The following is a 54,891-nucleotide window of genomic DNA, read 5'->3' on the forward strand; positions in this document are numbered from 1 at the left end:
CCGAAGCCCCGCCCCTGCAGCCAGGACAGGGGCGGGGCTTCGGTCTCGGTGGCGCTCATGGCGCGTCTCCCTTCACTCGGCGCGGCGGACGGCGGTGGCCAGGGTCTGCTCGTCGGCGCGGGCGGCATAGGTCAGGCCGCGGCGCACCGCCCAGGCATTCTTCAGCAGGAACAGCGGCAGGATGCCGAGATCGGCATCCGCCTCGGCCACGGCCTGGCGCAGCAGCGCCTCGCGCGCCGTGTCGTCCAGCGTGGTGATGGCGCGCTCGGTCAGGGCGTCGAGGTCGGGGTTGCTGTAGCGGCTGAAATTCGGCGACCCCCAGCCACGCTCGCGGTCATAGGTGCCGAGCACGTTGCGCAACAGGTAAGAGGCCTCGCCGGTCGGGCTGCCCCAGCCGCCCAGGCGGAAGGCGAATTCCTGCTTCGGGCCGCGCGCCAGGTAGGTGGCCCAGGGCAGCGCCTCGACCTCGGTGCGGACGCCGATGCGGGTCCAGAACTGCGCCACCGCCTGGGCGGTGCGGCCGTCATTCGGATAACGGTCGTTCGGCGTCGACAGGGTCAGCCGAAAACCCTGCGGGAAGCCGGCCTCGGCCAGCAGCGCCCGGGCCCGCGCCAGGTCCTGTGGCCGCGGCTGCACCGCCGGGTTGTACGAAAAAGAGCCCTCGGGCAGCCATTGCGCGGTGGGGATGGCGGTGTTTTCCATCACCCGCTCGGCCAGCGCCTGGCGGTCGATCGCCAGGTCCAGCGCCTGCCGCACCCGCCTGTCCTGGAACGGATTTCTCTCGAGCGCCTTGCCGGCATTGTCGGTGACGCTGGGGACGGCGCCGCTGCGCGAAAAGTCGGCCTGCAGGTAGATCAGCCGAACGCCGGCGATCTCCGAGACCGTCAGCCGCGCCTCGCGCTTCAGCCGCGCCAGGTCGTTCGACGGCACCTGGTCGATGACATCGACATCGCCGGCCAGGATCGCCGCGCTGCGCGCCCCGTCATTCGGCAGGAAGCGGTAGTCGACCTCCGTCCAGGGCTCCTGCGCACCCCAATAGGCGTCGTTGCGGCGGAACACCGCGCCCTGGCCCGGGCGGTAGCTGACGAAGCGATACGGCCCGGTGCCGATCGAGGCCTGGCCGCTGTTGTAATTCTCCGCCACCGCCCCGGTGCCGGCATGGCGCGAGATGATCTGCACCTGCGCCAGGTCGCTGGGCAGCAGCGGATGCGGCCGCGCGGTGTGGAAGCGGACGGTGCGCGCATCCACCACCTCGACCCGCTGGATCGGCCGCACCGCGCCGGCGAAGCCGCCATTGCTGCCCGGCACATTCGGCACCCGGCCGATGGTGAAGGCGACATCGTCGGCGGTGAAGGGTTTCCCGTCGTGCCAGGTCACGCCATCCCGCAGGCGGAATTCCCAGACCGTGTCGCCGACCGGCTTCCAGCTTTCCGCCAGCCCCGGCTGCAGCCGCAGCCGGGCGTCGCGCGCCACCAGCGTCTCGAAGACATGGCCGGTCAGGGCGAAGTTCGAGGTGGTGTTGGAAATATGCGGATCGGCCGAGGAGACCGGGTTGGCGACCCCGATGGTCAGCTTCTGCGCCGCCGCCGGCCCGGGCAGCAAGGCGAGGGCCAGCGCCGTGACCGGGGCGAGCATCGCCAGGCCGCCACGGCATCGCCGCCGGCCGGCGGCGCGGGGGCGGGGGGCAGGCGGGCGGCGCAGCGGCATCGTCGTCGGTTCCTCGGCAGCGCGGGGAGGGATCCCCCGGACGGCCATGGTTCAACTTACTATGAACGTAAGTCAATCTGTATAACGACGTACGATGGCGTTAATTAGGAATTGCCCGCACAATCTGCCGGATGCCCCGCGGATTATTGACTGGCCTTGATCGTGCTATCCGCGCTACGCCGGGTGCATGAGGAGCGAACCGGTTGCCGCCTGGCCTGAGCCTGCCAGCCCCGACGCCCTCGCGGCGGACCGGGCCCCGGCCGTTTCCGCCGCCCTGCTGGCCCGCAGCCTGTCCTGGCGCCGCTTCGGCGCGCTGGGCTGGAAAATGGCCCTCTGGCTCAGCGGCGCCGTGCTGATGGCGCATCTTCTCGGCCTGGGCTGACCCACCCTTCCTGCGAGCCTGTCGACGCCGCCTGACCGGGCGGCGTTTTCGCATGGAAATCTGATATCGATATCACAAAGGGATTGTCGGACGATCCTAGGGCAGGCAAGCTAAGCCGCGAAGAAGAAGCCGCCCGAGGGAACGAATCCACCATGCCCGTCATCACCCGCCGCGCCCTGCTGGGCGCCGCCGCGGCCCTGCCGCTCGCCCGCCCCGCTTTGGCCGCCTGGCCCGACCAGCCGATCCGCGTCATCGTCCCCTGGAATGCCGGGGGCCTGGCCGATATCGTCATCCGCGCCCTCAGCGGCCCGATCTCCGGCCCGCTCGGCCAGCCGGTGGTCATCGAGAACCGCCCCGGCGCCAATGGCGCGGTCGGCACCCAGGCGGTGGCCCGCGCCAACCCGGACGGCCACACCCTGATCCTGGCCAATGCCGAGACCCACGCGATCAACCCGCTGATCTATCCGAAATTGACCTACAATCCGGTGACCGACTTCACGCCCGTCACCCTCTTCGCCCGCGGCCCCTTCGCGCTGATCATCCGCCCCGGCCTCGGCGTCGAAGACTTCGCCGGCTTCATCGCCAAGGTCCGCGCCGAGCCCGGCAAGCTGACCTTCGCCTCCTGGGGCATCGGCAGCACGCCGCACCTGGCCATGGAAGGCCTGCTGAAGCAGAACAACCTGCAGATGCTGCACGTGCCCTTCACCGGCGCGGCGCCGGCCAGCACCGCCATCGTCGGCGGCCAGGTCGACGCCATGTTCCTCAATGCCGGCCCGGCCGAAGCCGTCTCCCGCGACGGCAAGGTGAAGATCCTGGCCCTCGGCGCGTCGGAGCGCCTCTCGACGCTGCCCAACACCCCGACGCTGGCCGAGCTCGGCCAGCCGATCGAGGCCGGCAACTGGTTCGGCCTGCTCGGCCCCGCCAGGATGCAGCCCGCCATCGCCGAGCGCATCGCCACGGTCATCGGCGAGCAGCTCAAGGCGCCGGCCATGCGCGAGATCTTCCGCACGCAGGCGGCGGTGCCGACCACCACCACCCCGGACGAGATGCGGAAGTTTATTGCGGATGACACGGCGCGGTGGTCGTCGGTCGTCAAGGACCTGAATATTCGGCTCGACTAAAAAGAAAGGCCGGGGGAAGGAATTCCCCCGGGCCCCCATCTTTTTTCTGTCAGATCTCGACGCCAGCCCACTGCTCGACGACCTTCGCGATGGACGTGAAGTCGCTGTCAGCACCATACGTCGCGCTGGTCACGGCCAGCATCTGCCGCACCGCGCTGCCCACCACCATCGGCACGCCCATCGCCTCGGCCTCGTCCACGCACAGCCGCACATCCTTGTGCGACAAGCCCGTCGCAAAGCCGAAATCGAAGCTGCGCGGAATGATGGCGCGCGGGAACTTGTCCTGCGTCGCGCTGTTCCGCCCGCTGCTGGCATTGATCACCTCGCACATCAGCGACGGATCCAACCCGGCCTTCACCCCCATCACGATCGCCTCCGACGAGATCGCCAGGGCCGCCGCCGCCAGCAGATTGTTCGCCAGCTTCAGCACCTGCGCCTGCCCCGCCTTCTCGCCGCAGAAGAAGGTCTTCCCCAGCACCGCCAGCACCGGCGCGATCTCGTCGAAAGCGTCGCGCGGGCCCGACACCATGATGGCCAGCTTCCCCGCCGCCGCCCCGGTGATGCCGCCCGAGACCGGGGCATCCAGCGCGACGCGCCCCGCCTCGGCGAAGGCGGCGCCCACCTGCTGCGCGATCCGCGGTCCGGTGGTCGACAGGTCGATGAAGCACCGCGCCCGCTGCCCCTGCAGCACGCCATCTGTCCCCAGCGCCACGGCCCGCACCACATCCGGCGTCGGCAGGCTGCCCAGCACGATATCGGCCAGGTCCGCGACCTCGCGCGGGCTCTCGGCGCGCCGCGCCCCGGCGGCGACCAGGGGGGCGACGGAGGCCTCCACCCGGTCGCAGACCACCAGAGGATACCCGGCCTCCAGCAGGCGCAGCGCCATGCGGCTGCCCATCTGCCCCAGACCCACGAAGCCCAACACCGGCTGCGTCATCACGTCTTCTCCCTGGGCGCTGACGGCCCTCGCTGCCGGTCTAGGCAGCGGCGGGATGGCGCACAAGGCAAAACATGATATCGATAACAGGAAATCAGGAGCTGGCGCGCTGGATGATCTCGAAGCGCAGGTCGATCCGCACTGTCTCGTCCGAGCGGCCCTGGATGCGGTCCAGCAGGATCTGCGCCGCCCGTCGCCCGATCTCGGCCCGCGGCAGCCGCAGCGTGGTCACCGGCGGCACCATCTGGCCCAGGATCTCGAAATTGTCGAAGGCCGCCAGCGCCACGCGCCCCGGCACCGGCCAGCCGCGCCGCTGGCATTCGAAATGCGCCCCGATCGCCAGCACGTCGCCGGCGAAGAAGATCGCATCCGCCTGCGCCCCCTCCACCAGCCGCACCACGGCTTCGGCGCCGGACGGCAGGCCCGGCGGCATCTCCAGCATCAGCCGCGGGTCCTCGGCCAGGCCGAGCTCCGTCAGCGCCGCGCGGAACCCCGCCTGCCGCGCCCGGCTGCGATCGTTGTTCGCCGCCGGCAGCGTCACCAGCGCGATGCGGCGATAGCCCAGGCGATGCAGATGCAGCGTCATCGCCCGCGCCGCGTCCTCGTTGGAATAGCTGACCACCATGTCGATCGGGTCGGGCGCCATCTCGCCGGTCTCGACCACCGGCACCCCGGCGCGGGCCAGCATCTGCCGCGCGCTGTCGGCGTGGCGGGTGTTGTGCAGCATCAGCCCGGCCACCCGCTGCGCCAGGAAGGCGGTGATCAGCGCCGCCTCGTCCTCCTCGCGATAGCCGCAATCGGCGACCATCAGCTGGTAGCCCTGCCGCCGCAGCACCTCGGAGACGCCCTGGATGGTCGGCGCGAACAGCGAATTCTCCAGGCTCGGCACGATCAGCCCGATCACCCGGCTGTTCTGGGAGGAGAGGCTGCCCGCCAGCCGGTTCGGCACATAGCCGATGGCGGCCACCGCCGCCTCCACCCGCCGGCGGATCTCGGGGGAGACCTTCTCCGGGTCGCTCAGCGCGCGCGAGACGGTCATGGTCGAGACCCCCGCCTGCTGCGCCACGTCGCGCATCCGCGCCGTCGCTCCCTGCTTGCCCTCGGCCTCAGCCATGGTCGAGACTCCGCATCAATCGAGAAGCGCCCCGGGCGAAGCCGGCGGCGCAGGGAAGGAAGCCGAGCCCATGACCGAAACCGATGACGACGTCTATGCGATCCATGCCGTCAAATACGCGCATCACGACCGCCCGGCCTATGAGAATTTCATCGGCGCCGATCCGCATGACAATGCCAACATGCCGCTGGACTATTTCGTCTGGGCGGTGGTCGGCCGCAACCGGACCTTCGTCCTCGACACCGGCTTCGATGCCGCGATCGCGAAGAAGCGGGGCCGAAAGCTGATCTGCACCCCCGCCGAAGGCCTCGCCCGCATCGGCGTCCAGGCCGACCAGGTGCAGGACGTGGTGCTGTCGCACATGCATTACGACCATGCCGGCAACACCGACATGTTCCCCGCCGCGCGCTACCACCTGCAGGACCGCGAGATGGCCTATTGCACCGGCCGCTGCATGTGCCACCAGGTGCTGCGCGTGCCCTTCGAGCCCGCCGATGTCCAGGCCATGGTCGGCCGCGTCTTCGACGGCCGGGCGAAGTTCCACGACGGCAGCTCGGACCTGGCGCCGGGCATCAGCCTGCACCATGTCGGCGGCCATTCGCTGGGGCTGCAGGTGATGCGGGTGAAGACGCGGCGCGGCCATGTCGTGCTGGCCTCGGATGCGACGCATCTCTACGCCAATTTCCAGCAGCGCCGGCCTTTCCCCATCGTCGCCGACGTGGCGCAGATGCTGGAGGGCTATGACACCCTGCACCGCCTGGCCAGCTCGCCCGACCATATCATCCCGGGGCATGACCCGGCGGTGCTGGACCGCTACCCGGCTTCCGCTCCGGGGCTGGAAGGGCAGGCGGTGCGGCTGGACGCCGACCCGCGGGTCTAGACAGCGCGGACCCAGCCGCCATCGACATCCAGGACGGCGCCCTGGATGTAGCTGGCCTCGGGGCCGAGCAGGAAGGCGGTGGCTGCGGCGATCTCCTCTGGCGCGCCGAAACGGGCGACACCGGTGGAGGCCGCCAGCGCCGCCGCCGCCGCTTCCACGTCCAGCCCCTGCTCCTGCTGCACCGTCGCGATCCGCGCGGTCAGCCGGTCGGTGCGGATGCTGCCGGGGTTGATGGCATTGACCCGCACGCCGTCGTGCACGCCGCGATCGGCCAGGGCCTTGGTCAGATTGGCCATGGCGGCATTGACCGCGCCGCCCACGGTGAAATCGGCGCTGGCCACCCGCCCGCCAACGCCCGCGATCAGCACGATCTTGCCCGATGCCTTCTGGAGATGCGGCCAGGCGGCGCGGCACAGCCCCACGCCGCCGAACAGCTTCAGCGCGAACCCCTGCTGCCAGGCGGCGTCGTCCAGCGTCAAAAAGTCGCCGCGCGGGGTGGCGCCGGCGCTGTGCACCAGCAGGTCCAGCCCGCCGAATTTTTCCACCGCCTCGGCGACGGCCTGGTCTGCGGCGCCCGGTGCAGAAAGATCGGTCGCGAAGGCTGCGGCACCGGGCAGGGCGGCCGCTTCCTGCGCCAGCGCCTCGGCCGAGCGGGCAACCAGCAGGACGCGGGCGCCCTCGGCAGTCAGGCGGCGGGCGATGGCCAGGCCGATGCCGCGGCTGGCGCCGCTGACCAGGGCAGCCTTTCCGGAAAGCGTCATGGGCGTCACTCCAGGGTGATGATTGCGGAGCCCATGATGGTGCCATCCTGCCATCGCCTTGACACGGGCGATTGGCGGCAGAGCGCGATGGCTTGGGATGGCAGCGTCGAAAAGCCCGATCGCGCGATCGAAGCATGCCGCCAGCGGATGCGCCGCTCAGCGAAGGCCGATACCGAGCAGATACCGGGTCGTCTGTAGCGCGGCGTCGAAGGGGGCGGCGCTGCGGACGATCTTCGCCATGACGCTACTGCCCAACCACAGCTGGTACAGCGAGGCGGCAGCCTCTGCCGCCGATTGCTGCGCGGCCAGGGAGCCCTCCTGAACGCCGATCTCGATGGCGCTGTGCAGGCGCGCGATGATGCCCTGCGTCCCCGATTTCAGCGCGAGACGCATCGGCTCCGAGAGATCCGCGACCTCGGCGCCGAGCTTCACCGCCAGGCAGCGCCCCTGGCAATCGCCCTGGCCATCATAGGCACCCTGGTTCTCGCGCCAGCCGGCCCAGTAGAGCATCAGCCGCTCGGCCATGGTCAGGCCGGGCCGGGCGAGCAGCGCATCCATCTCGGCATGATAGCCGTCGAAATAGGCCATGAGCAGGGCCTCGCCGAAGGCGTCCTTCGAGGCGAAGTAATGGTAGAAAGAGCCCTTGGGAACGCCGGCATCCTTCAGGATCTCGGTCAGGCCGACGGCGGAGAAGCCCTTGCGGGCCATGATCCTCTGGCCGGTGCTGAGGATGGCAGCGCGGGTGTCATGGTCTTGAATCGCGAGTGACATGGCGCCGTTCTGCCATTGATTAGACCAGTCGTCTATGAAATCCCCGACAAGGGTGGTCGGATGGCCGGTTTCGCCCTGGACGCGCTGTCAGGGCGGGCTTCCGTGGAGGCGATGCCGGATTTCTCTGCCAAAATCGACTAGACGACCGGTCTAATTCGAGCCATTGTCAGTGTTACGGGTGGCCCCGGCCGGAAGCCACCTGACCGCGATACTGTCCGGACGGCGCCACAAGACGACCGGTCTACGTGAAAGCCCGGCGGCCGCAGCCGCGGGAGGCTCGCGACCGTTGGAACGCAACACCGAAGGAACTGACGATGAAGGCCCTGATCGTTCTCACCTCGCATGACCAGCTCGGCGATACCGGCCGCAAGACCGGCTTCTGGATCGAGGAGCTTGCCGCGCCCTATTACAGCTTGCAGGAAGCCGGCGTGGCGATCACGCTGGCTTCACCCAAGGGTGGCCGCGCGCCGCTCGATCCCAAGAGCAACGAGCCCGGCTTCCAGACCGACGCCACCCGCCGCTTCGAGGCGGATGCCGGGGCGATGGCCGCGCTGGCCAACACGGCGAAGCTGTCGGACGTCTCGGCCGCCGCCTTCGACATGGTCTTCTACCCCGGGGGCCACGGGCCGCTGTGGGATCTGGCCGAGGATCGCCATTCCATCGCCCTGATCGAGAGCTTCCTGGGGGCCGGGAAGCCGGTGGCCCTGGTCTGCCACGCGCCTGGCGTCCTGCGGCATGTGCAGACCCCCGAGGGAAGGCCGCTGGTCGAGGGCAGGAAGGTCACCGGCTTCACCAATTCGGAGGAAGCGGCGGTCGGCCTGACCGAGGTGGTGCCGTTCCTTGTCGAGGACGAGCTGGTGGCCAAGGGCGGCCGCTTCTCGCGCGGACCGGATTGGGGGTCTTACGTCGTCCAGGACGGCCTGCTCATCACCGGCCAGAACCCGGGCTCGTCGCAGGCCGCTGCCCTGGCGCTGTTGGCGAGCATCAGGCCGGCCGCGTGATCGCCTGGTCGGGGTGACGCAGGGGGCAGCCGCTCCCGGACGGGGTGGCATCCCGGGCGTCACGGCGGGGTGGTTTCCCCGCCACCTCCCGCGGTTCCGGCTGAAGATTCTGTCATTTAATGTCGTGTCGGAATGACATAGCCTTGTCCCCAGGCCGGCGCAGTCCGGCCGTCATGGGGAGAGAGACGAGATGCAGCGCAGGACCCTGCTGGCCAGCGGCCTGGGGCTCGGCAGCCTTGCCATCATCGGCAAGGCGCGGGCCCAGGCCATCACCTTGAACGGCGCCTCGCAGTTCAACGACGAGCATGCCTTCACCCGCTGCCTGGTGCGCTTCGAGGAGCTGGTGCGCAAATACTACGACCAGCCGATCAACTTCGTGCTGCACAAGAACAGCAGCCTCGGGCTGGAAAAGCAGTATTTCGAGTACATGTCGCAGGGGCGGGCGCTGGATTACGGCATCGTCTCGCCGGCGCATATGTCGACCTTCTCGCGCGCCGCCCCCTTCATCGATGCGCCCTTCCTGTTCCGCGACCTCGCGCATTGGCACAAGGTGATGGACCAGGACCTGCTGAAGCCGATCGGCGACGAGCTGGAGAAGCGCGCCCGCGTCATGCTGGTGGGCTATGCCGGCGGCGGCATCCGCAACATCTTCGCCAACCGGCCGCTGACCACCCTGGCCGAGCTGCGCGGCGTCAAGGTCCGCGTCCAGGGCGCGCCGATCTGGAGCCGCACCTTCGCCGCCGCCGGCATGTCGCCCACCGTCATCGCCTATAACGAGATCTACAACGCCATCCAGAACGGCGTCATCGAGGCCGGCGAGAACGAGGCGGCCGGCGTCGAGCAGATGCGCTTCTTCGAGGTGGCGCCGCATCTGGCGCAGACCCAGCATGCCATCACCGTCCGCCCGATCTGCTTCTCGGCCGGCAGCTTCGCCCGGCTGCCGCCGGCGCTGCAGGCCGCCATCCGCCGTGCCGGGCCCGAGGCCGCCGCCTTCGGCCGCCAGATCGAATCCGGCGAGGACAGCCAGAAGATCGACGCCCTGGCCGCCGCCGGCCGGCTGAAGAAGGTCGAGTTCCGCGAGCGCCAGGCGCTGATGGAGAAGGTGGCCCCGGTGCTCAGCGCCTATGCGCGGGAGATCGAGGCGGATGGCATCCTCGGCCGCATCGCCGCCGTCACCAGCTGAGCCCCGCCCGGCTGAGCCCCGCCCGGCTTAGCCCCGTATCGACCGCTTCGACACGCACCTGCAACGCGCCGCCGGCCCGGGTGCCGGCGGCCAGCGGATGGAACACCGTATGATCGAGACCTTCGATGGCAGCGGCCCGGCGGTCGGCGCCGCGCCGGATGGGGGCGGGCAGGGCATGCTGCACCGCCTGATCGCCGGCTATGCCGCGCTGCTGCGCGGGCTGCTGGGCCTCAGCCTGCTGGTGCTGCTGTTCCCGGTCACCCTGCAGATCTTCGCGCGCTTCACCACGCTGCTGCCGCACTGGATCTGGACCGAGGAGATGGCCCGTTTCGGCCTGATCTGGATGGTGATGATCGGCGCCATGCTGGCGGTGCGCGAGGGGACGCATTTCGTCGTCGACGTCTTCCCGCGGCTCTCGCCGCGCGGCCTGGCGCGGATCGAGCTGATGACCGGCGTCTTCGTCCTGGCCTTCGCACTGATCTTCCTGGTCTTCGGCTGGGAATTCACCGAGACCGCCTTCTACCGCATCAGCGAGATGGCGGAATTGCCGCTGTGGCTGATCCACATGGCCTGGCCGCTGGCCGGCCTGTCCTTCGTGCTGTTCAGCGCCGAGCGCATGTGGCTGGCGGCGCGGCTGCTGGCCGGTCGCGACGGGGTGGCCGGCGCATGAGCGGCACCCTGCTGACCCCGGGCCTGGCCGCCGCGATCCTGTTCGGCGGCTTCTTCCTGATGCTGGCGCTGCGGGTGCCGGTGGCCTTCGCCCTCGGCCTGTCCTGCGCGCCGATCCTGATGCTGGAGCCGCGGCTGTCGCTGTTCATCCTCGTGCAGGAGACCTTCAACGCCTATAACAGCTTCATCCTGCTCGCCGTGCCCTTCTTCCTGCTGACCGCCAATCTGATGAATGTCGGCGGCATCACCGACCGGCTGATGACGCTGTCGCGCGGGCTGGTCGGCCATTTCCCCGGCGGGCTGGCGCAGATCAACGTGGTGCTGTCCTTCTTCTTCGCCGGCATTTCCGGCAGTTCCACCGCCGATGCCGCCAGCCAGAGCAAGATCTTCATCGAGGCGCAGCGCAAGGAGGGCTATGACGACAGCTTCTCCGTCGCCATCACGGCCGTCTCGGCGGTGCTGGCGGTGATCATCCCGCCCTCCATCCTGATGATCGTCTGGGGCGGCGTGCTCAGCGTCTCGATCGGCGGGCTGTTCCTGGCGGGAATCGTGCCGGGGGTGCTGATCGCCGGGGTGCAGATGGCGACCGTGCATGTCTATGCCACGCTGCGCCGCTACCCCACCTATCCGCGCGCCACCTGGCGGCAACTGGCCTGCGCCCTCTTCGTCTCGATCCCGGCGCTGATGACGCCGCTGATCATCATCGGCGGCAAGCTGTTCGGCTGGTTCACCGCCACGGAATCCGCCTGCATCGCCGTGCTCTATGCCGGCGCGCTGTCGCTGCTGGTCTATCGCGAGATGAACCTTGGCGGGCTGTGGGACAGCCTGGTCGATTCCGGCCGGCTGGCCGCTGTCGCGCTGTTCTGCGTCGGCACCGCCAGCGCCTTCGGCTGGCTGCTGGCCTATTATGAAATCCCCCGCGTGCTGCTGGAAGGGGTGCAGGGCTGGGGCCTCAGCGCCATCGGCACCGGGCTGTTCATCGCCGGCGTCTTCCTGATCACCGGCTGCTTCCTCGACGCCATCCCGGCCATCATCATCGTCGGCGCCATCCTGCAACCGCTGACCGTGGCGGTGGGGATGGACCCGATCCAGTTCGCCATGATCGGCATCGTCTCCCTGGCCTTCGGCCTGGTGACGCCGCCTTACGGGCTGTGCCTGATGATCGCCTGCTCGGTGGCCGGGATGCGCATGGCCGATGCGCTGAAGGACACCATGATCATGCTGGTGCCGATGCTGGCGGTGCTGCTGCTGATCATCGCCTGGCCGTCGCTGGTGCTGTTCCTGCCCCGGATGATCTCGCCCGAATTCCTGAACTGAGGCTGGCCGGCGGCGGGCGGCGCCCGCCGCCCGGCGTCACTCCAGGGTGATCTTGGCGTCGCGCACCACCGTGCCGATCTTGGTGCGTTCCGCCAGCATGAACTGCACCAGCGTCTCGGGATCGGCGGTGGTGACCTCCGCGCCCATCTCCAGCAGCCGGGCGCGCTCGGGCACCGCGCCGATGATGGCGTTGATCGTGGCGTTCAGCTTCGCCACCACGGCGGGCGGCATGCCCGCAGGGCCGATCACCGCATACCATTCGTCGATGGCGAAGCCCGGCAGCCCGGATTCCGCGATGGTCGGCACCTCCGGCAGATAGGGCGCCCGGTTCGCCGAGGTCACCGCGATGGCGCGCAGCCGCCCGTCGCGCACGAAGGGCAAAGTGGAGCTGGCATTGCCGAACATCAGCTGCAGCGACCCGCCGGCGAGATCCGCCAGCGCCGGCCCGCCGCCGCGATAGGGCGCATGGGTCATGCTGGTGCCGGTCGCCAGCTTGAACATTTCTCCCGAAATGTGCACGGCCGAGCCGATCCCCGGCGAGCCGAAGGCCAGCTCGCCGGGCTTCTGCTTCGCCAGCGCGATCAGCTCGGCGACGCTGGTCACCGGCAGGCGGGGATGCACCACCAGGATATTGGCCACCCGCGCATGCAGCGCGATCGGCGTCACGTCGCGGATCGGGTCATAGGCCGCCTGCTTCTGCATCGCCGCCATGGAGATCAGCGTGCTGGTCACCATGCCGATGGTGTGGCCGTCGGGGGTGGCGCGGGCCAGCTCCACCGTGCCGATGGCGCCCGAGGCGCCGCCGCGGTTGTCGATCACCACCGGCTGTCCCAGCGCCGCCGACAGCGGCGCCTGCAGCTGGCGCGCCAGGATATCGGCGGTGCCGCCGGGCGGCCAGGTGACCACCATGCGCAGCGGCCGGCTGGGCCAGTTGTCCTGGGCGATCGCAAGGCTGGGCGTGGCCAGCGCCGCCGCCAGCAGGGCACGTCGTTTCATCTTTCTTCCTCCCACGTCGCGGCCGCGCCTCTGTCCCGGGCAGCGGTCCGCTGGTCAGCTTCCGCGCGTCAGCTCAGGCGGCGGACCAGCCGCCATCCACCGGCAGGGCGGCGCCGGTCAGGTCGCCGGCCGCCTCGCTGCACAGCCAGGCCGCCAGCCCGGCGACCGCGTCCAGCCCGATGAAGCGCCCGGTCGGCTGCTTGCCGTGCAGCACCGCCGCCGTCGCGGCCTCGCGCAGCTCGCCGCGCTGCATGGCGGCCTCGATGCGGGTCTCGATGCCGGGCGTCAGGCTGGTGCCGGGGCACAGCGCGTTGCAGGTGATGCCCTGCCGCGCCGTCTCCAGCGCCACGGCCCGCGTCAGCCCGATCAGCGCCGTCTTGGTGACGACATAGCCGACGCGGTCGACGGCGCCGACCAGCCCGTAGATCGAGGACATGTTGACGATCCGCCCGAAGCCCGCCGCCTGCATCGCCGGCAGCGCCAGGCGGATGGTGTGGAAGGCGGCCGAGAGATTGACCGCGATATCCGCGTCCCAATCCGCCGTCGGCATTTTCTCGATCGGCCCGAAATGCCGGGTGGCCGCGTTGTTGACCAGGATGTCGACCGGGCCGACGGCGGCCATCAGCGCCGCGATGGCGGCGGGGTCGCCGAGATCGGCGCGGTGATAGGCGACCGCCACCCCATGCCGCGCGGCGAGCTCGGCGCGGACCGGCTCGGCTTCTTCCCCCGTCGCCAGCCCGTGCAGATGCAGCGCGCAGCCGGTCGCCGCCAGCGCCTGGGCCACCGCCAGGCCCAGCCCGCCGGTCGATCCGGTGATCAGCGCCCGGCGCCGTGATCCGCCCGCTTCCGCTTCGCGCAATTGACCGTCCCTTCCGGATGCGCCACCTTGATATCGATAACATGAGGGCGCGGCAAGCACCCGATCACGGAGAGGATTCTTTCATGATGCCCCGCATCCCCCGCCGGCCGCTGCTGGGCGCGGCCGCTGGCCTGCTCGCCTGTCCTGCCGTGTCGCGCGCGCAATCCCGCCCGGTGCGGCTGCTGGTGCCCTATGCCCCGGGCGGCGGCACCGACATCTTCGCGCGTGCGCTCGCCGAGGGCCTGACCGAGACGCTGGGCGCGACCGTGCTGGTGGAGAACCGCGCCGGCGCCAATGGCTCGATCGGGTCCGAGGCCGTGGCGCGGGCCGAGCCCGACGGCCAGCTCTTCCTGGTCGATACCGGCAGCCACGTCATGAACAGCTACACCATGCCGAGCCTGCCCTATCAGCCGCTGCGCGACTTCTCCCCGGTCGCCCTGCTGTCGAAGTTTCCGCTGCTGCTGACGGCATCCGCCGCCGCGCCCTTCCGCGATGTCGCCGGGCTGATCGCCGCGGCCCGCGCAGCGCCGCGCAGCATCGGCTTCGGCACCTCGGATGCGGCGATCTCCTATGCCGGCAATCTCTTCACCCGGCTGGCGGGGATCGAGATGGTCGAGGTGCCCTATCGCGGCGCCGCCCCCATCCTGAACGACCTGGTGGCCGGCCACCTGCCGACCGGGTGGAACAGCACGGTCGCCGCCGCGCAGCATCTCTCGGCCGGGCGCATCCGCGCGCTCGGCGTCACCACCGCCGCGCGCAGCCCGCTGCTGCCCGAGGTGCCGACATTGGCCGAGGCCGGGGTCGCCGGCTACGACTTCGCAGGCTGGTACGTCATGGTCGGCCCGTCGAAGCTGCCGGCGGCGACGGCGACCCGCATGCACCAGGCGGTGCTGAAGACGCTGGAGCTGCCGCGGGTGCGCGAGCGGCTGCTGGGCATCGGCGCCGATCTCGGCGTGCTCGGGCCCGACGCGCTGGCGGGCTTCCTGAAGGAAGAAGACGCACGCTGGGCCCAGGCCTCGCGCGACGGCCTGATCAGCCGGATGCAGTGAGCATGACCGACCAGGAGTCCTGCGGCGCCGCCCTGGGCCGCTTCATCGCCGATTTCCCCGCCGACGGGTTTTCGCCCAGCCTCTGGCATGAAGGGCGGCGCTCGCTGCTGAATTTCTTCGGCGGCGCGCTGGGCGTGGCGCAGGACCCGGCGGTGCAGACCGCGCTGCGGGTCATGGCGCCGTTCTCCGGCCCCGAGCGCGCCACCGTCATCGGCCGCGCGGAACGGCTGGACGCCATGGGCGCGTCCTTCGTCAATTGCATCGCCGCCAATCTGCTCGACTTCGACGACACCCATCTGGAGACGGTGATCCACCCCACCGCCGCCGTCGCCCCGCCGCTGCTGGCGCTGGCCGAGCTGCGCGGCTTCTCGGGTGCCGCCGTGCTGGAGGCCTTCCTGATCGGCGCCGAGGTCGAATGTCGCATCGGCGTGTCGGTCTCGCCCGGGCATTACGCGCGGGGCTGGCACATCACCTCGACCTGCGGCGTCTTCGGCGCGGCGGCGGGCTGCGCGCGGCTGCTCGGGCTGGACCCGGCGCAGAGCGCGACGGCGCTGGGCATCGCCGCCAGCCAGTCGGCCGGGCTGGTGGAGAACCTTCCCTCCGCCGCCAAGAATGTCGGCATGGGTAATGCGGCGCGCAACGGGCTGCTGGCGGCGCTCTTCGCCGAGGCCGGCTATGGCGCCGCGCCGGCGGCGATCGAGGGCAAGCTCGGCTGGGCCCGCGCCATGGGCGATGCTCCCGACATTGCCCGCATCACCGGCGGCCTGGGCGAGCAGTGGGAGATCGCCCGCAACACCTACAAGCCCTATCCCGCGGGCATCGTCTTCCACGCGGTGATCGACGCCTGCCTGGACCTGCGCGACGGGCTCGGGGAAGTGAAAGAAATCCTGGTTGAGGGTGACCAGCTGCTGCTCGACCGCGGCGACCGCGTGCTGCGCAACGAGCGCGACGCCCGGGTCAGCATCCACCACTGCGCCGCCGTGGCGCTGCTGCGCGGCCGTGCGGGGGTCGAGGATTTTTCGCTGGCCGCGCTGCAGGACCCGCAGCTGGCGGCGCTCCGCGGCAAGGTGCGGGCGCGGCTCGATGCTTCTCTGGCGCGCGGCGCTGCCCGGGTCACGGTGGTCGCCCCGGATGGCGCCCGCCGCGTCGCCGAGGTACGTGACCCCCGCGGCAGCGAGGCCCGCCCCATGTCCGACGCCGAACTGGAAAAGAAATTCGTCCAGAATGGCGGCACGCCGGCCCAGGCACGCGCGGCCTGGGGGCTGGATCGCTGCGCCTCGGTCGCCGCGGTGATGCAGGCCTTCGCCGCTCAGCCCTGACGTGGCAGGGCGTTGCGCGACAGCATGCGCTTCGCCGCCACATAGCCCCAGGCCATGTTCGGCCCGATGGTGGTGCCGGCGCCGACCGAGCGGGTGCCCAGCGGATTGGCCATCGCCACCCCGGCGCAGAAAAGGCCGGGGATGACGCTGCCATCGGCGCGCAGCACCTCGGCCTGGTCGTTGGTGCGCGGCCCGCCCTTGGTCGCCAGGATCGAGCGGTTGAAGGGCATGGCGAGGAAGGGCGCGGTCGCGATCGGGTCCAGCCCGGCGCGGCGGCGCTTGTCCACCGCGGCGGCGTCGCGCTTCGCCGGGCGGCCGAAATCATGGTCCTCGCCGGCGGCGGCGGCGGCGTTGAAGCGTTCCACCGTGGCGCGCAGCGTCGCCGGGTCGATGCCGATCTTCTGCGCCAGCTCCTCGATGGTGGCCGCCTTGCGCAGCCAATTCGGGTCATGCCGCGCCGCCCAGCGCACCAGCGGCAGCCGCTTCAACATGGCCGCGTCGCTGATCACCCAGGCCGGCAGGTGCAGCGGCTGGCCGTCGGCGCCCCGGCTGTCGATCAGCTCGCCGATGTTGAAGCGCAGCTCGTTGACGAAGCGGCGGCCCTCGCGATTGACCAGGATGGCATTCGGCTCGGTGTGGAAGGGCACCGGCATGGCCAGCACGCGCCCCTGGTAGCGCTTCGGGATCGAGGGGGTCAGCGTCGCCTGGTCCATATGCGCGAGCTCGGCGCCGACGGCGGCCGCCATCTTCTGCCCGTCGCCGGTGTTGCTGTCCGGGCTGCCGAGATAGTCCACCGGCCCCGGAAAATGCTGCTGCAACAGGGAAGCATCCCATTCGAAGCCGCCGGTCGCGATCAGCACGCCGCGGCGGGCATGGTATTCCCGGCGTCGCCCGCGCTGCTCGACGACGGCGCCGGTCACCGCGCCGGTCTCGTCGGTCAGCAGGGACACGGCCCGCGCGCCGCGCTCGACGGTGCAGCCGGCATCGAGGCAGCCGCGCAGCAGGCCGATGATCAGCGCCGTGCCCTTGCCGCCGGTGCTGGTCAGCACCCGCCACAGCAGCCGCGGCCAGAGCTGGAAGGCGGTGCGGACCGGATGGTGGTAGAGGTCGGTCTCGACCGCCTCGTGATAGGTGAAGACCTCCGGGATGGTCGAGCGCCGGATCGCGAAGCCGAGCCGGCCCAGCCGCCAGCGGCTGAGCGGCAGCGGCGACATCATGCGGCCCCTCGGCTTGGCGCCGGGCAGGTCGCGCAGCGGGTCGGGCTCGGGGGTCAGCGCGAAGCGCAGCGGGCTGTGCGCCTCGACGAATTCCAGCATCTCCGGGGCGGCGGTGACGAAGCGCTGCCACAACGCGTCCTCGGTCGCGGCCCAGCCCTCGGGCGCGGCGGCGCGGATATAGGCCAGGGCCTCGTCCGGACTGTCGTCGATGCCGGCGGCGCGGGCATGGTGGCTGGCCGGGATCCAGGTGCCGGCGCCCGACATGGCGCTGGTGCCGCCCAGCACCTCGGCCTTTTCCAGCACGGTGACGGACAGCCCGCCGATGGCGGCGGTCAGCGCCGCGGTCAGCCCGGCGGAGCCGGAGCCAAGGACCAGGACGTCGGTGTCCACGGGGGTGTCCACGCGGGTGACCACGGGGGTGTCGACAGGCGGAAGCGCGCTCATTCCGGTGTTTCTAGTCGGTTTTCCCGGGGCGTAAAGCTTGCCCTGCCCCCGGAACGAAGGCAGAATCGCCCGCCCGTGACAGCGCCGTTGCGGAAGCTCCTGGGATACAGAGAACGGCCCATGAACAATTCCGAGCATTCGGCGCCGTCCTGCGGTATCGTCGTCGCATGAGCGACATGCCTGGAAGCGACAAGGACGGACCCCGCCGCCCCCGCCGGCTGCCCTGGGATTTCCACCCCTCCCTGACGGAGGAGCGGCTGATCGCCGCCGCCGGCCTGCTGGTGCGCGGCCGCGAGGACGCGGTGTCGCAGGCGGATTACTGGGCCGGCGACGACGCCTGGTCGATCGGCTGCCGCGCCTATTCCTTCACCAAGCACCAGGTGCGCGCCGCCGCCGAGGGCGGCCGCTACCACTGGCTGAAGGTGCTGGACCACACGCACCATTTCGTCTTCATGATCGAGGACGTGCCGGTTCGTTTCTACCGCGGCGACGCCGAGGAGCCGAGCAAGCGCACCCTGCTGCGCCAGCAGCTGGAATCCAACCAGATCTCCATGGTCTTCGGCCGGGAATTCGAGGAGGAGGGGACGATGTTCCGCCTCGCCATCGAGACCGACGAGGAAGGCCATGTCAGCCGCGTGGTCTTCCTGGCGCTGCGCGGCGAGCAGGGCGTCACCGAATGCTTCTGGCCGGTGCCGCTGGCGCAGCGCGCCGCCGCCAAGGTCGAGGCGCCGCGCGGCCGCCGCAACAGCGCCGCCGCCCTGCAGCTGCCGCTGCTGCCCTGGGCAGGGCCGGCGCTGCCCTCCTCCTCCCAGGGCAAGGCCAGCCGCCGCGCCGGCGGCCGGCCCGCGCCGTCGCGCAAGGCCGGCTAGAGAGCTTCTACGCCGTCCAGGCCTTGCGACCCTCGAGCGGATAGCCCGGGTCGTTGTAGCCCGGCGTCGAGGGATGGCCGGCGGGAACGAGAGAGTCGACCAGCGCCTCGTCCTCGGCGGTGAAGGAATAGTCGAGCGCGCCGACGTAGTCCTCCCACTGCGCCTCGGTGCGCGGGCCGGCGATGGGGGCGGTGATCAGCCGGTTGTTCAGCACCCAGGCCACGGCGAATTGCCCGGCGGTGATGCCGCGGCTTTCCGCATGGGCGCGCAGCGTCTGGGCGATGGCGATGCTTTCCGGCCGCCACTCGGTCTCCATCATGCGCTTGTCGGCGCGGGCGGCGCGGCTGCCGGGCTCGGGCGCGGCCTGGCTAGCATATTTGCCGGTCAGCACGCCGCGGGCCAGCGGGCTGTAGGGCACCACGCCCAGGCCATAGTAGGCGCAGGCCGGCAGGTGCTCGGTCTCCGGCATGCGGTTCAGCGCGTTGTAATAGGGCTGGCTGACCACCGGGCGGTCGATGCCGGCCTCGTCGCAGAGCCGGCAGATTTCCGCCACCCGCCAGGAGCGGTGGTTGGACACGCCGAAATGCCGGATCTTGCCGGCGCGCAGCAGCTCGCCCAGCGCCCGCACCGTCTCGGCCAGCGGCGTCGCATGGTCTTCCTTGTGCAGGTAGAGGATGTCGATGGTCTCGACGCCCAGGCGCCGCAGGCTGTCCTCGGCCGCCTGCAGGATGTGGCGGCGCGACAGGCCGCGGTCGTTCGGCCCGGGGCCGGCGGGATTGGCCAGCTTGGTGGCCAGGATCCAGTGCTGCCGGTTGGCGCGGATGGCGCGGCCGGTCACCTCCTCCGACCTGCCGCCATTATAGACATTGGCGGTGTCGATGAAGTTGATGCCCTGGTCGCGGGCGCGGTCGATGATGCGGGTGGCGGTGGGCTCGTCGGTGGCCTCGCCGAACATCATGGTGCCGAGGCACAGCGGCGAGACCTTCAGCCCGCTGCGGCCGAGATTGCGATACTTCATGGGGCTTCCTTCCTGGGGGGATCAGCGCAGCTCGCGCACGGGCGCGCCGGCGCGCCAGGCGGCGATGGCCTCGACCATGTCGGGGAAGAACAGCGCGTAGCTGCCCTCGGTGACATAGCCGAGATGCGGGCTGAGCACGGCGTTCTTCTCGGATCGCAGCGGGTGGTCGACCGGCAGCGGCTCCTGGTCGTAGACGTCGAGGCCGGCGGTGATGCGGCCCTCGCGCAGCGCGTCGAGCAGCGCCGCCTCGTCGACCAGCGGCCCGCGCGAGGTGTTGATCAGCACCGCGCCCGGCTTCATCGCGGCGAGCTCGGCGCGGCCGACGATGCCGCGCGACCGGTCGGACAGCACCAGGTGCAGGCTGACCACGTCGGATCCGGCGAACAATTCTGCCTTGGTCACCTGGCGCACGCCGAGCTCGGCGCAGCGCTCGGCCGACAGGTTCTGGCTCCAGGCCACCACCTCCATGCCGAAGGCGCGCGCCACCGGCACCATCTGCGCGCCGAGCCGCCCGAGGCCGGCCAGCCCCAGCACCCGGCCGTGCAGCACGCGGCCGACGCTTTCCTGCCACAGCCCCTGGCGGATGCGGGCATCTTCCTGCGGCAGCCGGCGCAGGGTCGCCAGCATCAGCGCCCAGGCGAGCTCGGTGGTGGCGTAGAAGGATTCGCCCCCGCGGGTGTGGCAGACGGTGACGCCCTGGGCGCGCGCGGCGGCGAGGTCCAGCGCGCGGTTATGCGCCCCGGTCGTCACCAGCAATTGCAGGTTTTTCAGCTGCGCCAGCAGCGCCGCCGGCATCGGCTGGCGCTCGCGCATCAGGCAGACCACCTCGTAATCGGCGAGGATGTCGGCCGCCTGGTCGCCCAGCGGCTGGTCGAAGAAATCGACGCTGGCCTCGGGGCCGAGGGAATCCCAGTCGGCCAGGCCCGGGCCCACCTTCTGGTAGTCGTCGAGCACCGCGATGCGCATGCCGTTTTCTCTCCCGCTGTCGTCAGCGCGGCATCCTGCGCCGGCGCAGCAGCGGCAGCAAGGCGAGCAGCACCACCGCGCCGCCATAGAGCTGCGTTGTCGGCAGCAGGCCGATCTCGCGCGCCGCCATGCCTGCCGCCAGCGCCGGCAGGCTGAAGGCCAGGTAGCTCTCGACATAGAAGGCCGAGAGCAGCCCGGCGCGCTGATGCGGCGCGGCCAGCGGCAGCAGGCTGCGCGCCGCGCCGAAGAAGGCGCCGCCGAAGCCGAAGCCGGCCAGCGCCGTGCCCAGTAGCAGCCCGGCCGGCGAGGCCAGGGCCACGGCGGCCAGCGTCGCCAGCGTGCCGCCGGCCAGCGCCGCGCTGCCCAGCGGCAGGATGCGCGCCGGCGTCATGCCGCGCAGCGCCAGCATCGCCAGGCTGCCGGCGGCGGTCAGCGTCGCCACCACCAGCCCGCCGAGCAGCGCGCCCCCCTCCAGCTGCCGCGCCACCGCCGGCATCAGCGAGAAGTAGAAGCCGCCCAGCGCCCAGACCGCGACATTGACCGGCATCACCGCCCAGAACACGGCCCGCGCCTGCGGCGGCACGCCCAGCCGCGGCCGCAGCGTCTTCCAGAGGGTGACGGAGCGGTCGCGCCGCGCCGTCTCCGGCAGCGCCCAGACCAGCACAGCGGCCACCAGCATCGCGGCACCCAGGATCAGAAAGACGAGCTGGCGCGGGGCAGGGGCCTGGGCCACCAGCAGCGCGGTGCCCAGCGTGCCCAGCGTCAGCCCCAGCAGCGGCGTCACCGCATTGACCAGCGGCCCGCGCTGGCGGTCGCCATCCAGGATGGCGGCGCCCAGGCTGCTCATCGCCGCCCCCGTGGCGAAGCCCTGCACCAGCCGCGCCGCCAGCAGCGCCTCGACCGAGCCGGCGGTCATGAAGACCAGCATGGCGCCGGCATCCAGCAGCAGCGCCGCGGCGATCACCGGCCGCCGGCCCAGCTGGTCCGACAGGCTGCCTACCGTCAGCAGCGCCAGCAGCAGCGAGGCCGAATAGATGGCGAAGATGCCGGTGACGGCCAGCGCCGACAGGCCCCAGGCCTCCTGGTACAGGCGGTAGAGCGGGGTCGGCGCCGCCGAGGCCGCCTGCACCACCGCCAGCGTCGCCGCGCCGAACAGCAGGAAGGCCGGGCGTGGCAGCGGCGCCGCCTGGCAGGGGACGGAAGTGCTGGACATGGGAGCCTCGCTGCCTTTAAGGCCAAGGAATAGCGTTAAGCTCCTTGTGGCGGCTTTCGCGGCTTAACGCAAAGATTTTGCGTTAAGACAGCCATGCGACGCGGAGGACCCCGCCATGACCACCCGGGAGATGATCCGCTGCGGCGGCCGCAGCGCCCGCATCCAGTCCGCCGTGCACGCGGCGGTCGCCGCCCTGCTGCGGGAGGGCGACCGCGCCGGCCTGACCCTGCCGATGGTGGCGGCGCGCGCCGGGGTGACGCCGTCCACCCTGTATCGCCGCTGGGGCGACCTGCCGGCGCTGCTGGCCGATGTGGCGCTGCAGCGGATGCGGCCGCAGGAGCCGCCGCTCGACACCGGCGCGCTGCGCGGCGACCTGCGCGCCTGGGCCGAGCAGTATCGCGAGGAGATGGGCTCCGAGCCCGGCCAGGCGATGATCCGCGACGTGCTGCTGGCGCCCGGCGGGCAGCAGGCGCAGCCCTGCGCCGCGCTGGTCGCCGCGCAGCTGGCGGTGATCGACGCCCGGGCGCGCGGCCGCGGCGAGGCCGGCTTCGACGTCGCCGCGGCGATGGACCTGCTGGTGGCGCCGATCGTCTACCGGCTGCTCTTCGCCGAGGCGCCGCTGCCGGCCGGGCGGCTCGAAAGCCTGCTCGACCGGCTGCTCGGCCCCGGCTGAGGCGTCACTCGGCCGCCTGGCGCTCGGCGCCGACCAGGCCCTGGCGGCGGGCCTCGGCGAGGCCCACTTCCAGCGCCTCGGCGAAGATCGCCACCAGCTCGTCCACCTGCGCCCGGGTGATGATCAGCGGCGGGCAGAAATAGACGGCATCCGGGCTGGCGCGGACGATCAGCCCCTTTTCCATCGCCACGTTCTGGATCAGCGGGCCGATCCCGGCGGCGGCCGGCAGCACGGTGCGGTTGGCCTTGTCGGAGACCAGCTGCACGGCGCCGATCAGGCCGACGCCGCGCACCTCGCCGACCAGCGGATGGTCGAGGAAGCCGCGCAGCTTCGCCTGCAGATACGGCCCGACGTCCTGCACATGCGCCAGGATGTCGCGCTCCTCGTAGATCTTCAGCGTCTCCAGCGCGACGGCCGACGAGACCGGGTGGCCGGCATAGGTGAAGCCATGCGCGAAGTTGCCGAGCCGGCCGGCCAGCGACGTGATGGCCTCGGCGATCGGCGTGCTGATCAGCGTCGCCGAGATCGGCAGGTAGGCGGAGGACAGCGCCTTGGCCACCGTCATGATGTCGGGCTCGATGCCGAAGGTGTCGCAGCCGAACATCTGCCCGGTGCGGCCGAAGCCGCAGATCACCTCGTCGGCGATCATCAGGATCTCATACTTGCGCAGCACCGCCTGGATGCGCGGGAAGTAATCCTGCGGCGGCACGATGACGCCGCCGGCGCCGTTCACCGGCTCGGCGATGAAGGCGCCGATGGTCTCGGGGCCCTCGCGCAGGATGAGCTCCTCGAGGTTCTGCACCATGCGGTCGGTGAACTGCGCCTCGGTCTCGCCCGGCTCGCCGTAGAGATAATGGCTGGGGCAGTCGGTGCGCAGCACCGGGCCCATCGGCAGGTCCCATTCGACATGGTTGTGCGCGAGGCCCGTCAGGCTGCCGGAGAAGACGGTGATGCCGTGGTAGCCGCGGTGCCGGCCGATGATCCGCTTCTTCGCCGGCCGGCCCAGCGCGTTGTTGTAGAACCAGACCAGCTTGGCGGCCTGGTCGTTGGCCTCGGAGCCGGAATTGGCGAAGAGCACCTTGGACAGGCCCTTCGGCGCGATCTTCAGCAGCGCCTCGGCCAGCTCGATGCTGGGCTCGGTCGAGCGGCCGTTGAAGATGTGGTAGGTCGGCAGCTTCTCCATCTGCCGCACCGCCGCCTCGATCAGCCGCTTCTCCGAGAAGCCGAGCGAGGTGCACCACAGCCCGGCCATGCCCTCCAGGTAGCGCTTGCCGGAATCGTCATGCACATAGATGCCGTCGCCCTGGGCCATGATGGTCGGGCCGCTCTCCTTGTGCTTCTCCAGGTTGGTGTAGGGGTGGATCAGCGAGGCGACGTCGCGGGCGGCGAGCGAGTTCGGGGTGCTGGTCATGGCGGCGGGCTCCTGGGCGGCGGTCAGGCTGAATCGCTAGCCCGCCAGCCTATCGCCCCGACAGGGCCAGTTGCGCGAATTCAACCCTGCCAGCCGGCCACGACCTCTTGTCCTTCCCGCGCCCGCCGCGCCGGCCGCAGTTCTTCGAGCGCGCGCCCGAGCCCTGCCAGCCCCGGCTCGATCCGGTCGGTGCCGATCGACGAGAAGCCCAGCCGGAAATTCCCGAGCCCCTGGCCCGGCTCGTCGTAGAAGAACTCGCCGGGCTCGATCAGCACGCCCTGGCCGCGGGCGATCTCGGCCAGCCGGTGCGCGGCGACCCCGGGCGGCGCGGTGACCCAGACGCTGCTGGCGCCCAGGCCCCGCTGCGTCCGGCAGCCGGGCAGATAGGCCGGCAGCAGCCGGTCCATCAGCCGGGCGCGTTCCGCCAGCACCAGCCCGACCCGCCGCAGATGGCTGCGGTAATGGCCGAGCCCGATGAAGCAGGCGAGGCTCCGCTGGTTGTTGCCCGGCGGGTGCCGCATGATCAGCCGGCGCAGCGCGCGCAGCTCGGCGATCACCGGCGGCGGCGCCACGACGAAGCCCAGCCGCAGCCCCGGCGACAGCGTCTTCGAGAAGCTGCCGACATGGATCACCCGCCGCGTCGCATCCAGCGCGCGCAAGGGCGGCGGCCGGGCACCCTCGGGGAACAGGTCGGTGTCGTATTCGTCCTCGACCAGGATGATGTCGCGGGCCCGCGCCAGCCGCAGCACCGCCTGCCGCCGCTCGGCCGACATCATCGCCGAGGTCGGGCTCTGGTGCCCGGGCGTCAGCAGCACCAGCTCGCAACCGGCGAAATCGGCATCCGGCACCGCGCCCTCGGCATCCACCGCCAGCCGCCGCAGCCGGTCGGTCTGCAGCCGCGCCATGCGCCGCAGGTCGGGATAGCCCGGCTCCTCCATGCCGACGACGGTCTGCCGCCCGGCGAAGAGCCGCAGGATCAGGTACAGCGCCTGCTGGGCCCCCAGCGTGATCATCACCTCGGCCGGCGCCGCCCAGATGCCCCGCCGCGGCAGCACCTGCTGGCACAGCTGCGCGATCAGCGCCGGGTCGTCCTCGTCGATGCGGTCCACCGACCAGCTCTGGATCGCGCCGGCGCTGGAGGCGACCTTCACCGCCTCCCGCCACTCGGCCGCCGGGAACAGCGCGGGGTCCAGCTCGCTGGACAGGAAGGGGAAACGGTAGCGCTGCCAGTCCACCGGCTTCGACGAATGCGCGGTGCCGCCCGGGCGCACGGCGAAGCGCTGCTCCCAGCCCTCCTGCGCCACGCCGCCCGCGGGCAGCCCGACCGGCAGGGCCTCCTGCGCGGCGACAAAGACGCCGCTGCGCTCGCGGGCGATCAGCAGCCCCTCATCGACCAGCTGCTGATAGACCTCGACCACGGTGATCCGCGCCACCCCCAGCAGCCCGGCCAGCTGCCGCCCCGAAGGCAGCCGCGTGCCCGGCGCCAGCCGCCGCGCCGCGATCGCCTGCATCAGCGCATGCCGGATCTGCGGCTTCAGCTGCCCGCCGGCACGGCCGATGCCGGAAAACAGGCCGATCCATTCGAACGCCGGGTCGCGGGACATCCCGGCATGATCGGCAAACCACGCGCCCGGAGCAAGCGACCTCGACAGACCCGCGACGCCGGGGTCTCATGCGGCACACGTCAACGGAGAGACCACGCCCATGCCCATGATCCGCGTCGAAATGTTCCCCGGCCGCACCGTCGAGCAGAAGCGCGCCCTCGCCAAGGCCCTGACCGAAGCCTTCGTCACCCATGGCAAGACCTCACCCGAGGCCGTCAGCATCGTCTTCGTCGACGTCGCCAAGGAAGACTGGGCGACGGCCGGCGTGCTGGCGAGCGACAAGTAAGGAAGCAAGGTCGGGGGAAGGTATTCCCCCGAATCCCCCTTCTATTTCTGAAAGAAAACCGATGGCCACGGCGCTGCTCTGGGCGGGATTCTTTCTGGTCAACTTCAACATCGCCATGATGATGCCCCTGCTGCCCTTCATCCAGGAAGCAGGACACCTCACCACACACCAGGCCGGCCTCGTTCTCGCGGCCTTTCCCGTGGCAGCCTTGCTCTCCAACCTGGCGCTCGGGCCCTGGATCGACCGCTTCGGCCGCCGCCGCTTCATCATCGCCGGCGCCAGCGCGGTCTCCGTCACCCTGGCCGCCACCACCCTGGGCGAAGGCGTCGTCTGGCTGACGCTGTGCCGCGCCGCCACCGGCCTCTTCATGCCCATGGTCGGCGCCTGCCTCTTCGCCGCCATCGCCGACTACCTGCCCGAAGACCAGCGCGCCCGCGCCGCCGGCCAGGTCACCACCGCGGCCCCCATCGCCTTCCTGGCCTCCATCTCGCTCGGCGTCATCCTCGGCGGGCTGGTCGCCTGGCAGGTGCCGCTGCTGCTGGCGGCAGCCCTGGCCGTCGGCATCGCCCTCGGCGCCGCCCGCCTGCCGCCGACCCCGGCCTGGGCCCTGGCCACCGGCCCGGTCACCCCCGCCACCTACCGCCGCCGCCTGCTGTCGCTGTCGATGAGCCGGCAGACCCGGCTGCTCTTCGTCAGCTACTTCGCCTGGTCGGCGGCGGTCTTCGGCTTCCTCGGCCTCTACCCCGCCTGGGCGGTGCAGCAGGGCCTGGCCGGGCAGGGGGCGGCGACCATCGGCCTGCTGCTGCTGCTGGGCGAGGTCGGCGGGCTGCTCGGCGCCCTGCTGGCCACCCGGGTGCGGCGCGGCCCGCTGCGCTTCTGCGGCCTGGCCGGGCTGGCCACGGCGCTGGTCGTCGCGGTGGTGCCCTTCGGCGTCGACCTGCCCTGGTACCAGGCGCTGGCCTATGGCGGCTTCGCCTTCGGCCGCGACCTGATGCTGGCGCTGATCCTGGGCGGCGCCATGCTGCTGGTCCCCGCCGCCGAGCGCGGCAGCCTGAACGCCCTGCTCAACGCCATCTACCAGACCGGCGCCACGCTGGGCGGCATCATGGCCGCCTGGCTCTACGCCTGGCGCGACGATTTCTGGGCGAACGCCCTCTTCGCTTCTGTCCTTTTCTTCATCTCCGCGATCCAGCTGCTGCGCATCGGCGACGCCCGGAAGCGCTGAGGCAACCAGCCCGAGAAACCAGCTGGCCCAAGGCCGCGTTGCCGCTGCGGCAGGGAGAGATGCGCCATGCGCCTCGGTGGACCGGAAAGCGACAATATCGAGGATCGGCGGGGTCGCGGCGGCGGCGGCGGGGGCCGCGGCGGCATCGCGGTCGGCGGGCTGGGCGGCGTCGCCATCCTGCTGGTCTGCCTGTTCTTCGGCATCGACCCCTCGGTGCTCCTCTCCGACGGCGAGGCGCCGCCGCCGACCCAGCGCGAGGCCAGCCGGGAGCCCGGCCGCGATCCCGGCCAGCGCAACGCCGCCCCCGAGGATGCCGGCCGCCGCTTCGTCGCCCAGGTGCTGGGCGAGACCGAGCAGGTCTGGACCGCGCAATTCACGGCGATGGGCCGCCAGTACCAGGCGCCGGTGCTGGTGCTGTTCAGCGGCGCGACGCAATCCGGCTGCGGCGGCGCCCAGGCGCAGATGGGGCCCTTCTATTGCCCCAACGACCGCCGGGTCTATATCGACCTCGACTTCATGGCCCAGCTGCAGCAGCAGCTCGGCGCCCGCGGCGACTTCGCCGCCGCCTATATCGTGGCGCATGAGGTCGGCCACCATGTGCAGAACGAGCTCGGCGTCCTGCGCCGCGCCGAGGAGCTGCGCCGCGGCAACGACGCCAATGCCGTGCAGGTCCGCGTCGAGCTGCAGGCCGATTGCTTCGCCGGCCTCTGGGCCAAGCGCGCCAACGACGCCCGCCGCATCCTCGAGCCCGGCGATGTCGAGGAAGGGCTGGCCGCCGCCGCCGCCGTCGGCGACGACCGGCTGCAGCGCCGCGCCGGCGGCCGGGTGCAGCCCGAGAGCTTCACCCATGGCTCCTCCGCCGAGCGCGTGCGCTGGTTCCGCCGCGGGCTGGAGAGCGGCGCGCTCTCCGCCTGCGACACTTTCGCCAGCCGCTAAGTGGCTACTTGAAGCTGCCCGTCACTTGAAGCTGCCGGCCAGGGCTTCCGCCACCTTCCTGGCGAAGCCGGCCGGGTCGCGCGGCGCGTCGCCATCCTGGAGCCGCGCCAGGTCGAGCAGCGTGCCGGCGGCCTCGGCCAGGTCGGTCTCGCTGCTTTCCGCCAGCTTGCGGATCAGCGGGTGGCGCGGATTGAGCTCCAGCACCGCGAAGCTGCCGCCGCCGCCGCGCCCGGCGCGCCGCAGCAGCCGCTGCATCTGCAGGTCCGGCCCCATCGCCGAGGCCGAGAGCAGCACCGCGCTGTCCACCAGCCGGTCGGAGGCGCGCACCTCGGCAACCTCGTCCTTCAGCGCCTCGGTCAGCTTCGGCAGCAGGGAAGACAGATCGGCGGGCTCGGCGACCTCGCCTTCCAGCGGCAGCTTGCTCAGGTCGATCGTGCCCTGGGTGATGCTGCGCAGCGGCTTCTCCTCGAAGCGGTCGAGCCGCTCCGGCCAGAAGCTGTCGATCTGGTCGACCAGCAGCAGGACCTCGACGCCGCGCGCCCGGAAGCCTTCCAGCTGCGGCGACTTGGCCAGCGCCTCGGCATCGTCGCCGGCCAGGGTGTAGATCTCGGCCTGGTCCGGCTTCATGCGGGAGACGTAGTCAGCCAGCGAGGTCCAGCCCTCGACCGCCGAGGACTTGAAGCGCAGCAGGCCGGCCAGGTCCTTGCGGTGCTCGGCATCCTCGTAGACGCCTTCCTTCAGGATCGCGCCGAAATTCTCCCAGAAGCCGGCATAGGCCTCGGCGTCCTTGGCGCGGGTCTTGAGCTCGCCCATCACCTTCGAGGTCACGGCGCGGCGGATGCGGGCGAGCACCGGCGTCGCCTGCAGCATCTCGCGCGAGACGTTCAGCGGCAGGTCCTCGGTGTCCACCACGCCGGTGACGAAGCGCAGCCAGGGCGGCAGCATCCCCGCCTGATCGGTGATGAACATGCGGCGGACATGCAGCCGCACCCGGCTCTCGCGCTCGCCCTCGACCGCCTGGAACGGCTTCATGCCGGGGACGAAGAGCAGGGCGGCGAAGTCGATCGCGCCTTCCGCCCGCCAGTGCAGCGTCGCCCAGGGCTTGTCGAAGGCATGGCTGACATGGCGGTAGAATTCGGCGTAGCCGTCTTCGGTGATCTCCGCCTTCGGCTTGCGCCACAGCGCGGTGCCGGCATTGGCCGGCTCCTCCTCGCCATCCTGCACCAGCACGATGGGCACGGTGATATGGTCGGCCCATTTGCGGATGATGGTCTGCAGCCGGATCGGCTCCAGATATTCGTCGGCGTCGTCCTTCATGTGCAGGACGATGTCGGTGCCGGGCTCGTCGCGGCTGGCCGGCGCCAGGGTGTAGTCGCCGCGGCCCTCGGAGGCCCAGGTCCAGGCCTCCTCGCTGCCGGCATGGCGGGAGGTGACCTCGACCCGGTCGGCCACCATGAAGGCCGAGTAGAAGCCGACGCCGAACTGGCCGATCAGGCTGGGCCGGTCCTCGGCCTTGGCCTCCGCCACCTTGCTGGCGAAGGCCTGGGTGCCGGAGCGGGCGATGGTGCCCAGGTTCTGCGCCAGCTCCAGCTTGGTCATGCCGATGCCGGCATCGGAGATGGTGATGCGGCGCGCGTCCTTCTCGGGCGTGATGCGCAGCTTGCTGTCGACCGGCAGCGCCAGCTCAGGGTTCACCAGCGCCTCGAAGCGGCGCTTGTCGATGGCGTCGGCGGCATTGGCCACCAGCTCGCGCAGGAAGATCTCGCGCTCCGAATAGAGGGCGTGGACCACCAGGTCGAGCAGCCGCCCGACCTCGGCGTTGAATTCGTGCCGCTCAACAGTTTCGCTCACCGGTCCATCTCCTTGCGCGGTCGTCTGGCGGGCACCGATATGCGGGAGGCGCGGCCGGGTTTCAACCGGGGGCGGCACCGCGACGCTGGCCTTGGCCGCCGCTTCGGGGCATGCATCGGGGATGCAGCCCGAGACCCTTCCCCGCGCCGACGCCGAGACCGCCGAGCTGGAGGCCCTGGCCGGGCGCCTCGCCGCCAGCGGCGACTACCGCATCCTGCGGCGGATCTCCCCCCGCGCGCCCGTCACCCCGCCCGAGGGCGTGCCGGTGCGCCAGGGCATCGTGCTCGACCTGGAGACCACCGGGCTCGACGCGGCGAATGACGAAATCATCGAATTCGCCATGCTGCCCTTCACCTATGGGATCGACGGCACGCTCTACGCGGTGGGCGAGCCCTTCAACCGGCTGCGCCAGCCCTCCAAGCCGATCCCGCCCGCCATCACCAAGCTGACGGGGATCACCGACGAGATGGTCGCCGGCCAGCTGCTGGACCCGGAGGAGGTGCGCCGCTTCGCCGAGCCGGCGGCGCTGGTCATCGCCCATAACGCGGGTTTCGACCGCCGCTTCGCCGAAAAATTCTCCGATATCTTCGCCATCAAGCCCTGGGCCTGCTCGCTGACCCAGGTCGACTGGCGCGCCGAGGGCTTCGAGGGCAGCAAGCTCGGCTACCTGGCGATGAAGCTCGGCCTGTTCTTCGACGGCCACCGCGCCCATCACGACTGCCAGGCGACGCTGGAGATCCTGGCGCGGCCGCTGCCGGAATCCGGCCAGCCCGCTTTGGCCCGGCTGCTGGAGAAGGCGCGGCGCCCGAGTTTTCGCCTCTGGGCCGAGGGGGCGCCCTTCGAGGTCAAGGACCGGCTGAAGGCGCGCGGCTATCGCTGGAACGGCGACAATAACGGCCAGCCGCGCGCCTGGTGGATCGACCTCGACGAGGCGGCGCTGGAAGCCGAGCAGGCCTTCCTCGAGGCCGAGGTCTATGGCCACCCGCCGCGCGTGCCGGTGAAGCGGCTGACCGCGCTGGATCGGTTCTCGGAACGCGGTTGACGGTAGCGGGTGCCTCAAGGCCCGCCGATGATCCGCAAGGATTAGCAATTTGGCGATAAAGACCTGAACAATGTATAAAAAGAGAAACGCCCCCGCCCGCCGCTGAACGATGCCGGCCGGCCGAGGCCGCCCCTGCCGCCGGAGTCGCGCCGTGAGCCAGACCACGATCCATTCGAGCGAGTCCGACGCGCTGCACCGCCTGATGGTGCAGGGGGTGAAGGACTACGCGATCTATCTGATCGACCCGGCCGGCCAGGTCAGCACCTGGAATGCCGGGGCGCAGCGCGCCAAGGGCTATGCCCCCGCCGAGATCATCGGCCAGCATTTCTCCCGCTTCTACAGCGAGGCCGATCGCGCCGGCGGCCTGCCGCAGCGGGCGCTGGCCACCGCCCTGGTCGAGGGCAAGTTCGAGGGCGAGGGCTGGCGGCTGCGCCAGGATGGCAGCCGCTTCTGGGCGCATGTCGTCATCGACCCGATCCATGCCGAGGATGGCGCCCTGGTCGGCTACGCCAAGATCACCCGCGACCTGACCGGCCAGCGCGAGGCGACCCGGCGCAATGCCGAGCAGGAGCGGCTGTTCCGCCTGCTGGTGCAGGGCGTCACCGACTATGCCATCTACCTGCTCGACCCCGAGGGCGTGGTCAGCAACTGGAATGCCGGCGCGCAGCGCGCCAAGGGCTACAGCGCGCACGAGATCGTCGGCCAGCATTTCTCCTGCTTCTACTCGCTGGACGACCGCCGCGCCGGGCTGCCGCAGCGGGCCCTGGCCACCGCCCTGGCCACCGGCAAGTTCGAGGGCGAGGGCTGGCGCCTGCGCCGCGACGGCAGCCGCTTCTGGGCGCATGTCGTCATCGACCCGATCCGCGACGAGATGGGCACCCTGGTCGGCTACGCCAAGATCACCCGCGACCTGACCACGCAGAAGCAGCAGTCGGACAAGATGAAGGCGGTGTCCGACAATCTCGACCTGGCGCTGGCGCATATGTCGCAGGGCCTGTGCCTGTTCGACGCGCAGGAACGGCTGGTGCTGTCGAATGACCGGCTGCGCGGCCTGCTGCAGCTGCCCGAGGGCGCCATCCGCCCGGGCGCCACGCTGACCGACCTGCTGTGGGAGCTGCATGCCGACCCCGCCGTCGACTACGAGGAGACGGCGGCCAAGGTGCGCGGCCTGCGCACCACGCATCTGGCGGCGCTGGCCGCGACGCGGGAGACGGTGAACGAGGAGATGGTGCGGCAGGACCGCTACCTGTCGGTCAGCCACCGCGCGCTGCCGGCCGGCGGCTGGGTCACCACGCTGGACGACATCACCGAGCGCCGCCAGATCGAGGACCGCATCGTCCACCTGGCGCATCACGACACGCTGACCGCGCTGCCCAACCGCGTCACCTTCCGCGACCGGCTGGAGGCGGCGCTGGCCGAGGGGCCGCAGGCGCGCTGCGCGCTGCTCTATCTCGACCTCGACCGCTTCAAGCCGGTCAACGACACGCTGGGCCATCCGGTGGGCGACGCCGTGCTGCAGATGGTGGCGCAGCGCATCACCGCGCAGCTGCGCAAGAACGACGTGGTGGCCCGCCTCGGCGGCGACGAGTTCGCCGTGCTGATGGATGGCTGCGACCGCATGCCGGAGGTCAACCGCCTGGCCGACCGGCTGATCCGCGAGATCAGCCGGCCGATGCAGGTGAACGGCCAGCAGGTCGTGGTCGGCGCCAGCATCGGCATCGCCTGCGCGCCGCGCCACGGCATCGACCCCGACCTGCTGCTGCGCAATGCCGACCTGGCGCTGTACCGCGCCAAGGAGACCGGCCGCGCCTGCCACCGTGCCTATGAGCCCGACATGGAGCTGGTGGTGCAGCAGCGGCGCGAGCTGGAGCAAGATCTGCGCCGCGCTCTCGAGCTCGGCGAGTTCACCCTGCATTTCCAGCCCGTCGTCGATACCGGCCGCGGCCAGGTCACCGGCTGCGAGGCGCTGCTGCGCTGGGAAAGCCCGAAGCGCGGCCGCGTGCCGCCCGGCGACTTCATCCCCTTCGCCGAGGAGATCGGCATGATGGCCGAGATCGGCGACTGGGTGCTGCGCGCCGCCTGCCGCGAGGCCGCGCGCTGGACGCAGCCGCTGACCGTCTCGGTCAATCTGAGCGTCACCCAGTTCCACCGCGAGGACCTGACCGCCCGCGTCAGCCTGGCCCTGGCCGAAAGCGGGCTGCCGGCCGAGCGGCTGGAGCTGGAGATCACCGAGACGGCGATGATCGACGATGTCGCGGGCGCGACCGCCATCCTGGAGCAGCTGCGGCGCCTGGGCATCCGTATCGCGCTGGATGATTTCGGCACCGGCTATTCCTCGCTGAGCTTCCTGCGCAACCTGCCTTTCACCCGCATCAAGATCGACCGCAGCTTCGTCCATGACCTGGGCGTCAAGCCCGAGGCGGCGGCGATCGTGCGGGCGGTGACCGGGATGTGCGACAGCCTGAAGGTCTCGGTGACCGCCGAGGGCGTCGAGACCGAGCGGCAGATGGCCATGCTGCGCGCCGAGGGCTGCGACGAGGTGCAGGGTTTCCTCATTGGCCGCCCGTGCCCGCCGGGCGAGCTGGCCGTGTGGATGGAAGACTATGCGCGCGCCCGGGCCAGCGAGTCCGAGGAGCTGGCCGTCTAGAGCAGGTTGTTTGTTTGATCGCGTGCTTCAGGCTTCTCGGTGATCCCACCTCAAGCCATCGCGCTCTGGATCAGGCGAAGCGCAGGATATGGGTGCCCACCAGGCAGAGCTTGCCGTCCTGGTTGGTCACCTCGAAGCGCGACAGGCTTTTCGCCGGCGCTTCCTCGACGCTTTCGACAATGTAGCGCGCGACGAGGGAATCGCCGGCGAAGACCGGGTGGGTGAAGCGGATGCGGTCATAGCCGGCCGACACCGGCGTGCCGGCGCAGCCCGCGGCCACCGCGCGGCGCGACATTTTCGAAGACGCGGCCGAGACCAGCGCCATGACATGCGCGCCATGGGCGATGCAGCGGCCGAAGACGGTGCTACGGGCAAACTCGGCATCGACATGCACCGGGTCGTCATCGCCGCTCAGCGCCGCGAAGGCGACGATGTCGGCCGCCGACAGCGCCCGGCTGAATTCGACGCTGTCGCCCGGCGCCAGCCCGGTCGCGCTGCTCATTCCGCCGCGACCAGGGTGGAGAAACGGTCCAGCGCGGCGCGGCTGCGCGGCGCGCCCAGCCGGGCCTCCAGCCCCATCTTCCCGTCGGCGAAGAGCGACGGCTCCATCTTGCGCAGATTGGGGGAAATGGCGGGGACAAAGCCCATCTGGTCGATGATGTCCGTCTGCAGGTCCGCATCCGGCGCGATCTCGACAAGCTCGGGCCCGCGGTCGCCGAGGCGGAAGACAGCGCGCTCGGTGACATAGAGCACCGGCTGGCCGCGTTCCCGCGCGAAGGCGCCGGAGAAGGTGATCTGCTCCACCTGCCGCACGGCTTTCGGCGCGCCATTGGCGGTCAGCGTGCCGCCGAAGATCACGGCCTTGGCGCCCTGGCTGATATTGACGAAGCCGCCGGGCCCGACGATGCGCCCGCCGAAGCGGGAGACATTGACGTTGCCCGCCGCATCGAACTCGGCGAAGGACAAAAAGGCCAGGTCGAGGCCGCCGCCGTCGTAGAAGTCGAACTGATAGGGCTGGTCGATCTGCGCATCGGGCGAGCGCGCCGCACCCGCCTCGTTGCCGCTGGCCGGGGCGCCGCCGATATTGCCCTGCTCGTTGGTCAGGCAGACGCGGCGGAGCACGCCTTCCTCGGCCGCGACATTGGCGATGCCGGTCGAGATGCCGGAGCCGAGGTTGCAGATGGCGCCTTCGAACAATTCGAGGGCCCCGCGCCGGGCGACGATGCGCCGCGGCCCGGCGGGCAGGCGCGGGATGTCTTCCAGGGCGACGCGCTGATGGCCGGAATAGGCGGCGCTGTCCTCGGTCTCGAAGGTCTGCCACTGGTCGGGATCGACCACCAGCGCATCGACCAGGATGCCCGGCACCTTGACCATCTTCGGATGCAGGCTGCCGCGCGGGACGATGCGCTTGACCTGCGCCACCACCAGCCCGCCGGCGCGCCGCGCGGCCTGGGCGATGGACAGCATCTCCAGCGTCACCGCCTCATGCTCCATCGAGATATTGCCGTCCTCGTCGGCGGCGGAGCCGCGCACGAAGGCCACATCCACCTTGAAGGGCTTGTAGAAGAGATACTCCTGGCCGTCGAACTCGCGCAGCTCGACCAGGTCCTCGGTCGAGCGCGCGCTCTGCCGCCCGCCCTGCAGCCTGGGGTCGACGAAGCTGTGCAGTCCGATCCGCGTCAGCAGGCCAGGGCGGCCCGCCGCCATCTCGCGCATCAATTGGGAAAGAGAACCCTGCGGCAGGGTATAGGCCTCGATCTTCTCCGCCAGCGCCAGGGTGGCGACGGCCGGGCTGTTGACGAAGGTGCCGGAGACGACGCGCTTCAGCAGCCCTTCCTGCGCCAGATGCCCGGCGCCGCGGGTCTTGCCGTCGCCCAGCCCCACCGGATGCAGCGCGGTCAGGGCGCGCGGATGGCCGCTGTCGCGGAACCGCTCGCCCACGGCGGCGAGCAGCGCGTCGGGCACGGCATGGCCGCCGCCCGAGCCGCCGATCAGCAGGGTGTCGCCGTCGCGCAGCAGCGTCGCGGCCTCGGCCGCGGTCATGCGCCTCATCACGCGCTCCTTCGGGGCAGGGGCGCCAGGGCCCCGGGAAAATGACAGGCCAGGCGATGGCCCGGCGCGATCTCTTGCAAGGGCGGCAGGGTGCCGCAGATGTCCTGCGCCACCGGGCAGCGGGCGCGGAAGGCGCAGCCCTGCGGCAGCCGCAGCGTGCTGGGCGGCTCGCCGCCGAGCAGCACGCGCTGCCGCCCCGGCTCCGGGATCGCGCTGGTCAGCGCCACGGTATAGGGGTGCAGCGGCCGGGTGATGACCTCGTCGGCCGGGCCTTCCTCGACGATGCGGCCGAGATACATCACCGCGACGCGGTCGCAGAAGGCGCGCACCACCGCCAGGTCATGCGCGATGAAAAGATAAGAAAGGCCGAGCCGCTCGCGCAGCGACAGCATCAGGTTCAGCACCTGCGCCTGCACATTGACGTCCAGCGCCGAGACCGGCTCGTCCGCCACCACCACCGCCGGCTCCAGCGCCAGCGCGCGGGCGATGGAAATGCGCTGCCGCTGCCCGCCGGAAAACTCATGCGGATAGCGCGTGGCGAAGGCCGGCTTCAGGCCCACGGTGTCGAGCAGCGACGCGACGCGCTCCATCGCCGCGGCGCGGTTCGGCACACGGCGATGCGCCAGCAGCGGCTCCGCCAGGATGGCGCCCACCGTCATGCGCGGGTTGAGCGAGGCATAGGGGTCCTGGAACACCATCTGCAGCCGCGGCCGCAGGCTGCGCAGCGCGGCCGGCGTCGCCTCGGTGATGTCCTGCCCCTCGAAGGTGATGCGGCCGGCGGTGGGCGCGTGCAGCCGCGTCAGCAGCCGGGCGAGGGTCGACTTGCCGCAGCCGCTCTCGCCGACGACGCCCAGGCTCTCGCCCCGGCGCAGCACCAGGTCGACGCCATTGACCGCATGCACCATCGCGGGTGCGGCGAAGATGCTCTTGCGCGGCAGCACGAATTTCTTCTCCAGCCCCACAGCCTGCAGCAGCGGCGCTTCCGATTCCAGCGGCGCCGCCGAGCGGCTGGAGGCGGCGACCGTCGGCCGTGGCAGGCTGCGACCATCGGCGGTGACCCAGCAGCGTGCGCGGCGGCCGGGGGCGACCTCGATCAGCGGCGGATGCTCATTGTCGCAGCGGGCGATGCGGAACGGGCAGCGCGCGACGAAACGGCAGCCGGGCAAAGGCTGCAGCGGATCCGGCGGCGTGCCCTCGATGGCGGTCAGCCGGGCGCCGGCCGGCGCCTCCAGCCGCGGCACCGCATTGACCAGCGCCCAGGCATAGGGGTGGCGCGGATCCTCCAGCACCTCGGCGGTCGGCGCCTCCTCCACCACCTCGCCGGCATACATCACGGCGACGCGGCGGCAGACGCTGCCGATGACGCCGAGATCGTGGCTGATCAGCACGATCGCCGTGCCGAATTCCTGGTTCAGCCCGCGCAGCAGGTCGAGGATCTGCGCCTGGATGGTGACGTCGAGCGCGGTGGTCGGCTCGTCGGCGATCAGCAATGCCGGGTCGTTGGCCAGGCCGATCGCCAGCATGACGCGCTGGCGCATGCCGCCGGAGAATTCATGCGGGAAGGCGGCCGCCGCGCGTTCGGGGGCCGCGACACCCATGCGGCGCAGCAGCTCGATGCCGCGGCGGCGGGCGGGCTTCGCCGCCATCTTGCCGTGGGCGACGATATGCTCGGTGACCTGGCCCAGGATGCGGCGCACCGGGTTCAGCCCGGTCATCGGGTCCTGGAACACCATGGCCGCGCGGTCGCCGCGCCATTCGCGCAGCTCGCGCGACGACATCTCCAGCACCTCGCGGCCCTGGAAGCGGATCGAGCCGCCAGTGATGCGCGCCGGCTCCTGCAGCAGCCGCAGCAGCGACAGGGCGGTGACGCTCTTGCCGGAGCCGCTTTCGCCGACGATGCCCAGCGTCTCGCCCGGGCCCAGGGTGAAGGAGACGCCGTCGACGGCATGCACCGGCCCGGCATCGGTGAGGAAGACCGTGTGCAGGTCACGGACCTCGAGGACCGGCGTCGTCGTCTGGGGGGCGGCGCTGTGCGGGGCTGCCATGTGGTTCACTGCGTCCGCCCCTTGGGATCGAGCCAGTCACGCAAGCCGTCGCCGCAGAAGTTGAAGCCGACGACGACGGTCAGGATGGCCAGGCCCGGGAAGGCCGCGACCCACCATTGCTCGACGAGCTCGCGCCCCTCGGCCACCATCGAGCCCCATTCGGCCATCGGCGGGATGACGCCGAGGCCGAGGAAGGACAGGCCGGCGAAGGTCAGGATGGCATTGCCCAGGTCGAGGGTGATCAGCACCGCCAGCGGCCCCAGCGTGTTCGGCATGATGTGGCGCAGCAGGATGCGATGCGGCTTCAGCCCCAGCACCGTCGCCGCCTCGACATATTCCTGGCTGCGCTGGACCAGGGCCAGGGCGCGGCCGAGGCGGGCGAATTTCGGCCACCAGACGACGAGCATGGCCAGCACGGTGTTCATCGGCCCGATGCCCAGCGCCGCGGCGATGGCCAGCGCCAGGATGATCGGCGGGAAGCACAGCACCAGGTCGGTCAGCCGCATCAGCCCCTCGTCCCACCAGCCGCGCGCCCAGGCGGCGATGGTGCCGATGGCGGTGCCGAGCAGGGCGCCGAGGATGACGACGGAGAAGCCGGCCGAGAGCGACAGCCGCGCGCCATGCAGCAGGCGGGAGAAGACGTCGCGCCCCAGCGTGTCGGTGCCCATCCAATGCGTCCAGGAGGGCGGCTGCAGCCGCGCGGTGACGTCGACGGCATTGGGCTGGTAGGGCGAGATCCAGGGCGCCAGGATGGCGATCAGGATCCAGGCGACGACGATGCCGCCGCCGAACCAGGCCGGGCCGTAGCGGCGCAGGCGGCGGCGCCAGCGCGGCGCGCTGCGCGGGACGACGCGCATCGTGGTCGCGCTCATCGCCGCACCCGCGGGTCGAGCAGGGCGTAGGACAGGTCGACCGCCAGGTTGACCAGCAGGAAGGTGACCGAGACCACCAGCGTGATGCCGACGATCGCCGGGAAATCCAGCGCCGCCGCCGAGCGGAAGGTGTAGCGGCCGAGCCCCGGCCAGGAGAAGACGGTCTCGGTCATCACAGCCCCCGCCAGCAGGTTCGCATAGGCCAGGCCCCCCAGCGTCACCACCGGCACCAGCGCATTGGGCAGCGCATGGCCCAGGATGGTGGTGCGCTCGCGCATGCCCTTGGCGCGGGAGACGCGGATATAGTCCTGCTGCAGGCTGTCGAGCATGGCGGCGCGGGTGGTGCGGGTGATCAGTCCGATGGTCGCCGCCGCCAGCACCACCGAGGGCAGCACCAGATGGGCCACGGTGTCGGAGAAGGTTTCCCAATCGCCGGCCCAGAGGCTGTCGAGCAGGAACAATCCGGTCGGACCTTCGGGCGGGAAGGCGATGGGGTCGAGCCGGCCTGGCCCCGGCGCCCAGCCCAGCCCGCCATAGAAGATGGCCAGCATGATGAAGGCGAGCCAGAAGGTCGGCGCCGAGACGCCGAGCAGCGAGACCACCCGCGCCGCGCTGTCGATCCAGCCGTCGCGCCACACCGCGGCGGCGATGCCGAGCGGAATGCCGATGATCAGCGACAGCAGGAAGGAGACCGTCGCCAGCTCGATCGTCGCCGGCGCATATTGGAAGATGTCGTCCAGCACCGGGCGCCGCGTGGCGATGGACTGGCCGAGATCGCCCTGCACCAGGCCCTGCAGGAAGATCCAGTAGCGTTCCCACAACGGCAGGTCGAGGCCCCATTTGGCGCGCCAGCGCGCCACCGTCGCCGGATCGCTGGCGGCGATGTCCCCGAGCTGCGCCAGCACCGGATCGCCGGGCACGAAATTGGCGATCAGGAAAATCACAGCGCTGGCCAGGATCGCCATCATCGCGGCGGTCACCAGCCGCTGGACGATGTAGCGAGACATCGGCCGCAACCCTCCCCATGGACTTTGCTTGCTTGACACCGAGCCTTGCCGATCGGGTGCCGCGGATCAACCCTCTTTCTGGGCTTGGCGGGTGAAAAATTGGAACGTTATAATCCAGGCAAAAGCTGGGGGAGGAGAGCGCCATGCAAGGCGAGGTGCGGCTGAGCGTCGCGGACGGGGTGGCCGAGCTGCTGCTGGACCGTGCTGCGAAGCACAATGCGATGACGCCGGCGATGGCGGCGCAGCTGGCGACCCATGCCCGCGCCATCGATGCCGATGACGAGGCCCGCGCGGTGCTGGTCCGCGGCGAGGGCGCGCGCGCCTTCTGCTCCGGCAGCGACCTGAATTCTCTCGCCGCCTATGCCTCCGCCTGGCATTTCCGCAATCGCGTGGAATATGCGGCGGCCTTGCGCGGCATTCGCAAGCCGGTGGTGGCGGCGCTGCAGGGCTGGACGCTGGGCGGCGGCGCCGAGATGGCGCTGGGCGCCGATTACCGCATCGCTGCCTTCGGCACGCGCATCGGCTTTCCCGAGGTGCAGCGCGGCTGGGTCGGCGGCGGCGGCGCCTCGCAGCTGCTGCCGCGGCTGATCGGCCATGCGGCGGCGACGCGGCTGCTGATGCTGGCCGAGCCGATCGAGGCGGAGGAGGCGCTGCGTCTCGGCCTGGTGCATGAGGTGGTGGCGCCCGAGGCGCTGCTGCCGCGCGCGCGCGAGGTGGCGGCGAAGCTGGCCGGCTTCAGCCCGGTCGCGGTGCAGTCGGTGAAGGCGGCGTTGCGGGCGGCGATGGAATCCTCGCTGAGCGCCGGCATCGCCTATGAGAACGAGATGAACGTGCTGTGCTTCAGCGCCGGCGACCACCTGGAAGGCATCCGCGCCTTCAACGAGAAGCGCCCGGCCGAATTTTCCCGTTGAGACGCTGCCCGGAGCGCGCTGCGCCCCGGGCATTTCGCCTTACGCCAGCGTCACTTTACCCATATCCAGCTGCCAGCCGGCGGCGGTGAGGGGAAAAGTCTTGATGCTCTTGCGCACGCCGACCTGGTAGGTGGGCTGGAACAGGATGAAGTGGTTGGCCTGGTCGACCACCCGCTTCTGCCATTCGATCCACAGCGTCGCGGCCTGGTCCAGATCCTGCGATTCGGAGGCCTGCTTGACCAGCGCGGCCACATCCGGCGGCACCTCCCAGCCGACGCGCTTGGCGACGCGCTCGACCACCGCCGAGGCCCAAAGGTCGTTGGACACGGCAGGCGGGTTCCAGAAGGTCAGCAGCCCGCCCTGCATCTTGCCGGTGGTGTAGACGGTGCGCAGATTGACCTGGTCCATCGGGTTCAGCCGCACGCGGATATTCACCCGCGCCAGGTCCGACTGGATCTTCTGCGCCAGCACTTGGTAGGAGACGCCGGCGACGGCGGCATTGCCGTAGGCGATCTCCATCTCGAAGCCATCGGCCAGCCCCGCCTGCTTCAGCAGCGCGCGCGCCTTGTCGATGTCCTGGTGGAAGCCGACCTGCTTCGCCACCTCCTCGGTGCTGCCGACCACGCCGATCGGCAGGAAGTGGGCCGCGCGCGTCGCGGCGCCGCCCAGCAGGTTCTTCAGGATGCCGTCGTAGTCGATGGCGAGGCCGATGGCATGCCGCGCCTCCTTCTTCGCCAGCGCCGGATTCGCCGCCGGATTCTGCGTCAGCGCCATATAGACATGGTCGAGGCTGGGCAGCTTGTCGATGGTGACGTTCGCATCGCCCTGCAGCGTGGCGATATGCTCGGGGATCAGGTTGAAGGCGGCATGCACGTCGCCGCGCCGCACCGCCAGCAGCTGCGCCGCGCTGTCGGACAGGTGGCGGATCACCACCCGCTCGAAATCGCTGGGGCCGCGCCAATGGTTCGGGTTGCGCTGCAGCATGATCTGCGAGTTGCGTTCCCAGCGCACCAGGCGGAAGGCGCCGGTGCCGGCGCTGTTGCCGTTCAGCCAGTCGGTCGCCTTGTCCTGGTCGCGCGCCTCCGGCCCGGCGACGGCGCCGTTCTTCACCAGCACCGCCTTCTCCATCACCGAGCAGGCGGGGTTGCAGAGGATAGGCAGGATCGGCGCGTTGGCCGAGTTCAGGATGAAGTCGACGGTGTTGGCGTCGACGATCTCGACCCGGTCGACGGCCTTGATATAGACCTGGGTCTGCTCCTTCATGCCGATCAGCCGGTCGAAGCTGAACTTGACGTCCTCGGCCGTCATCGGCGCGCCGCTGGCGAACTTCACGCCCTGGCGCAGGGTGAAGCGCCAGCCGTCGCCGCCCGGGGTGCGCGTCCAGGCCGTGGCCAGCGCCGGCTTCGGATTGACATAGTCGCCGGCCTCGAAGGTCATCAACGTGTCGTAGCAGGCTGCCAGCGTCATCGGCGGCGTGTATTGCGCCTGCCGCGCCGGATCGAAGGTGATGGTGTCGCTGGTGTCGAGGCCGATCACCAGCGTGTCCCGCCGCGACTGGGCCTGCGCGATGGCAGGCGTCAGGAAGGGCAGCGAGGCCGCGCCGAATCCAAGCAATTGCGCCAGCTCGCGCCGGCGAAGATTGATGATGTTCATGGACATTTCCTCCAACGCCGGGGATGATAGCAGGAAGATCGGAACGTTCCAATTTTCCGTGAGGGGAACGGATCCGAAGAAATGAGGGGGAGGGGATGGTCATGCCGATGGGCGTCGGCCTGATCGGGCTCGGCATGGCGGTGAAGCCGCATATGCGGGCGCTGCGGGACCTGGAAAAATCGGGGCGGATCCGGCTGGTGGGCGGCTTCTCGCCCTCGGCCGAGCGGCGCGCCTGCTTCGCCGCGCAATGGGGCGCGCCGGTCTTCAGCCGGCAGGAGGCGCTGCTGGACCAGCCGGAGCTCGGCCTGGTGCTGATCCTGACGCCGCCAGGCACGCATCTGCCGTTGGCCGAGACCGTCGCCGCCACCGGCCGCCACCTGCTGGTCGAGAAGCCGCTGGAGCGCAGCGTCGCGCGCGGCGAGGCGCTGGCCGGGATCGCCGAGGCTGCCGGTGTGCGCTGCGGTGTCTGCCTGCAGCATCGCTTTCGCCCGGGTGCGCTGCGCTTGCGCCAGGCGATCGAATCGGGCGCGTTGGGAAAACTTCTCTCGGCCAGCGCCAGCATCCGCTGGTGGCGCGACGCCGCCTATTTCGCCGAGCCGGGGCGGGGGATGAAGGCGCGCGATGGCGGCGGGGTGCTGCTGACCCAGGCGATCCATTCGCTCGACCTGCTGCTGCATCTCGCCGGGCCGCATCGAAGCGTCGCCGGATTCGCCGCCACCTCGCCGCTGCGCGCCATCGATACCGAGGATGTCGTCGCCGCCGCCTTGCGCTTCGAGAATGGCGCGCTGGGCGTGATCGATGCCACCACCGTGGCCCGCCCCGGCTATCCCGAGCGCATCGAGATCGCCGGCACCGAGGGCTCCGCCGTGCTGGAAGGCAGCCGCCTGGTGCTGCACCGCGGCGAGGAGGTCGAGCGGCTGGGCGAGGAGCTGGCCGGCGGCGGCGGCGCCGATCCGATGGCCTTCGACTATCGCCCGCACCGCGCGCTGCTGACCGAGATGATCGACGCCATCGAGCAGGATCGCGCGCCGTCCAATGATGCGCGCTCAGCCCTGGTCGTGCAGCGCCTGATCGAAGACCTTCTGGCCGATGCGGAGACCCGCGCATGAGCATCACCGGCACCACCCGGCTTTTCGCGATCGTCGGCGACCCGGTCGCGCCGCTGCGCTCGCCGGCGCTGTTCAACGCCGCCTTCGCGCGGCTCGGGCGCGACGCCGCCTTCCTGCCGATGCAGATCCCGGCGGGGCGTCTGGAGGAATCCTGGCCCGGCCTGGCGGCGATGGAAAATCTCGACGGCGTGGTCATCACCATGCCGCACAAGGAATCGGTGGTGCCGCTGCTGCAGGCGCTGGGTCCGACGGCGCAGCTGACCGGCACGGTGAACACCATCCGCCGCCGTCCCGAGGGCGGCTTCGAAGGCGAGATGTTCGACGGCGAAGGTTTTCGCGATGGCCTCGAACGTTCAGGCCATGCTCCGCGGGGCCAGCGAATCCTGCAGATCGGCTGCGGCGCGGCGGGGCGCGCCATCGCCTTCGCGCTCGCCCGTGCCGGCACCGCGCATCTGTCGCTGCAGGATGCGGCGCCGGGGCGCGCGGAATCCCTCGCCGCCCAACTGCGCGAGAATTTTCCGCAGGTCTCCGTCAGCCATGACGGCGCCACCCCCGCCGGCCACGCCATCATCGTCAATGCCACGCCGATGGGGCTGCGCGCCGGCGACCCGATGCCGCTCGATCCGGCGCTGCTCGCGAAGGATCAGGTGGTGGCCGATGTCATCCCCAACCCGGAGGTGACGCCGCTGATCGCCGCCGCCCGGGCGCTGGGCTGCGCCACCGTCACCGGCCGCGCCATGCATGAAGGGCAGGCGCGGCTGGCGGCGGCCTATCTCGGCATCGAGGGCTGGGAAGGCTAGGCCGCCACCCGCCGATGCACCATGAGGTCGTTCTCGCCCTGTTGAACGATTTCTTCCCGTTGGTTCAACAGGGCAAAATCCAAGGTGACGATGCCGCGATCCGCATGCCGCGTCGGGCGGCAGGCGGTGACGCCGATAGTGGCCGACAGCCGGTCGCCGACCAGGATCGCGCCGGTGAAGCGCCAGCGCCAGCCGAGCGAGACGATGGCGGCCAGCTGTGTCTGCGCCCGGTTCTTCAGCCCATCCGCCAGGGCGAGTCCCAGAATCCCATGCGCCACCCGCCCGGGATAGCCGAGCGACTGCGCGTAGCGATCATCCATGTGGATGTCGAAGAAGTCGCCGGACAGGCCTGCGAAGGCGAGGATATGCGCTTCCGTCACCTGGATGCCGCCGGTCTGCCAGGACAGGCCGGGGGCGATGTCGTCGAAATGCAGGCGGTTGTCGGTCATCACAGCCTCCCCAGATGCAGCCCGCCATCGACATGCAGCGCGTCGCCGGTGCTGAAAGGCAGGTCGCCGGCGGCCAGCATGGCGATGGTGCGGCCGATATCGCTGGCCTCGCCCCAGCGGCGCATCGGCGACAACCCGTCGGCGATGCGCTGCTCGTAGCGCGCGGCGACCGGCGCGGTCATCTCGGTGCGGATGACGCCGGGGCGGATCTCATGCACCGCGATGCCCTCTTCCGCCAGCCGCACCGCGAAGACCTTGGCGATCATCGAGACCGCCGCCTTCGACGCGCAATATTCGCCGCGATCCGGCGAGGCCAGCACCGCATTGGCGGACGACACGAAGACGATGCTGCGCGGCCCGGTCGCGGGGCTGGCGATCATCGCCCGCGCCACCGCCTGGGTCAGGAAGAAGCTGCCCCGCGCATTGATCGCCTGCGCCCGGTCCCAGGATTCGACCGAGACATCGAGCAGGTCGCCGCGCCGCAGCGCGCCGACGCCGGCATTGTTCACCAGGCAGGCCAGCCGGCCCTCCGCGCTCGCCGCCGCGACCAGCGCCGCATGGCTGTCGAGATCGGCCAGGTCGAAGCGGCGGAAGGCGAAGGCCCCGCCCGCCGCCGCGACCAGCGCGGCCGTCTCGACGGTGCCTTCCTCGTCGATATCCGCGCAAAAGATATCGAAGCCGCGCGCGGCCAGCGCCTGGCAGGCAGCCCGCCCGATGCCGCGGCGCCCGCCAGTGACCAGCGCCAGGGGACGCGCGCTCATGCCAGCAAGCTCCGCGCCATGATCATGCGTTGGATCTGGTTGGTGCCCTCGTAGATCTGCGTGATCTTGGCGTCGCGGAACAGCCGCTCCACCCGCACCCCGCGGATATAGCCGGAGCCGCCATGGATCTGCACCGCATCCGCCGTGCGCGCGACGGCGGCATCGGAGGCGAAGCACTTCGCCATGCTGGCCGGCAGGGTCGCCCGCTCGCCGCTGTCCAGGATCTGCGCCGCGTGATGCACCATCAGCCGCGCCGCATGCGCGTCCTTGGCCATGTCGGCGATCATCCATTGCACCGCCTGGAACTCGGCGATGGCCTGGCCGAACTGCTTTCTCTGTTTCGCGTAGTCGATGCTGTCCTCCAGCGCCGCCTGCAGGATGCCCAGCGCCAGCGCGGCGATGCCGATGCGGCCCTTGTCCAGCACCGACATCATCATGTGGAAGCCGCGGCCTTCCTGGCCCAGCATCGCATCCGCCGGCAGCCGCACGCCGTCGAAGCGCAACCCGCCCACCGGCGAGGCGCGCTGCCCCATCTTGTGCTCCTTGCGGTCGCGCGAGACGCCGGCGCTGTCCAGCTCCACCAGGAAGATCGACATGCCGCGATGGCCGGCCGCCGGATCGGTGCGCGCCAGCACGGCGGCGAAATCGGCGATCGGCGCGTTGTGGATCCACAGCTTGGCGCCATTCAGCACCCAGCCCTCGCCGTCGCGCACCGCCCGCGTCTTCAGCCCGGCCAGGTCGGATCCCGCCTCGGCCTCGGTCAGCGCATAGGCGCAGCGCCGCTCGGCCTTCAGCAGCGGCCGGAGGAAGCGCTCCTGCTGCGCTGTGGTGCCATGCTCGGTCAGCAGCGTCCCCAGCAGCTCGACCAGCCCGACCTGGTCGGCGACCGAGGCATAGCCGCGCCCGAGCTCCTCCATCACCAGCGCATAGGACAGCACATCGGCGCCGACGCCGCCCAGCGCCTCCGGCACGCAGATGCCGAACAGCCCGGCCTGCGCCAGCCGCTGGTACAACTCGGCCGGATAGCGCTCGCTCTCGTCCAGCTCGGCGGCCAGCGGCGCCACTTCTTCCTCGGCGAAACGCCGCGCGGCATCGCGCAGCGCGCCATGCCATTCGCTGGCGCCCTTCGGCATCGCGGTGTCTTGCACCGTCTTTCCTCCCTCAAGCCATCAGAGAAACGCTAGGCAGCCCTCCGCTGCTGGGCACCGCAGGATTCGCGGATCACCAGGGTGGGCGGCAGCACCTCGCGCAGCGGCTCGGCATCGGGCTCGGCGATGCGGTGCAGCAGCACCCGCGCCGCCGCCTGGCCGATGACATGCGGCGCCACGCGGATCGTCGTCAGCGGCGGATACCAATGCGCCGCCTCGCGCACATCGTCGAAGCCGACCAGCGCCACGTCGCGCCCCGGCATCCGCCCGGCCCGCATCAGCCCCATCCCGGCGCCGAAGGCCACCGAATCATTGAAGCAGACCAGCGCCGTCGGCCCCTTCGCCGTCAGCCCCTCGGCCACCAGCGCGGCCTCGCCGATATCGGTGCGGCACAGCAGCTGCTCGGCCGCCAGCCCGGCCCGCGCCATGGCCCGCGCATAGCCCTCCCAGCGGCCAGTGCTGACCGAGCTCTTCAGGGCGCCGCCCAGGAAGGCGATCCGCCGGTGCCCCAGCGCCAGCAGGTGCTCGGTGGCCAGCCGCGTGCCGGCGCGGTTGTCCGGCCCGGCATGCGCGCCGCGGCGGAAGCTGCGCACCACCGTGGCATAAGGCAGCCCCCAGGCCTTCAGCTCCTCGGCCAGCGCCGTTGGCGTGCCGGTGGCCGGCATGATCAGCACGCCATCCACCGGCTGCTCGCGAAACCGCTCCAGCATGCGGCGCTGCCGCACCGCCGATTCCGCCGTGTTGGCCAGCATCGTGACATAGCCGGCCTCGTCCAGCGCCTCCTCCACGCCGGCGGTCAGCTCGGCATAGAAAGGATTGGTGATCTCGCAGACCAGCAAGCCAATCGTGTGCGACTTGCCGGACCGCATCATCGCGGCGGACCGGTCGTAGACATAGCCCAGCCGCGTCGCCGCCTCGCGCACCGCACGCCGCGTCTCCTCGCGCAGCTTGCTGTCGTCGCGCAACGCCAGCGCGGCCGTGGACAACGCCACCCCGGCTTCCCGCGCGACGTCCTTGATCCTGATCCGGTGCATCTTCATCAGAGTGGAACGTTCCAATTTGAGCGTCAAGCGGGCATCAACAAGCAAAGGCCAGGGGGAATGAATTCCCCCTGGACCCCCATCTTCTTTCTGTCTGTGCTGCCGCGCGCCAAAAATTACGCGGCGCGGACCTCGGTGACGAAGGTGTCCACCGCGCCGGTCAGCTGCTCGGATTGGCGCGACAAATCGCTCGCGGCGGCCAGCACCTGGGTGGCGGCGGCACCGGTGCTGCTGGCGCCGGCACTCACCGAGGAAATGCTCCGCGTCACCACATCCGTCGCCTGCGCGGTCTCCTGCACCGTGCGCGCGATCTCGGACGTCGCGGCGCTCTGCTCCTCCACCGCGGCGGCGATCGCCACCGTGATGCGGCTCACCTCGTCGATCGTGCCGGTGATCGCGCCAATCGCCAGCACGGCCTGCTGCGTCGCCTGCTGGATGCTGCCGATCTGCGCGCCGATCTCCTCGGTCGCCTTGCTGGTCTGGGCGGCGAGATTCTTCACCTCGGACGCCACCACCGCGAAGCCCTTGCCGGCCTCGCCGGCACGCGCCGCCTCGATCGTCGCGTTGAGGGCGAGAAGATTGGTCTGGCCGGCGATCGAGGTGATCAGGTTCACCACTTCGCCGATCTTGCTGGCACCCTCGGCCAGCACCCGCACCGTCGCATCGGTCTCGCGGGCGCGCGCCACGGCCTGGCCGGAGACGCTGGTCGCCTGCGACACCTGCCGGCTGATCTCGGAGATCGAGGCCGCCAGCTGCTCCGCCGCCGAGGCCACGGTCTGCACCCCGCCGCTCGCCTGCTGCGCCGCCGAGGCCACCGAATTCGCCTGGTTGTTGGTCTCCTCCGCGGTGCCCGACATGCTGCGCGCGGTCGCCTCCAGCTCGGTCGCGGCCGAGGACACCACGCCCACCATGTCGCCGACCCGCGCCTCGAACTGCGCCACCAGCTGCGCCAGCGTCTCGGCCCGCTTCTGCCGGGCGGCCTGGTCGCGCGCCTGCTCGGCGGCCAGCGCATCGGCCCGCTGCAGCCCGTTGCGGCAGTCATCGACGGCGCGCGACATGTCGCCCACCTCGTCCTGCCGCGCCAGGTCGGGCAGGGCGACGGCATAGTCGCGCCCGGAGACCTGGCGCAGCGCGGCGGCCAGGCCCACGATGCTGCGCGCGATATGGCGGTCGAGGAAGATCGCGGCGCCCATCCCGATCAGCAGCGCCAGCAGCAGCCCGGCCCCGGTCAGCCAGACCGCCTCGCGGTAATCCTGCGCGGCATCGGCGGCGGCATCGGCGGCGCCGGCCTCGTTCACCTTGCTCAGCTCTTCCAGCGCGCCCAGCACGGCATGGACGGCGGTGAAGCCCTCGCCGTTGAAGCGGGCGATGGCGGCGCGGTCGCCCGGCGCCGCCAGGATCTGCCGCATCAGCCCCTGATAGGCATCATAGCCCTGGCGGGCCCGGGTCAGCAGCGCCACCTCGGCCGGGCTGGAGCTCAGCGCCGCGGTCTCGGCGAAGCGCTTCAGCGCCTCCTGGTGCATCGCCTGCAACTCCACCTCGCCCCGGGCCCGCTCGCCGGCCTCCTCGGTGCCGAGCTGGCGGGCGGCGCGGCTGCGCTGCAGGCTCAGCGTGTATTGCAGCTGGCCGATGCTGCGCACCGAGGGCAGCCAGTTGGTCTGCAGCGCCACCACGCCGTCATCCAGCCGGCCAAGCTGCTGCAGCCCGATGCCGCCGACGGCCATGGTCAGGATCAACACCAGGCCGAAGGCGCCCAGGAGCTTGCTGCGCAACCGCAGCCGGGAGAGAAAATGGCGCATCATGAAATCTCGGTTTTGCCTCTGGGACCTTTGCTCACAATAGCGTGATCGATTTCCAATGTATTAACCGGCCGATGCCGCAGGGGCGTTGCAGCGATGCGCGCGGCGCGCCGGGCCGGTTTTCCTCGCCAAAAGTCAGACGCCGGCTCGCGATTTCCCCATCCTCCCAGAAGTCGCAAGGCCCGGGGCAGACGCGACGGTGTCGGCCAGCTGACGGGACCGGTGCCCATTTCAGCGTGATTGAAGGGTGGCTTCCGCTCGACTGGCGCGATGGAGGAAGTCGCAGGCCCGTCTCCCATCTATATTGGCGTCGACTGTTGGAACCCCTTGCAGGCGGCAGGCTGGACCGCTTCTTCCCGCCGCCGCCAGCGACCGGAGGGCATGCTCGATGGCATCGAGGACCAGCTGCCCTGGGGGCTGCTGCCCGGCCTGCGGCTGCAGCACGCGGCCGGCCGTGACCGCTGCGGTCGCGTCCCGGCGCTCCTGCCCAGCTGTGGCTTTGCGATCACAGGATGGCTGACCTGCTTCTTCGCGCCTGCAACCGGTCGCCGCGACGCCTCGTTACACCGTCGAGCATGACGGGGCGGGGACCGCACCGGAGGCAGGAAGATGACCCGATACGACACCACCAAGGATCAGGCAGAGCGGATGATGCACCGGCGCAACCCCGCGGATCAGGCCTTCGACCGCTGGCTGCAGGAAGACCTGCAGCGCCGCCACGCGCAGCCGGTCGAGGCGGAAATCCCGCCCGAGCTGATCGCCCTCGCGCTCGAGGCCGCCCGCACCCCTCGGTGACGCGGCCGGCCTCAGCCCGGGGTGGCGCGGCGATAGACCCCGCTGAAGGTGACGTTCATGCCGCCGCAGCGCAGATTGTCCTGCACCACCAGATAAGGGCCGAGCAGCAGCATCCGCACCCGGCAGCTGTCAGGTCCGCCTTCGTCATAGGGGCGGGTGCGCTCGCCGCCATCGCTGCTGAAGCCGAGCCGGGCGCCGCTGGGCCGCGCCTCCGCCTCCAGCGAGCCGATATTGACGCCGCCGCGCTCGACGCGGGCCGGGTCGTCGCTGCCCCAGCTGGCGCTGCCGCCGATCCGCAGCGCGCTGCCCTCCGCGCTGATGTCGATTTCCTGCTCATAGGCCTGGGCGCCGTACCAGCTGGCCTGCCAGGCCTCGAGCGGCGCGGTGCCGGGCGGCGCCAGCGGCTGAAGCGCCGCGGCCGGCAGCCAGCCGGTGGTCAGCCGCCGCCGGTCGTTCAGATAGGATGCGCAGGCGAAGCCGCCCTGCCGGCGCGAGACCACCACCACATCCCCCGGCATCAGGAAGGCGCGCTGCGTCTCAGCCGCGGCCTGCGGCCGTGCCCGGAAGAAGACGCGCGCGGCCGCCGGGCCGATGGTCGCGGCCTCCAGCGTCTCGTCGCCCGGGCGGATGCCCCAGCAGCCGGGATCGGGCGCCTGGGCGCGCGCATCGGTGGTGCCGAGGGCGGGCAGCAGCGCGAGGGCCAGGGCGCAGGCGCGCAGCGAAAAAACCAGCATCTGGAAAACATCCTCGGAGAGCGGTCGCTGGACGGCCAGGCTGACCCGGCTTGCATCCAACGACAATCTTTTGATGGGCGCTGCAGCTTCGCAAGACGGCCTGGGCATGATTTTGCTGCGACAGCGCAGCATGGACGGAGGCAGGCATGAATTTCGACACGACAGGTCAGCCCGGACGGCGCGCCCTGCTGGCGGCGGCCGGCGCGCTGATGGCGGCGGCGCCGGCGCGGGCGGCGGCCGGCATCACCCTGCTCAGCGGCTTCCGCCCCGGCGGGCTGACCGATATCGCCGCCCAGGCCATCGCCCCCGGCTTCGGCCGCGGCATGGGCGGCACGGCCACCGTCGCGCACCGGCCGGGCAGCAATGGCGACGCGGCGCTGCTGGCGGCGCTGGGCCAGCGCGGCGACGGCCGCAACTTCCTGCTGGCGCATAACGCGCAGATGGTGGTGCAGGCCTATGGCCAGCCGAACCGCACCATCGACACCCAGCCGCTGATGCCGGTGGGCGCGGTGGCCGAGGCGCCGCTGCTGCTGGTCGCGCATCGCGACGTGCCGGCGGGCAATGCCACGGAGCTCGCCGCCTGGCTGCGCCGCCAGCCGCTGCCGCTGCTCTATGCGGCGTCCAGCCCGGGCGGGCTCGGCCATTGCGCCTTCCAGCTGTGGCTGCGGCACACCGGCCATGTGGCGGCGCCGCGCGAGATCCATATGCGGACCTACAATGACGGCGCCGGGCCGGCTTTGGCCGAGCTGCTGCGCGGCGAGGCGAAGCTTGGCTTCTTCAGCGCGCCGGCGGTGCTGCCGGCCATCGCCAGCGGCCAGGCGCATGCGGTGCTGGCGACCGGCGGCCAGCGGCTGGCGGCGCTGCCCGATGTCGCGACCGCGGCCGAGCAGGGCCTGCCCGAGCTGACGCCGGTCACCGCCTGGACCGCGCTTTTCGCCATGCCGCGCACGCCGGCCGCCGCCATCGCCCGCGCCAATGCCGCGCTGGTGGCGACGCTTGCCGAGCCCGGGCTGCGGCAATCGCTGGCGGCGCGGGGGGCCACCGTGCTGGGCGGCAGCGCCGCCGCCCTGAAGCAGCGGCTGGGCGCCGAGGAAGCGCGATGGGTCGCGCTGTCCGAGGCGCAGGAATTCGACGTCGACGGCTGAGCGGCTCAGCGCCGCTGGCAGGCGTCGAACAGGGCCGTCATGCCGGCATCGGCGCCGGCCAGCGGCACCGTCTCGGTCTCGCCGTCCAGCGTGATCGACAGCGCGCCGCCGCCGGTCAGCAGCTTGCGCCAGGCGGCATCCGCCTCGAAGCCGCCGAGCAGCATCAGCGCGTCGCCCAGCTCCTGCATCTCGCCCTTCATGGCCAGGCGCTGCTGGCCGCCGGCGGTCGCGAAATCGACCTGCACGATGCTGCCGTCGCGGGCGCGGTCGCGCTCCTCCAGCAGGCGCATCTCGATGCGCTGGCCGCCGCGGCGGCAGAACAGCGCCAGGCTCTGGTCGCCGGTCTCGGGGATTTCCCAGGCCATCAGCAGGCCTTCGCCGGTCTGGCGCGACGCCCAGCGCTGCTCCTGCGCCGCGGCCGGCAGGGCGGACAGCCCGGCCAGCAGGGCCAGCGCCGCCAGGGTGGATTTCTGTCTCGTCATGGTCAGCGATTCTCCAGCCCGTTGGTCGTGCGCTGCTGCCGGATCCGGTCACGGCTGGCCAGCACCGTCTCCCGCATTTCTGCCAGACCGGCGCGGATCCGTGCCAGCGCCGCCTCGTTGCCCGGCCTGGGCGTGGCGGCATTGCCATGCGCCGCGTCCCAGTCCAGCGCGGCCTGCAGGCTGGCGGCCAGGGCATCAACGTCGCCGAAGGCCCATTCGTTGATCGGCCGGCCGACGCTTTCGTTCAGCGCGGCATAAAGCGCCGGCTCGCCATCGCGCGGCAGGTCCGGGGTGACGGCCAGGCGGAAGCGGGCGCGCAGCTGCGCGACATAGAGCCAGCGGACGGCCTCCTGCCGCGGGCCCTCGCGGAAACGCCGCGCCGCCAGGGCATAGAGCCCGGCCGGCGGCAGGCTGTCGGCGGTCGCCTCCAGCTCCACCAGCGGCATCCGCATGACATCCTGCGCCGCGGCCGGGGCGGCGGCGACCAGACAGAAAAACGCCGCGCGGCGGGTCAGGCCCATTCTTCGCTCCTGTGCCGGCGGCCGGAGAGTATGCCGCGCAGCATCTCCTCGAAGAAACCCGCCCAGCCCAGGATGCGCGCGACATCCAGCGTCGGCGGCAGCAGGCGGATCTCGATGGTGCGCTTCTGCGCGTCGCCGGCCAGCAGGTTGACGATGTTGACGTCGCAGAACTTCTGGGCGCCGGCGCGCAGCAGGCGCGACGCCGCCTCGGGCCAGGGCAGCCGGGCGAAGCCGGGGTCCAGCGCCGCCTCCAGCAGGTCGTCGTCATAGGGGCCGAGGCGGCGGCATTGCGGGTTGGTGCCACAGAGCGCGCGCAGGCCGGCGCCGCGCTCGGCCACCAGCCGGATCAGCGCCTGCAGCCGCGCCGCATCGGCGAAGGGGGCCGCGTCGAAATGCAGATGCACGGCGCCTTCCTGCGGCAGCAGGAAGCCGAGCTCTGCCGCCGGGGTCAGCAGCGCGGTCAGCGCCGCGGCATGGTCCTTCTCCAGCGGCGGGGTGATGAGCTCGCAGGGCCGCTCGCGGCCACCGGGCAGGGGGGCCGCGAGCGCCACGGAAGCCCCGGCCGGATCGGCCAGGCGATGGATGCCGCCCGGCTTTGCCTCCAGCCGCCCGCCGAAAAGATCGAGGCCAGGGGCCAGGACATCGCCGATCGGCGCCTCGGCGTCGCAATGCCGCGCCAGCAGCCGGGCGAGCCGCGCATCATCGGCGGCGATGCGGTACCAGCCCGGGTGCGGCGCCGCGCGGCGCTCCAGATCGGCCTGCAGCGTCAGGTCGTCGACGCAGCGGGCGACGGGATTTCCCGCCGCATCCTCGACGCAGAAGCCCAGCGTCAGCGTCTCGAAGACGCGGCGCTCGGGGCCAGGGCCGTGCTCGGCCTGGGGGTGGAAGATGCGGCGCAACCGGCCGCCGCAGCCCTCGGCCAGGCGCTGCGCCAGGTCGCGGCGGGAGCGGCCGGGCGGCGCCAGCAGCTCCACCTCGACACCGATGCGCCAGTCCAGGGCCTGCGGCATCGCGGCGGCTCAGCGCGCCTCGTCGATGGCGTCCAGGCTGTTCTTGTGGTCGCCGCGCACCAGGTTGCCCGACAGCTTGGCCCGCGTCTCGGAGATGGAATCCATCCGCCAGTACTTGGCGAACAGCAGGATCTGCTCGGCGCTGTAGACCTCGTCGGCGGGGCAGCGGCGGGCGTCGTTGCGGTTCATCTGCCGGCCGCGCGCGACATCGGCGGTGACACGGGCACGGTCGCCGCGGCGCAGCTTGTCGGCGGCATTGCGCATGACGCGGTTCAGCAGGTCGTCGTCGTAGGCGAGCTGCAGCATATGCGCGTCGCACATCGTGTAGCCGGCCTCGAGAAACGTGTCCTCGTTCGGTCCGGCCAAGGCAGGGCTGGCGGCGGTGGCCGCGACCAGCGCCACGACCTTGGAGGCGAGCAGGGTTTTCCGATGGCGAAGGCGCGGCATGCAATATCCCCGGGAGACGCGACGGCGGTCGCGCAATCTGGCCGTGGGGTCGCTTGCGGGCAATTCAACAAAAGCGGAAGCGCGGCGTTGCTCAGTGCCGGATGAAGGACAGCACAATCTCGAAGGCGATGAGCAGCAGGATGGCGGTTTCCAGCACCTCGGCGCGGCCGCCGGCGGCCTCGCCGTGCAAGGCCGTGTAGGTGTCGCGGATGATGGACAGCTTGCGGTCCACCGCGGCGCTGACCTCGGGGACGCGGAACAGGTCCATCGCCGCCGAATAGACGCGGGCGAGATAGACATCCTCGGTGACCTGCAGCGCGTTGTCGACGCGCTCGGCCAGCTCGCTGACCTCGGCCACCAGCATGTGCAGCTGCTGCGCCAGGCCCGCATAGCGGCGCGAGGCCAGGAGGTGCGAGCGCCGCCGCGCCGCCTCGACCATATCGCGCATGCGCGGCAGCTCGGCATCGAGCAGCTCGTCATAGCTGCGCATCTCGAGCAGCTGGGCATTGGCCATCTCGAGCACGTCGGCGACGTCGGTCTCGCGCCGCGGCTCGTAGATGAAGGCGCGGTCCCAGGTCAGCACGACCAGGTCGTCGGTATGGTAGGAAAAACTCTGGCGCAGCAGGTCGCGGCGGGCGCCTTC

At 71.0% G+C, this 54,891-nt stretch carries 52 protein-coding genes (1 of these 52 only partly in view); 21 read left to right on the plus strand and 31 right to left on the minus strand.

Annotated features, from left to right (window positions below; translation table 11 throughout):
- Positions 1-72: 72 nt before the first annotated feature.
- Positions 73-1,707, minus strand: a complete 1,635-nt coding sequence (locus GVN67_RS03145; RefSeq protein ID WP_235034918.1) for an ABC transporter substrate-binding protein — start codon at positions 1,705-1,707, stop codon at positions 73-75.
- A gap of 187 nt (positions 1,708-1,894) precedes the next feature.
- Between GVN67_RS03145 and GVN67_RS03150 the strand changes: the two genes are divergently transcribed.
- Positions 1,895-2,089, plus strand: a complete 195-nt coding sequence (locus GVN67_RS03150; protein ID WP_159992819.1) for a hypothetical protein — start codon at positions 1,895-1,897, stop codon at positions 2,087-2,089.
- Positions 2,090-2,241: 152 nt separating this feature from the next.
- Entirely contained in the window at positions 2,242-3,210 is a 969-nt protein-coding gene (locus GVN67_RS03155; RefSeq protein ID WP_159992820.1) for a tripartite tricarboxylate transporter substrate binding protein, read from the plus strand.
- A 49-nt stretch (positions 3,211-3,259) separates the two neighbouring features.
- Here the strand turns inward: GVN67_RS03155 and GVN67_RS03160 are convergent, their stop codons facing one another.
- Both GVN67_RS03160 and GVN67_RS03165 read right to left on the minus strand, forming a co-directional pair.
- Positions 3,260-4,147 carry an NAD(P)-dependent oxidoreductase gene (locus GVN67_RS03160; RefSeq protein ID WP_159992821.1) on the minus strand — a complete coding sequence of 296 codons (888 nt, stop codon included), beginning with the start codon at positions 4,145-4,147 and terminating at the stop codon, positions 3,260-3,262.
- A gap of 94 nt (positions 4,148-4,241) precedes the next feature.
- Positions 4,242-5,261, minus strand: coding sequence for a LacI family DNA-binding transcriptional regulator (locus tag GVN67_RS03165; RefSeq protein WP_159992822.1), 1,020 nt, complete (start codon positions 5,259-5,261; stop codon positions 4,242-4,244).
- Positions 5,262-5,331: 70 nt separating this feature from the next.
- Here GVN67_RS03165 and GVN67_RS03170 point away from each other — a divergent pair, with 70 nt between their 5' ends.
- Positions 5,332-6,141, plus strand: coding sequence for an N-acyl homoserine lactonase family protein (locus GVN67_RS03170; protein WP_159992823.1), 810 nt, complete (start codon positions 5,332-5,334; stop codon positions 6,139-6,141).
- Here GVN67_RS03170 and GVN67_RS03175 read toward each other — a convergent pair.
- Together GVN67_RS03175 and GVN67_RS03180 are read right to left on the minus strand one after the other, a co-directional pair.
- The gene (locus GVN67_RS03175) at positions 6,138-6,902 is read right to left on the minus strand and encodes an SDR family oxidoreductase (RefSeq protein WP_159992824.1); all 765 of its coding nucleotides are present in this window, start codon (positions 6,900-6,902) and stop codon (positions 6,138-6,140) included. The genes GVN67_RS03170 and GVN67_RS03175 overlap by 4 nt on opposite strands.
- 156 nt (positions 6,903-7,058) lie before the next feature.
- Complete coding sequence (locus tag GVN67_RS03180) at positions 7,059-7,673, minus strand: TetR/AcrR family transcriptional regulator (RefSeq protein ID WP_159992825.1); 615 nt, start codon at positions 7,671-7,673, stop codon at positions 7,059-7,061.
- A gap of 314 nt (positions 7,674-7,987) precedes the next feature.
- Here GVN67_RS03180 and GVN67_RS03185 point away from each other — a divergent pair, with 314 nt between their 5' ends.
- From GVN67_RS03185 to GVN67_RS03200, 4 genes are all read left to right on the plus strand, one after another.
- Complete coding sequence (locus tag GVN67_RS03185; protein WP_159992826.1) at positions 7,988-8,674, plus strand: type 1 glutamine amidotransferase domain-containing protein; 687 nt, start codon at positions 7,988-7,990, stop codon at positions 8,672-8,674.
- A 190-nt stretch (positions 8,675-8,864) separates the two neighbouring features.
- Entirely contained in the window at positions 8,865-9,857 is a 993-nt protein-coding gene (locus GVN67_RS03190; protein ID WP_159992827.1) for a TRAP transporter substrate-binding protein, read from the plus strand.
- 97 nt (positions 9,858-9,954) lie between these two features.
- Positions 9,955-10,527, plus strand: a complete 573-nt coding sequence (locus GVN67_RS03195) for a TRAP transporter small permease (protein ID WP_235034919.1) — start codon at positions 9,955-9,957, stop codon at positions 10,525-10,527.
- Positions 10,524-11,843, plus strand: coding sequence for a TRAP transporter large permease (locus GVN67_RS03200; protein WP_159992828.1), 1,320 nt, complete (start codon positions 10,524-10,526; stop codon positions 11,841-11,843). The genes GVN67_RS03195 and GVN67_RS03200 overlap by 4 nt, the downstream gene beginning before the upstream one ends.
- A 36-nt stretch (positions 11,844-11,879) precedes the next feature.
- On the opposite strand, the gene GVN67_RS03205 is transcribed toward GVN67_RS03200, so the two are convergent.
- On the minus strand, positions 11,880-12,839 hold the full coding sequence (locus GVN67_RS03205) for a tripartite tricarboxylate transporter substrate binding protein (RefSeq protein WP_159992829.1): 960 nt from the start codon (positions 12,837-12,839) through the stop codon (positions 11,880-11,882).
- A gap of 73 nt (positions 12,840-12,912) precedes the next feature.
- A complete protein-coding gene (locus tag GVN67_RS03210; RefSeq protein WP_159992830.1) occupies positions 12,913-13,698 on the minus strand; it encodes an SDR family oxidoreductase in 786 nt (261 codons plus the stop codon).
- Positions 13,699-13,784: 86 nt separating this feature from the next.
- Here GVN67_RS03210 and GVN67_RS03215 point away from each other — a divergent pair, with 86 nt between their 5' ends.
- Together GVN67_RS03215 and GVN67_RS03220 are read left to right on the plus strand one after the other, a co-directional pair.
- Positions 13,785-14,747 (plus strand): tripartite tricarboxylate transporter substrate-binding protein, encoded by a 963-nt coding sequence (locus GVN67_RS03215; RefSeq protein WP_235034920.1) that lies wholly within the window; start codon positions 13,785-13,787, stop codon positions 14,745-14,747.
- Between the two features lie 2 nt (positions 14,748-14,749).
- Positions 14,750-16,066: an MmgE/PrpD family protein gene (locus tag GVN67_RS03220; protein WP_159992831.1), complete on the plus strand. Its 1,317-nt coding sequence runs from the start codon at positions 14,750-14,752 to the stop codon at positions 16,064-16,066.
- Here the strand turns inward: GVN67_RS03220 and GVN67_RS03225 are convergent.
- Positions 16,057-17,727 (minus strand): FAD-dependent oxidoreductase, encoded by a 1,671-nt coding sequence (locus GVN67_RS03225; protein WP_159992832.1) that lies wholly within the window; start codon positions 17,725-17,727, stop codon positions 16,057-16,059. The genes GVN67_RS03220 and GVN67_RS03225 overlap by 10 nt on opposite strands.
- 167 nt (positions 17,728-17,894) lie before the next feature.
- Between GVN67_RS03225 and GVN67_RS03230 the strand changes: the two genes are divergently transcribed.
- Entirely contained in the window at positions 17,895-18,596 is a 702-nt protein-coding gene (locus GVN67_RS03230) for a hypothetical protein (RefSeq protein ID WP_159992833.1), read from the plus strand.
- A gap of 7 nt (positions 18,597-18,603) precedes the next feature.
- Here the strand turns inward: GVN67_RS03230 and GVN67_RS03235 are convergent, their stop codons facing one another.
- The 3 genes from GVN67_RS03235 to GVN67_RS03245 are packed head-to-tail and all read right to left on the minus strand — an operon-like array spanning position 18,604 to position 21,793.
- A complete protein-coding gene (locus tag GVN67_RS03235) occupies positions 18,604-19,614 on the minus strand; it encodes an aldo/keto reductase (protein ID WP_159992834.1) in 1,011 nt (336 codons plus the stop codon).
- A 21-nt stretch (positions 19,615-19,635) separates the two neighbouring features.
- On the minus strand, positions 19,636-20,580 hold the full coding sequence (locus GVN67_RS03240) for a D-2-hydroxyacid dehydrogenase family protein (RefSeq protein WP_159992835.1): 945 nt from the start codon (positions 20,578-20,580) through the stop codon (positions 19,636-19,638).
- Between the two features lie 22 nt (positions 20,581-20,602).
- Entirely contained in the window at positions 20,603-21,793 is a 1,191-nt protein-coding gene (locus tag GVN67_RS03245) for an MFS transporter (RefSeq protein ID WP_159992836.1), read from the minus strand.
- A gap of 115 nt (positions 21,794-21,908) precedes the next feature.
- Here GVN67_RS03245 and GVN67_RS03250 point away from each other — a divergent pair, with 115 nt between their 5' ends.
- Positions 21,909-22,466, plus strand: a complete 558-nt coding sequence (locus GVN67_RS03250) for a TetR/AcrR family transcriptional regulator (RefSeq protein WP_159992837.1) — start codon at positions 21,909-21,911, stop codon at positions 22,464-22,466.
- Positions 22,467-22,470: 4 nt separating this feature from the next.
- Here GVN67_RS03250 and GVN67_RS03255 read toward each other — a convergent pair whose 3' ends face one another.
- Together GVN67_RS03255 and GVN67_RS03260 are read right to left on the minus strand one after the other, a co-directional pair.
- Positions 22,471-23,877, minus strand: a complete 1,407-nt coding sequence (locus tag GVN67_RS03255; protein ID WP_159992838.1) for an aspartate aminotransferase family protein — start codon at positions 23,875-23,877, stop codon at positions 22,471-22,473.
- Positions 23,878-23,957: 80 nt separating this feature from the next.
- Entirely contained in the window at positions 23,958-25,481 is a 1,524-nt protein-coding gene (locus tag GVN67_RS03260) for a PLP-dependent aminotransferase family protein (protein WP_200845105.1), read from the minus strand.
- A 100-nt stretch (positions 25,482-25,581) separates the two neighbouring features.
- Here GVN67_RS03260 and GVN67_RS03265 point away from each other — a divergent pair, with 100 nt between their 5' ends.
- The 3 genes from GVN67_RS03265 (at position 25,582) to GVN67_RS03275 (ending at position 27,928) form a co-directional block, all read left to right on the plus strand.
- Complete coding sequence (locus GVN67_RS03265) at positions 25,582-25,767, plus strand: 4-oxalocrotonate tautomerase (protein ID WP_159992839.1); 186 nt, start codon at positions 25,582-25,584, stop codon at positions 25,765-25,767.
- Positions 25,768-25,828: 61 nt separating this feature from the next.
- The gene (locus tag GVN67_RS03270; RefSeq protein WP_159992840.1) at positions 25,829-26,992 is read left to right on the plus strand and encodes an MFS transporter; all 1,164 of its coding nucleotides are present in this window, start codon (positions 25,829-25,831) and stop codon (positions 26,990-26,992) included.
- A 66-nt stretch (positions 26,993-27,058) separates the two neighbouring features.
- A complete protein-coding gene (locus GVN67_RS03275) occupies positions 27,059-27,928 on the plus strand; it encodes a neutral zinc metallopeptidase (RefSeq protein WP_159992841.1) in 870 nt (289 codons plus the stop codon).
- Between the two features lie 21 nt (positions 27,929-27,949).
- Here the strand turns inward: GVN67_RS03275 and htpG are convergent, their stop codons facing one another.
- Positions 27,950-29,779: a molecular chaperone HtpG gene (gene htpG / locus GVN67_RS03280; protein WP_159992842.1), complete on the minus strand. Its 1,830-nt coding sequence runs from the start codon at positions 29,777-29,779 to the stop codon at positions 27,950-27,952.
- 121 nt (positions 29,780-29,900) lie between these two features.
- Here htpG and GVN67_RS03285 point away from each other — a divergent pair, with 121 nt between their 5' ends.
- Both GVN67_RS03285 and GVN67_RS03290 read left to right on the plus strand, forming a co-directional pair.
- Complete coding sequence (locus GVN67_RS03285; protein WP_159992843.1) at positions 29,901-30,821, plus strand: 3'-5' exonuclease; 921 nt, start codon at positions 29,901-29,903, stop codon at positions 30,819-30,821.
- A 151-nt stretch (positions 30,822-30,972) separates the two neighbouring features.
- Positions 30,973-33,468, plus strand: a complete 2,496-nt coding sequence (locus GVN67_RS03290) for an EAL domain-containing protein (protein WP_200845106.1) — start codon at positions 30,973-30,975, stop codon at positions 33,466-33,468.
- 70 nt (positions 33,469-33,538) lie between these two features.
- Here GVN67_RS03290 and GVN67_RS03295 read toward each other — a convergent pair whose 3' ends face one another.
- The 5 genes from GVN67_RS03295 to GVN67_RS03315 are packed head-to-tail and all read right to left on the minus strand — an operon-like array spanning position 33,539 to position 39,444.
- A complete protein-coding gene (locus GVN67_RS03295; RefSeq protein WP_159992845.1) occupies positions 33,539-33,970 on the minus strand; it encodes a MaoC/PaaZ C-terminal domain-containing protein in 432 nt (143 codons plus the stop codon).
- Positions 33,967-35,520, minus strand: coding sequence for an acyl CoA:acetate/3-ketoacid CoA transferase (locus GVN67_RS03300; protein WP_159992846.1), 1,554 nt, complete (start codon positions 35,518-35,520; stop codon positions 33,967-33,969). Before GVN67_RS03300 ends, GVN67_RS03295 begins: the two co-directional genes overlap by 4 nt.
- Positions 35,520-37,565 (minus strand): ABC transporter ATP-binding protein, encoded by a 2,046-nt coding sequence (locus tag GVN67_RS29895; RefSeq protein ID WP_159992847.1) that lies wholly within the window; start codon positions 37,563-37,565, stop codon positions 35,520-35,522. The genes GVN67_RS03300 and GVN67_RS29895 overlap by 1 nt, the downstream gene beginning before the upstream one ends.
- A 5-nt stretch (positions 37,566-37,570) precedes the next feature.
- Complete coding sequence (locus GVN67_RS03310) at positions 37,571-38,437, minus strand: ABC transporter permease (protein WP_159992848.1); 867 nt, start codon at positions 38,435-38,437, stop codon at positions 37,571-37,573.
- Positions 38,434-39,444: an ABC transporter permease gene (locus tag GVN67_RS03315; protein ID WP_159992849.1), complete on the minus strand. Its 1,011-nt coding sequence runs from the start codon at positions 39,442-39,444 to the stop codon at positions 38,434-38,436. Before GVN67_RS03315 ends, GVN67_RS03310 begins: the two co-directional genes overlap by 4 nt.
- A gap of 143 nt (positions 39,445-39,587) precedes the next feature.
- Between GVN67_RS03315 and GVN67_RS03320 the strand changes: the two genes are divergently transcribed.
- Positions 39,588-40,355, plus strand: a complete 768-nt coding sequence (locus tag GVN67_RS03320) for an enoyl-CoA hydratase/isomerase family protein (RefSeq protein ID WP_159992850.1) — start codon at positions 39,588-39,590, stop codon at positions 40,353-40,355.
- A gap of 39 nt (positions 40,356-40,394) precedes the next feature.
- On the opposite strand, the gene GVN67_RS03325 is transcribed toward GVN67_RS03320, so the two are convergent.
- Positions 40,395-42,008, minus strand: a complete 1,614-nt coding sequence (locus GVN67_RS03325; protein ID WP_159992851.1) for an ABC transporter substrate-binding protein — start codon at positions 42,006-42,008, stop codon at positions 40,395-40,397.
- A gap of 95 nt (positions 42,009-42,103) precedes the next feature.
- Here GVN67_RS03325 and GVN67_RS03330 point away from each other — a divergent pair, with 95 nt between their 5' ends.
- Positions 42,104-43,117, plus strand: a complete 1,014-nt coding sequence (locus tag GVN67_RS03330; RefSeq protein WP_235034921.1) for a Gfo/Idh/MocA family protein — start codon at positions 42,104-42,106, stop codon at positions 43,115-43,117.
- Entirely contained in the window at positions 43,114-43,917 is an 804-nt protein-coding gene (locus GVN67_RS03335) for a shikimate dehydrogenase (RefSeq protein WP_159992852.1), read from the plus strand. Before GVN67_RS03330 ends, GVN67_RS03335 begins: the two co-directional genes overlap by 4 nt.
- On the opposite strand, the gene GVN67_RS03340 is transcribed toward GVN67_RS03335, so the two are convergent.
- The 5 genes from GVN67_RS03340 to GVN67_RS03360 all read right to left on the minus strand — a co-directional run bounded on the left by GVN67_RS03340 (position 43,914) and on the right by GVN67_RS03360 (position 49,117).
- Entirely contained in the window at positions 43,914-44,366 is a 453-nt protein-coding gene (locus GVN67_RS03340; RefSeq protein ID WP_159992853.1) for a MaoC/PaaZ C-terminal domain-containing protein, read from the minus strand. The genes GVN67_RS03335 and GVN67_RS03340 overlap by 4 nt on opposite strands.
- Positions 44,366-45,127 carry a 3-ketoacyl-ACP reductase gene (locus GVN67_RS03345; RefSeq protein WP_159992854.1) on the minus strand — a complete coding sequence of 254 codons (762 nt, stop codon included), beginning with the start codon at positions 45,125-45,127 and terminating at the stop codon, positions 44,366-44,368. The genes GVN67_RS03340 and GVN67_RS03345 overlap by 1 nt, the downstream gene beginning before the upstream one ends.
- Positions 45,124-46,260: an acyl-CoA dehydrogenase family protein gene (locus GVN67_RS03350; RefSeq protein ID WP_159992884.1), complete on the minus strand. Its 1,137-nt coding sequence runs from the start codon at positions 46,258-46,260 to the stop codon at positions 45,124-45,126. The genes GVN67_RS03345 and GVN67_RS03350 overlap by 4 nt, the downstream gene beginning before the upstream one ends.
- Before the next feature lie 47 nt (positions 46,261-46,307).
- Positions 46,308-47,315, minus strand: a complete 1,008-nt coding sequence (locus GVN67_RS03355) for a LacI family DNA-binding transcriptional regulator (RefSeq protein ID WP_159992855.1) — start codon at positions 47,313-47,315, stop codon at positions 46,308-46,310.
- A gap of 116 nt (positions 47,316-47,431) precedes the next feature.
- Complete coding sequence (locus tag GVN67_RS03360; RefSeq protein ID WP_159992856.1) at positions 47,432-49,117, minus strand: methyl-accepting chemotaxis protein; 1,686 nt, start codon at positions 49,115-49,117, stop codon at positions 47,432-47,434.
- 606 nt (positions 49,118-49,723) lie between these two features.
- Here GVN67_RS03360 and GVN67_RS03365 point away from each other — a divergent pair.
- Positions 49,724-49,909, plus strand: a complete 186-nt coding sequence (locus GVN67_RS03365) for a hypothetical protein (RefSeq protein ID WP_159992857.1) — start codon at positions 49,724-49,726, stop codon at positions 49,907-49,909.
- Between the two features lie 11 nt (positions 49,910-49,920).
- On the opposite strand, the gene GVN67_RS03370 is transcribed toward GVN67_RS03365, so the two are convergent.
- Positions 49,921-50,643, minus strand: coding sequence for a hypothetical protein (locus tag GVN67_RS03370; protein ID WP_159992858.1), 723 nt, complete (start codon positions 50,641-50,643; stop codon positions 49,921-49,923).
- A gap of 146 nt (positions 50,644-50,789) precedes the next feature.
- Here GVN67_RS03370 and GVN67_RS03375 point away from each other — a divergent pair, with 146 nt between their 5' ends.
- On the plus strand, positions 50,790-51,788 hold the full coding sequence (locus GVN67_RS03375) for a tripartite tricarboxylate transporter substrate binding protein (RefSeq protein WP_159992859.1): 999 nt from the start codon (positions 50,790-50,792) through the stop codon (positions 51,786-51,788).
- Positions 51,789-51,793: 5 nt separating this feature from the next.
- On the opposite strand, the gene GVN67_RS03380 is transcribed toward GVN67_RS03375, so the two are convergent.
- The 5 genes from GVN67_RS03380 to GVN67_RS03400 all read right to left on the minus strand — a co-directional run.
- Entirely contained in the window at positions 51,794-52,270 is a 477-nt protein-coding gene (locus GVN67_RS03380; RefSeq protein ID WP_159992860.1) for a hypothetical protein, read from the minus strand.
- A 2-nt stretch (positions 52,271-52,272) separates the two neighbouring features.
- Positions 52,273-52,791 (minus strand): hypothetical protein, encoded by a 519-nt coding sequence (locus tag GVN67_RS03385; RefSeq protein WP_159992861.1) that lies wholly within the window; start codon positions 52,789-52,791, stop codon positions 52,273-52,275.
- The gene (locus tag GVN67_RS03390) at positions 52,782-53,801 is read right to left on the minus strand and encodes an amidoligase family protein (RefSeq protein ID WP_159992862.1); all 1,020 of its coding nucleotides are present in this window, start codon (positions 53,799-53,801) and stop codon (positions 52,782-52,784) included. The genes GVN67_RS03385 and GVN67_RS03390 overlap by 10 nt, the downstream gene beginning before the upstream one ends.
- 9 nt (positions 53,802-53,810) lie before the next feature.
- Positions 53,811-54,248, minus strand: a complete 438-nt coding sequence (locus GVN67_RS03395) for a hypothetical protein (RefSeq protein ID WP_159992863.1) — start codon at positions 54,246-54,248, stop codon at positions 53,811-53,813.
- A gap of 91 nt (positions 54,249-54,339) precedes the next feature.
- A protein-coding gene (locus GVN67_RS03400; protein ID WP_159992864.1) for a hypothetical protein crosses the window boundary here: on the minus strand, positions 54,340-54,891 show its 3' portion. It continues 567 nt past the right edge of the window; the window shows 552 of its 1,119 coding nt (coding positions 568-1,119); the start codon falls outside the window, past its right edge — the gene reads right to left on this strand; its stop codon occupies positions 54,340-54,342.

Origin of the sequence: Roseomonas sp. 18066 (genome assembly GCF_902706185.1) — a bacterium.
Classification (GTDB): domain Bacteria; phylum Pseudomonadota; class Alphaproteobacteria; order Acetobacterales; family Acetobacteraceae; genus Pseudoroseomonas.

Excerpts from the sequence above, each read along its gene's own strand:
- GVN67_RS03145 (WP_235034918.1), bottom strand. The coding sequence starts at position 1,707 with ATGCCGCTGCGCCGCCCGCCTGCCCCCCGCCCCCGCGCCGCCGGCCGG.
- GVN67_RS03150 (WP_159992819.1), top strand. The coding sequence starts at position 1,895 with ATGAGGAGCGAACCGGTTGCCGCCTGGCCTGAGCCTGCCAGCCCCGAC.
- GVN67_RS03155 (WP_159992820.1), top strand. The coding sequence starts at position 2,242 with ATGCCCGTCATCACCCGCCGCGCCCTGCTGGGCGCCGCCGCGGCCCTG.
- GVN67_RS03160 (WP_159992821.1), bottom strand. The coding sequence starts at position 4,147 with ATGACGCAGCCGGTGTTGGGCTTCGTGGGTCTGGGGCAGATGGGCAGC.
- GVN67_RS03165 (WP_159992822.1), bottom strand. The coding sequence starts at position 5,261 with ATGGCTGAGGCCGAGGGCAAGCAGGGAGCGACGGCGCGGATGCGCGAC.
- GVN67_RS03170 (WP_159992823.1), top strand. The coding sequence starts at position 5,332 with ATGACCGAAACCGATGACGACGTCTATGCGATCCATGCCGTCAAATAC.
- GVN67_RS03175 (WP_159992824.1), bottom strand. The coding sequence starts at position 6,902 with ATGACGCTTTCCGGAAAGGCTGCCCTGGTCAGCGGCGCCAGCCGCGGC.
- GVN67_RS03180 (WP_159992825.1), bottom strand. The coding sequence starts at position 7,673 with ATGTCACTCGCGATTCAAGACCATGACACCCGCGCTGCCATCCTCAGC.
- GVN67_RS03185 (WP_159992826.1), top strand. The coding sequence starts at position 7,988 with ATGAAGGCCCTGATCGTTCTCACCTCGCATGACCAGCTCGGCGATACC.
- GVN67_RS03190 (WP_159992827.1), top strand. The coding sequence starts at position 8,865 with ATGCAGCGCAGGACCCTGCTGGCCAGCGGCCTGGGGCTCGGCAGCCTT.
- GVN67_RS03195 (WP_235034919.1), top strand. The coding sequence starts at position 9,955 with ATGGAACACCGTATGATCGAGACCTTCGATGGCAGCGGCCCGGCGGTC.
- GVN67_RS03200 (WP_159992828.1), top strand. The coding sequence starts at position 10,524 with ATGAGCGGCACCCTGCTGACCCCGGGCCTGGCCGCCGCGATCCTGTTC.
- GVN67_RS03205 (WP_159992829.1), bottom strand. The coding sequence starts at position 12,839 with ATGAAACGACGTGCCCTGCTGGCGGCGGCGCTGGCCACGCCCAGCCTT.
- GVN67_RS03215 (WP_235034920.1), top strand. The coding sequence starts at position 13,785 with ATGCCCCGCATCCCCCGCCGGCCGCTGCTGGGCGCGGCCGCTGGCCTG.
- GVN67_RS03220 (WP_159992831.1), top strand. The coding sequence starts at position 14,750 with ATGACCGACCAGGAGTCCTGCGGCGCCGCCCTGGGCCGCTTCATCGCC.
- GVN67_RS03225 (WP_159992832.1), bottom strand. The coding sequence starts at position 17,727 with ATGAGCGCGCTTCCGCCTGTCGACACCCCCGTGGTCACCCGCGTGGAC.
- GVN67_RS03230 (WP_159992833.1), top strand. The coding sequence starts at position 17,895 with ATGAGCGACATGCCTGGAAGCGACAAGGACGGACCCCGCCGCCCCCGC.
- GVN67_RS03235 (WP_159992834.1), bottom strand. The coding sequence starts at position 19,614 with ATGAAGTATCGCAATCTCGGCCGCAGCGGGCTGAAGGTCTCGCCGCTG.
- GVN67_RS03240 (WP_159992835.1), bottom strand. The coding sequence starts at position 20,580 with ATGCGCATCGCGGTGCTCGACGACTACCAGAAGGTGGGCCCGGGCCTG.
- GVN67_RS03245 (WP_159992836.1), bottom strand. The coding sequence starts at position 21,793 with ATGTCCAGCACTTCCGTCCCCTGCCAGGCGGCGCCGCTGCCACGCCCG.
- GVN67_RS03250 (WP_159992837.1), top strand. The coding sequence starts at position 21,909 with ATGACCACCCGGGAGATGATCCGCTGCGGCGGCCGCAGCGCCCGCATC.
- GVN67_RS03255 (WP_159992838.1), bottom strand. The coding sequence starts at position 23,877 with ATGACCAGCACCCCGAACTCGCTCGCCGCCCGCGACGTCGCCTCGCTG.
- GVN67_RS03260 (WP_200845105.1), bottom strand. The coding sequence starts at position 25,481 with ATGTCCCGCGACCCGGCGTTCGAATGGATCGGCCTGTTTTCCGGCATC.
- GVN67_RS03265 (WP_159992839.1), top strand. The coding sequence starts at position 25,582 with ATGCCCATGATCCGCGTCGAAATGTTCCCCGGCCGCACCGTCGAGCAG.
- GVN67_RS03270 (WP_159992840.1), top strand. The coding sequence starts at position 25,829 with ATGGCCACGGCGCTGCTCTGGGCGGGATTCTTTCTGGTCAACTTCAAC.
- GVN67_RS03275 (WP_159992841.1), top strand. The coding sequence starts at position 27,059 with ATGCGCCTCGGTGGACCGGAAAGCGACAATATCGAGGATCGGCGGGGT.
- GVN67_RS03285 (WP_159992843.1), top strand. The coding sequence starts at position 29,901 with ATGCAGCCCGAGACCCTTCCCCGCGCCGACGCCGAGACCGCCGAGCTG.
- GVN67_RS03295 (WP_159992845.1), bottom strand. The coding sequence starts at position 33,970 with ATGAGCAGCGCGACCGGGCTGGCGCCGGGCGACAGCGTCGAATTCAGC.
- GVN67_RS03300 (WP_159992846.1), bottom strand. The coding sequence starts at position 35,520 with ATGAGGCGCATGACCGCGGCCGAGGCCGCGACGCTGCTGCGCGACGGC.
- GVN67_RS29895 (WP_159992847.1), bottom strand. The coding sequence starts at position 37,565 with ATGGCAGCCCCGCACAGCGCCGCCCCCCAGACGACGACGCCGGTCCTC.
- GVN67_RS03310 (WP_159992848.1), bottom strand. The coding sequence starts at position 38,437 with ATGAGCGCGACCACGATGCGCGTCGTCCCGCGCAGCGCGCCGCGCTGG.
- GVN67_RS03315 (WP_159992849.1), bottom strand. The coding sequence starts at position 39,444 with ATGTCTCGCTACATCGTCCAGCGGCTGGTGACCGCCGCGATGATGGCG.
- GVN67_RS03320 (WP_159992850.1), top strand. The coding sequence starts at position 39,588 with ATGCAAGGCGAGGTGCGGCTGAGCGTCGCGGACGGGGTGGCCGAGCTG.
- GVN67_RS03325 (WP_159992851.1), bottom strand. The coding sequence starts at position 42,008 with ATGAACATCATCAATCTTCGCCGGCGCGAGCTGGCGCAATTGCTTGGA.
- GVN67_RS03330 (WP_235034921.1), top strand. The coding sequence starts at position 42,104 with ATGGTCATGCCGATGGGCGTCGGCCTGATCGGGCTCGGCATGGCGGTG.
- GVN67_RS03335 (WP_159992852.1), top strand. The coding sequence starts at position 43,114 with ATGAGCATCACCGGCACCACCCGGCTTTTCGCGATCGTCGGCGACCCG.
- GVN67_RS03340 (WP_159992853.1), bottom strand. The coding sequence starts at position 44,366 with ATGACCGACAACCGCCTGCATTTCGACGACATCGCCCCCGGCCTGTCC.
- GVN67_RS03345 (WP_159992854.1), bottom strand. The coding sequence starts at position 45,127 with ATGAGCGCGCGTCCCCTGGCGCTGGTCACTGGCGGGCGCCGCGGCATC.
- GVN67_RS03350 (WP_159992884.1), bottom strand. The coding sequence starts at position 46,260 with ATGCCGAAGGGCGCCAGCGAATGGCATGGCGCGCTGCGCGATGCCGCG.
- GVN67_RS03355 (WP_159992855.1), bottom strand. The coding sequence starts at position 47,315 with ATGAAGATGCACCGGATCAGGATCAAGGACGTCGCGCGGGAAGCCGGG.
- GVN67_RS03360 (WP_159992856.1), bottom strand. The coding sequence starts at position 49,117 with ATGATGCGCCATTTTCTCTCCCGGCTGCGGTTGCGCAGCAAGCTCCTG.
- GVN67_RS03365 (WP_159992857.1), top strand. The coding sequence starts at position 49,724 with ATGACCCGATACGACACCACCAAGGATCAGGCAGAGCGGATGATGCAC.
- GVN67_RS03370 (WP_159992858.1), bottom strand. The coding sequence starts at position 50,643 with ATGCTGGTTTTTTCGCTGCGCGCCTGCGCCCTGGCCCTCGCGCTGCTG.
- GVN67_RS03375 (WP_159992859.1), top strand. The coding sequence starts at position 50,790 with ATGAATTTCGACACGACAGGTCAGCCCGGACGGCGCGCCCTGCTGGCG.
- GVN67_RS03380 (WP_159992860.1), bottom strand. The coding sequence starts at position 52,270 with ATGACGAGACAGAAATCCACCCTGGCGGCGCTGGCCCTGCTGGCCGGG.
- GVN67_RS03385 (WP_159992861.1), bottom strand. The coding sequence starts at position 52,791 with ATGGGCCTGACCCGCCGCGCGGCGTTTTTCTGTCTGGTCGCCGCCGCC.
- GVN67_RS03390 (WP_159992862.1), bottom strand. The coding sequence starts at position 53,801 with ATGCCGCAGGCCCTGGACTGGCGCATCGGTGTCGAGGTGGAGCTGCTG.
- GVN67_RS03395 (WP_159992863.1), bottom strand. The coding sequence starts at position 54,248 with ATGCCGCGCCTTCGCCATCGGAAAACCCTGCTCGCCTCCAAGGTCGTG.